The sequence below is a fragment of the Bradyrhizobium sp. WCU1 genome, from assembly GCF_053474805.1.
Map to the genome: position 1 here is coordinate 4,540,172 of NZ_CM130280.1, position 54,853 is coordinate 4,595,024.

The 54,853-nt window shown below is 63.2% G+C and carries 55 protein-coding genes (2 of these 55 cut by a window edge); 31 read left to right on the plus strand and 24 right to left on the minus strand.

What is annotated here, in order from left to right:
- The 8 genes from ACTUWL_RS20935 to ACTUWL_RS20970 all read left to right on the plus strand — a co-directional run.
- Positions 1-630 carry the end of an EAL domain-containing protein gene (locus tag ACTUWL_RS20935; RefSeq protein ID WP_035651121.1) on the plus strand. It extends 1,695 nt beyond the left edge of the window, so the window shows 630 of its 2,325 coding nt (coding positions 1,696-2,325); its start codon lies beyond the left edge, outside the window; it ends in the stop codon at positions 628-630.
- A 174-nt stretch (positions 631-804) separates the two neighbouring features.
- Complete coding sequence (locus tag ACTUWL_RS20940) at positions 805-1,539, plus strand: N-acyl amino acid synthase FeeM domain-containing protein (protein ID WP_021078623.1); 735 nt, start codon at positions 805-807, stop codon at positions 1,537-1,539.
- A gap of 271 nt (positions 1,540-1,810) precedes the next feature.
- Complete coding sequence (gene pal, locus ACTUWL_RS20945) at positions 1,811-2,293, plus strand: peptidoglycan-associated lipoprotein Pal (RefSeq protein WP_021078622.1); 483 nt, start codon at positions 1,811-1,813, stop codon at positions 2,291-2,293.
- 262 nt (positions 2,294-2,555) lie between these two features.
- The gene (gene ybgF, locus ACTUWL_RS20950) at positions 2,556-3,602 is read left to right on the plus strand and encodes a tol-pal system protein YbgF (protein WP_021078621.1); all 1,047 of its coding nucleotides are present in this window, start codon (positions 2,556-2,558) and stop codon (positions 3,600-3,602) included.
- Positions 3,603-3,651: 49 nt separating this feature from the next.
- Positions 3,652-4,686 carry a tRNA lysidine(34) synthetase TilS gene (gene tilS, locus ACTUWL_RS20955; protein ID WP_021078620.1) on the plus strand — a complete coding sequence of 345 codons (1,035 nt, stop codon included), beginning with the start codon at positions 3,652-3,654 and terminating at the stop codon, positions 4,684-4,686.
- Between the two features lie 259 nt (positions 4,687-4,945).
- The gene (ftsH, locus tag ACTUWL_RS20960) at positions 4,946-6,868 is read left to right on the plus strand and encodes an ATP-dependent zinc metalloprotease FtsH (protein WP_021078619.1); all 1,923 of its coding nucleotides are present in this window, start codon (positions 4,946-4,948) and stop codon (positions 6,866-6,868) included.
- A gap of 8 nt (positions 6,869-6,876) precedes the next feature.
- On the plus strand, positions 6,877-7,290 hold the full coding sequence (locus tag ACTUWL_RS20965) for a hypothetical protein (RefSeq protein WP_021078618.1): 414 nt from the start codon (positions 6,877-6,879) through the stop codon (positions 7,288-7,290).
- A gap of 117 nt (positions 7,291-7,407) precedes the next feature.
- The gene (locus ACTUWL_RS20970; protein ID WP_021078617.1) at positions 7,408-8,607 is read left to right on the plus strand and encodes an ABC transporter substrate-binding protein; all 1,200 of its coding nucleotides are present in this window, start codon (positions 7,408-7,410) and stop codon (positions 8,605-8,607) included.
- A gap of 146 nt (positions 8,608-8,753) precedes the next feature.
- Here ACTUWL_RS20970 and ACTUWL_RS20975 read toward each other — a convergent pair whose 3' ends face one another.
- Positions 8,754-10,253 carry a hypothetical protein gene (locus tag ACTUWL_RS20975; RefSeq protein ID WP_035651118.1) on the minus strand — a complete coding sequence of 500 codons (1,500 nt, stop codon included), beginning with the start codon at positions 10,251-10,253 and terminating at the stop codon, positions 8,754-8,756.
- A gap of 440 nt (positions 10,254-10,693) precedes the next feature.
- On the opposite strand from ACTUWL_RS20975, the gene ACTUWL_RS20980 reads away from it, so the two are divergent.
- Positions 10,694-11,368: a TetR/AcrR family transcriptional regulator gene (locus tag ACTUWL_RS20980; RefSeq protein WP_021078615.1), complete on the plus strand. Its 675-nt coding sequence runs from the start codon at positions 10,694-10,696 to the stop codon at positions 11,366-11,368.
- Between the two features lie 80 nt (positions 11,369-11,448).
- Entirely contained in the window at positions 11,449-11,877 is a 429-nt protein-coding gene (locus ACTUWL_RS20985; RefSeq protein WP_021078614.1) for an OsmC family protein, read from the plus strand.
- Positions 11,878-11,892: 15 nt separating this feature from the next.
- On the opposite strand, the gene pyk is transcribed toward ACTUWL_RS20985, so the two are convergent.
- On the minus strand, positions 11,893-13,329 hold the full coding sequence (gene pyk, locus ACTUWL_RS20990) for a pyruvate kinase (RefSeq protein ID WP_021078613.1): 1,437 nt from the start codon (positions 13,327-13,329) through the stop codon (positions 11,893-11,895).
- Positions 13,326-13,937 (minus strand): DUF1036 domain-containing protein, encoded by a 612-nt coding sequence (locus ACTUWL_RS20995; protein ID WP_035651115.1) that lies wholly within the window; start codon positions 13,935-13,937, stop codon positions 13,326-13,328. Before ACTUWL_RS20995 ends, pyk begins: the two co-directional genes overlap by 4 nt.
- A gap of 197 nt (positions 13,938-14,134) precedes the next feature.
- On the opposite strand from ACTUWL_RS20995, the gene ACTUWL_RS21000 reads away from it, so the two are divergent.
- The 3 genes from ACTUWL_RS21000 to ACTUWL_RS21010 all read left to right on the plus strand — a co-directional run bounded on the left by ACTUWL_RS21000 (position 14,135) and on the right by ACTUWL_RS21010 (position 15,787).
- Positions 14,135-14,437, plus strand: coding sequence for a DUF1244 domain-containing protein (locus ACTUWL_RS21000; RefSeq protein ID WP_021078611.1), 303 nt, complete (start codon positions 14,135-14,137; stop codon positions 14,435-14,437).
- 174 nt (positions 14,438-14,611) lie between these two features.
- Entirely contained in the window at positions 14,612-14,884 is a 273-nt protein-coding gene (locus ACTUWL_RS21005; RefSeq protein WP_021078610.1) for a DUF2312 domain-containing protein, read from the plus strand.
- Between the two features lie 531 nt (positions 14,885-15,415).
- A complete protein-coding gene (locus tag ACTUWL_RS21010) occupies positions 15,416-15,787 on the plus strand; it encodes a carboxymuconolactone decarboxylase family protein (protein WP_021078609.1) in 372 nt (123 codons plus the stop codon).
- A 459-nt stretch (positions 15,788-16,246) separates the two neighbouring features.
- Here the strand turns inward: ACTUWL_RS21010 and ACTUWL_RS21015 are convergent, their stop codons facing one another.
- Genes ACTUWL_RS21015 through ACTUWL_RS21025 form a run of 3 tightly spaced genes read right to left on the minus strand, consistent with a single transcriptional unit; the run spans position 16,247 to position 19,787 of the window.
- On the minus strand, positions 16,247-17,848 hold the full coding sequence (locus ACTUWL_RS21015; protein ID WP_021078608.1) for a PEP/pyruvate-binding domain-containing protein: 1,602 nt from the start codon (positions 17,846-17,848) through the stop codon (positions 16,247-16,249).
- Between the two features lie 12 nt (positions 17,849-17,860).
- Entirely contained in the window at positions 17,861-18,106 is a 246-nt protein-coding gene (locus ACTUWL_RS21020; protein WP_291730568.1) for a hypothetical protein, read from the minus strand.
- Positions 18,075-19,787, minus strand: coding sequence for a hypothetical protein (locus tag ACTUWL_RS21025; RefSeq protein ID WP_307756236.1), 1,713 nt, complete (start codon positions 19,785-19,787; stop codon positions 18,075-18,077). The genes ACTUWL_RS21020 and ACTUWL_RS21025 overlap by 32 nt, the downstream gene beginning before the upstream one ends.
- A gap of 215 nt (positions 19,788-20,002) precedes the next feature.
- Here ACTUWL_RS21025 and ACTUWL_RS21030 point away from each other — a divergent pair, with 215 nt between their 5' ends.
- Positions 20,003-20,215: a YgaP family membrane protein gene (locus tag ACTUWL_RS21030; protein ID WP_021078606.1), complete on the plus strand. Its 213-nt coding sequence runs from the start codon at positions 20,003-20,005 to the stop codon at positions 20,213-20,215.
- Positions 20,216-20,514: 299 nt separating this feature from the next.
- Here ACTUWL_RS21030 and ACTUWL_RS21035 read toward each other — a convergent pair whose 3' ends face one another.
- The 7 genes from ACTUWL_RS21035 to ACTUWL_RS21065 all read right to left on the minus strand — a co-directional run bounded on the left by ACTUWL_RS21035 (position 20,515) and on the right by ACTUWL_RS21065 (position 24,659).
- A complete protein-coding gene (locus ACTUWL_RS21035; protein WP_035651108.1) occupies positions 20,515-20,751 on the minus strand; it encodes a hypothetical protein in 237 nt (78 codons plus the stop codon).
- Positions 20,752-20,875: 124 nt separating this feature from the next.
- Positions 20,876-21,451, minus strand: coding sequence for a hemerythrin domain-containing protein (locus tag ACTUWL_RS21040; protein WP_021078603.1), 576 nt, complete (start codon positions 21,449-21,451; stop codon positions 20,876-20,878).
- 165 nt (positions 21,452-21,616) lie between these two features.
- Positions 21,617-22,294 (minus strand): helix-turn-helix domain-containing protein, encoded by a 678-nt coding sequence (locus ACTUWL_RS21045; protein ID WP_021078602.1) that lies wholly within the window; start codon positions 22,292-22,294, stop codon positions 21,617-21,619.
- Between the two features lie 183 nt (positions 22,295-22,477).
- The gene (locus tag ACTUWL_RS21050) at positions 22,478-22,645 is read right to left on the minus strand and encodes a hypothetical protein (protein ID WP_021078601.1); all 168 of its coding nucleotides are present in this window, start codon (positions 22,643-22,645) and stop codon (positions 22,478-22,480) included.
- Between the two features lie 20 nt (positions 22,646-22,665).
- Positions 22,666-23,388 (minus strand): CBS domain-containing protein, encoded by a 723-nt coding sequence (locus ACTUWL_RS21055; RefSeq protein WP_021078600.1) that lies wholly within the window; start codon positions 23,386-23,388, stop codon positions 22,666-22,668.
- 62 nt (positions 23,389-23,450) lie between these two features.
- Positions 23,451-23,753, minus strand: a complete 303-nt coding sequence (locus ACTUWL_RS21060; protein WP_373011236.1) for a c-type cytochrome — start codon at positions 23,751-23,753, stop codon at positions 23,451-23,453.
- Between the two features lie 69 nt (positions 23,754-23,822).
- On the minus strand, positions 23,823-24,659 hold the full coding sequence (locus ACTUWL_RS21065) for a universal stress protein (RefSeq protein ID WP_021078598.1): 837 nt from the start codon (positions 24,657-24,659) through the stop codon (positions 23,823-23,825).
- Between the two features lie 165 nt (positions 24,660-24,824).
- On the opposite strand from ACTUWL_RS21065, the gene phbB reads away from it, so the two are divergent.
- The 5 genes from phbB to ACTUWL_RS21090 all read left to right on the plus strand — a co-directional run bounded on the left by phbB (position 24,825) and on the right by ACTUWL_RS21090 (position 28,611).
- A complete protein-coding gene (phbB, locus tag ACTUWL_RS21070; protein ID WP_021078597.1) occupies positions 24,825-25,550 on the plus strand; it encodes an acetoacetyl-CoA reductase in 726 nt (241 codons plus the stop codon).
- Positions 25,551-25,565: 15 nt separating this feature from the next.
- Positions 25,566-26,048 (plus strand): CBS domain-containing protein, encoded by a 483-nt coding sequence (locus ACTUWL_RS21075; RefSeq protein ID WP_021078596.1) that lies wholly within the window; start codon positions 25,566-25,568, stop codon positions 26,046-26,048.
- Positions 26,045-26,425: a hypothetical protein gene (locus ACTUWL_RS21080; protein ID WP_021078595.1), complete on the plus strand. Its 381-nt coding sequence runs from the start codon at positions 26,045-26,047 to the stop codon at positions 26,423-26,425. Before ACTUWL_RS21075 ends, ACTUWL_RS21080 begins: the two co-directional genes overlap by 4 nt.
- Before the next feature lie 184 nt (positions 26,426-26,609).
- Complete coding sequence (locus ACTUWL_RS21085) at positions 26,610-28,307, plus strand: PHA/PHB synthase family protein (protein WP_106940382.1); 1,698 nt, start codon at positions 26,610-26,612, stop codon at positions 28,305-28,307.
- A 133-nt stretch (positions 28,308-28,440) separates the two neighbouring features.
- A complete protein-coding gene (locus tag ACTUWL_RS21090; protein ID WP_021078593.1) occupies positions 28,441-28,611 on the plus strand; it encodes a hypothetical protein in 171 nt (56 codons plus the stop codon).
- 173 nt (positions 28,612-28,784) lie between these two features.
- On the opposite strand, the gene ACTUWL_RS21095 is transcribed toward ACTUWL_RS21090, so the two are convergent.
- The 3 genes from ACTUWL_RS21095 to ACTUWL_RS21105 are packed head-to-tail and all read right to left on the minus strand — an operon-like array spanning position 28,785 to position 31,654.
- Positions 28,785-29,039: a hypothetical protein gene (locus ACTUWL_RS21095; RefSeq protein ID WP_021078592.1), complete on the minus strand. Its 255-nt coding sequence runs from the start codon at positions 29,037-29,039 to the stop codon at positions 28,785-28,787.
- 54 nt (positions 29,040-29,093) lie between these two features.
- The gene (locus ACTUWL_RS21100) at positions 29,094-30,674 is read right to left on the minus strand and encodes a bifunctional aminoglycoside phosphotransferase/ATP-binding protein (RefSeq protein ID WP_021078591.1); all 1,581 of its coding nucleotides are present in this window, start codon (positions 30,672-30,674) and stop codon (positions 29,094-29,096) included.
- Positions 30,671-31,654 carry a zinc-dependent alcohol dehydrogenase family protein gene (locus ACTUWL_RS21105; RefSeq protein ID WP_021078590.1) on the minus strand — a complete coding sequence of 328 codons (984 nt, stop codon included), beginning with the start codon at positions 31,652-31,654 and terminating at the stop codon, positions 30,671-30,673. The genes ACTUWL_RS21100 and ACTUWL_RS21105 overlap by 4 nt, the downstream gene beginning before the upstream one ends.
- Before the next feature lie 173 nt (positions 31,655-31,827).
- Between ACTUWL_RS21105 and ACTUWL_RS21110 the strand changes: the two genes are divergently transcribed.
- On the plus strand, positions 31,828-32,304 hold the full coding sequence (locus tag ACTUWL_RS21110; RefSeq protein WP_021078589.1) for a CBS domain-containing protein: 477 nt from the start codon (positions 31,828-31,830) through the stop codon (positions 32,302-32,304).
- On the plus strand, positions 32,286-35,039 hold the full coding sequence (locus ACTUWL_RS21115; RefSeq protein WP_035651102.1) for a bifunctional acetate--CoA ligase family protein/GNAT family N-acetyltransferase: 2,754 nt from the start codon (positions 32,286-32,288) through the stop codon (positions 35,037-35,039). Before ACTUWL_RS21110 ends, ACTUWL_RS21115 begins: the two co-directional genes overlap by 19 nt.
- Here the strand turns inward: ACTUWL_RS21115 and ACTUWL_RS21120 are convergent.
- Positions 35,026-35,436, minus strand: a complete 411-nt coding sequence (locus ACTUWL_RS21120; protein ID WP_021078587.1) for a 23S rRNA (-2'-O)-methyltransferase — start codon at positions 35,434-35,436, stop codon at positions 35,026-35,028. The two genes, ACTUWL_RS21115 and ACTUWL_RS21120, sit on opposite strands and share 14 nt — an antisense overlap.
- 176 nt (positions 35,437-35,612) lie before the next feature.
- Here ACTUWL_RS21120 and ACTUWL_RS21125 point away from each other — a divergent pair, with 176 nt between their 5' ends.
- The 4 genes from ACTUWL_RS21125 (at position 35,613) to ACTUWL_RS21140 (ending at position 38,888) form a co-directional block, all read left to right on the plus strand.
- Positions 35,613-36,725, plus strand: coding sequence for an MlaE family ABC transporter permease (locus tag ACTUWL_RS21125; protein ID WP_021078586.1), 1,113 nt, complete (start codon positions 35,613-35,615; stop codon positions 36,723-36,725).
- A gap of 1 nt (position 36,726) precedes the next feature.
- Positions 36,727-37,461 (plus strand): ABC transporter ATP-binding protein, encoded by a 735-nt coding sequence (locus tag ACTUWL_RS21130; protein ID WP_021078585.1) that lies wholly within the window; start codon positions 36,727-36,729, stop codon positions 37,459-37,461.
- Positions 37,462-37,476: 15 nt separating this feature from the next.
- Positions 37,477-38,583, plus strand: a complete 1,107-nt coding sequence (locus tag ACTUWL_RS21135; protein WP_021078584.1) for an ABC-type transport auxiliary lipoprotein family protein — start codon at positions 37,477-37,479, stop codon at positions 38,581-38,583.
- Positions 38,584-38,735: 152 nt separating this feature from the next.
- Positions 38,736-38,888 carry a hypothetical protein gene (locus ACTUWL_RS21140; protein ID WP_021078583.1) on the plus strand — a complete coding sequence of 51 codons (153 nt, stop codon included), beginning with the start codon at positions 38,736-38,738 and terminating at the stop codon, positions 38,886-38,888.
- A 51-nt stretch (positions 38,889-38,939) separates the two neighbouring features.
- On the opposite strand, the gene ACTUWL_RS21145 is transcribed toward ACTUWL_RS21140, so the two are convergent.
- The 4 genes from ACTUWL_RS21145 to ACTUWL_RS21160 all read right to left on the minus strand — a co-directional run bounded on the left by ACTUWL_RS21145 (position 38,940) and on the right by ACTUWL_RS21160 (position 45,082).
- Positions 38,940-40,118, minus strand: coding sequence for an acetate/propionate family kinase (locus tag ACTUWL_RS21145; RefSeq protein WP_021078582.1), 1,179 nt, complete (start codon positions 40,116-40,118; stop codon positions 38,940-38,942).
- A gap of 15 nt (positions 40,119-40,133) precedes the next feature.
- Positions 40,134-42,542 carry a phosphoketolase family protein gene (locus tag ACTUWL_RS21150; RefSeq protein ID WP_021078581.1) on the minus strand — a complete coding sequence of 803 codons (2,409 nt, stop codon included), beginning with the start codon at positions 42,540-42,542 and terminating at the stop codon, positions 40,134-40,136.
- Between the two features lie 795 nt (positions 42,543-43,337).
- On the minus strand, positions 43,338-44,690 hold the full coding sequence (gene hemN / locus ACTUWL_RS21155) for an oxygen-independent coproporphyrinogen III oxidase (protein WP_021078580.1): 1,353 nt from the start codon (positions 44,688-44,690) through the stop codon (positions 43,338-43,340).
- 137 nt (positions 44,691-44,827) lie between these two features.
- Entirely contained in the window at positions 44,828-45,082 is a 255-nt protein-coding gene (locus ACTUWL_RS21160; RefSeq protein ID WP_021078579.1) for a hypothetical protein, read from the minus strand.
- A 324-nt stretch (positions 45,083-45,406) separates the two neighbouring features.
- Here ACTUWL_RS21160 and ACTUWL_RS21165 point away from each other — a divergent pair, with 324 nt between their 5' ends.
- Both ACTUWL_RS21165 and ACTUWL_RS21170 read left to right on the plus strand, forming a co-directional pair.
- Positions 45,407-45,655 carry a hypothetical protein gene (locus tag ACTUWL_RS21165; RefSeq protein ID WP_021078578.1) on the plus strand — a complete coding sequence of 83 codons (249 nt, stop codon included), beginning with the start codon at positions 45,407-45,409 and terminating at the stop codon, positions 45,653-45,655.
- Between the two features lie 150 nt (positions 45,656-45,805).
- Positions 45,806-47,800, plus strand: coding sequence for a cache domain-containing protein (locus tag ACTUWL_RS21170; protein ID WP_035651098.1), 1,995 nt, complete (start codon positions 45,806-45,808; stop codon positions 47,798-47,800).
- A gap of 59 nt (positions 47,801-47,859) precedes the next feature.
- Here the strand turns inward: ACTUWL_RS21170 and fixJ are convergent, their stop codons facing one another.
- The 3 genes from fixJ to ACTUWL_RS21185 form a co-directional block, all read right to left on the minus strand.
- On the minus strand, positions 47,860-48,468 hold the full coding sequence (gene fixJ / locus ACTUWL_RS21175; protein ID WP_021078576.1) for a response regulator FixJ: 609 nt from the start codon (positions 48,466-48,468) through the stop codon (positions 47,860-47,862).
- Positions 48,465-49,895 (minus strand): PAS domain-containing sensor histidine kinase, encoded by a 1,431-nt coding sequence (locus ACTUWL_RS21180; RefSeq protein WP_021078575.1) that lies wholly within the window; start codon positions 49,893-49,895, stop codon positions 48,465-48,467. Before ACTUWL_RS21180 ends, fixJ begins: the two co-directional genes overlap by 4 nt.
- A gap of 319 nt (positions 49,896-50,214) precedes the next feature.
- Positions 50,215-50,571 (minus strand): hypothetical protein, encoded by a 357-nt coding sequence (locus ACTUWL_RS21185; RefSeq protein WP_021078573.1) that lies wholly within the window; start codon positions 50,569-50,571, stop codon positions 50,215-50,217.
- A gap of 692 nt (positions 50,572-51,263) precedes the next feature.
- Here ACTUWL_RS21185 and ACTUWL_RS21190 point away from each other — a divergent pair.
- The 4 genes from ACTUWL_RS21190 to ccoN all read left to right on the plus strand — a co-directional run.
- Positions 51,264-52,013 carry a CBS domain-containing protein gene (locus ACTUWL_RS21190; protein ID WP_021078572.1) on the plus strand — a complete coding sequence of 250 codons (750 nt, stop codon included), beginning with the start codon at positions 51,264-51,266 and terminating at the stop codon, positions 52,011-52,013.
- 431 nt (positions 52,014-52,444) lie between these two features.
- Complete coding sequence (locus ACTUWL_RS21195; RefSeq protein WP_021078571.1) at positions 52,445-52,672, plus strand: hypothetical protein; 228 nt, start codon at positions 52,445-52,447, stop codon at positions 52,670-52,672.
- A 108-nt stretch (positions 52,673-52,780) separates the two neighbouring features.
- Positions 52,781-53,278: a hypothetical protein gene (locus ACTUWL_RS21200; RefSeq protein WP_158267775.1), complete on the plus strand. Its 498-nt coding sequence runs from the start codon at positions 52,781-52,783 to the stop codon at positions 53,276-53,278.
- Positions 53,279-53,304: 26 nt separating this feature from the next.
- Positions 53,305-54,853: the 5' portion of a cytochrome-c oxidase, cbb3-type subunit I gene (ccoN, locus tag ACTUWL_RS21205; protein ID WP_168471112.1), read on the plus strand. It continues 74 nt past the right edge of the window; the window shows 1,549 of its 1,623 coding nt (coding positions 1-1,549); it begins with the start codon at positions 53,305-53,307; the stop codon falls past the right edge of the window.

The window sequence follows — 54,853 nt, forward strand, 5'->3', positions numbered from 1 at the left end:
GACATGGGCCTGATCGTCGATCTCGGCCGCTGGATCCTGCGCAAGGCCTGCATGGAATGCATGAAGTGGCCGGAGGCGGTCAGCGTCGCGGTCAATTTCTCGCCGCAGCAGTTCCACCAGCGCGACGTGCTGAGCGAGGTTCGCTACGCGCTCGAGGTCTCCGGCCTGCCGGCGCACCGGCTCGAGATCGAGATCACCGAATCCTCGCTGCTGCACAACACCGAGCTGACCCACGACGTGCTGTCGCAACTGCGCTCGCTCGGCGTGCGGATTTCGCTGGACGATTTCGGCACCGGCTACTCGTCGCTCAGCTACCTGCACAATTTCCCGTTGCAGAAGGTCAAGATCGACCGTTCCTTCCTCGAAGGCATCGACAGCGATCGGCCGCTGACCCTGCTGCGCGGCGTGGCGCGGCTGTCGGCGGACCTCGGCATGTCGGTCGTGGTCGAGGGCATCGAGACCAACGAGCAGCTCGAACTGATCAGCGCCGACGGCGCGGTGACCGAAGCCCAGGGATACCTGTTCAGCCGGCCGGTTCCCGCGGTCCGCATCCGCCAGCTGCTCAATGCGTCGCATGGCCGGCGGACCGATGAGCAGCTGCAAGTGGTTCCCTCGCGCTCAATTGCTTGATCCAGCGCAATAGGCTCAATCGATAGTTGTGGGAACATTCGACCGCACGATTTGAAATGCAGCCTTGCGGTCGGAAGTTAACCGTATTGCCTCGATTGCTTTGACGAAAATTAAGAAGCTGTTAATCTTTTTGGCACGCGCGTTGAAGTTGTTGGGTTGTTAGGGGAGTACCGCATGAGGTCCGCGGCCGAAGCCATTAAGCCCGCGACAGGAAGGCTTGCGGACCCTCTCGATCAAGTCGACTACCGCCTCGCTCAGACCCCGGAACAGAAAGACGAGATCTACCGGCTGCGTTACCGCGCCTATCTGCGCGAGGGCGCGATCCGGCCCTCGGCAGATGAGCGTGTGGTCGATGCGTTCGATGATGCGCCGAATGCCTGGGTGTTCGGCGTCTATCTGCAAGGTGAGCTCTGCAGTTCGATCCGCATCACGGTGGTGACACCGGAGTGGCGCTCCTCGCCGACGCTCGACGTGTTCGGCGATGTGCTGCTGCCGAAACTCGATCAGGGGCTGGTCTTCATCGATTCGACGCGCTTCGTCGCGGACCCCGAGAAGGCGCGGAACAATCCGGAACTGCCCTATGTCACGGTGCGGCTCGGCTCGACCGCGGGCGTGCATTTCAATGCCGATTACGGCCTGGCGCCGGTCCGGCCCGAGCACATGGCGTTCTACCGGCGCGTGTTCCTGCACGAGACCTGGTCGGAGCCGCGCCTCTACCCGGGGCTCGTGAAGCCGGTCGGGTTAATGGCGTCGCATCTGCCGACGGTGCGGGAACGCGTGCTGGCCCGCTATCCGTTCCTGCGCTCGAGTGCCTTCGAGCGCCGGATGCTGTTCGATCGGGAAGGCCAATTGCAGCCCGATGGTATGGTCCGGCCGTTCGAGCGCGCGTCGATCGTGCCGAATCCCTGAGAAAACCGGCATTCGCATCGATCTGACGTTGGCCGGCTGTTGCCCGCGGACCAAATTGTCTTGCAAAAGCGGCCGGTTCCCGCGAACCTTGCCTTCCCTTCACCATCGCGCCACATTTGCCACCCATTAACCATCGGGGGCGCTTTCCGGCATTGCCTGGCATTTGATGGGGTCCAGCAAGGTCTCGTCAAGGTTGACGGAACGTTCGCTTAACCATCGCCCTGTAGACCGATTGGGTAGTACGAAGAGCGTGAGCGTGGAGGCTCCGGGAATGAAATATCTCCAGGGTATGAAGCTGGTTGCGGTTCTGGCGGTGGCGCTGTCGATGGGTGCCTGCGCCAACAAGAACCCGTTGGACGCCAATGGTGCGATTGGGGGCGCCGCGACCCCGGGCAGCCAGCAGGACTTCGTGGTCAATGTCGGCGACCGCGTGTTCTTCGAGAGCGATCAGACCGATCTCAGCCCGCAGGCGACCGCGACCCTCGACAAGCAGGCGCAGTGGCTGCAGACCTACAACCGCTATTCCTTCACCATCGAAGGCCATGCCGACGAGCGCGGCACGCGCGAGTACAACATCGCGCTCGGTGCGCGCCGCGCGCAGTCGGTTCGCGCCTATCTCGCCTCGCGCGGTATCGATCCGAGCCGCATGCGCACCATCTCCTACGGCAAGGAGCGGCCGGTCGCGGTCTGCAACGACATTTCCTGCTGGTCGCAGAACCGTCGCGCCGTCACCGTGCTGAACGCCAGCTCCTGACGCGATCCTGGATGGGTTTTCCAAGCCGGCGCCTTCGGGCGCCGGTTTTGTTTTGGCCGCGCGAAGGCACAAACCGGCTTTCATCAAGATGGACGAGGCTGCGTGCAATTGGCCGCTTGCTTGTTCCAGCGTCCGTACTAAACCGGTGTCAGCGACGCTGTCTTGAGACGCTATCCCGGATTTGAACTGCCAGTCACAATTCCGGCGTACTCCGTCCCTCAATGTCGCTCGCTTTTCACGTCGATCTCGTCGTCAGGGCAAAATGTCATCCAGGTTTCATTTTCTTTCCTCCGCCGCGGCGATCGCGGCGCTGTTCGCCGTTTCTGCACCAGTGTTTGCCCAATCCGACGATTCCGATGCCGAGATGCGGATCGAGCGGCTTGAAAACCAGCTGCGGCAGCTGACCGGTCAGAACGAGGAGTTGCAGTACCGCAACCGCCAGCTCGAGGAGCGGCTGCGCCAGCTCGGCGGCCAGCCGGGCGGCGCTCCTGGACAGGCTCCGGCCGGCCAACCCAATGTCGCGGCGGTGCCTCCGGCACAGCAGCCGCAGGCTTACCCGCAAGTCCAGCCGGGCTACGCCCAGCCGCAACAGGGATACGGGCAGCCCCAGCAAGGCTATGGCCGGCAACCGCAAGGTGGCTATGACCAGCAGCAGATCGCTGCGCCCCAGCCGATCGTACAGGAGCCGCCACCGGCAGCGGCTCCAGGCCGCCGTGGACGCGGCGACGCCTTCGATCCGACCCAGAACCCGAATGCCCCCGGCGCCCCGCGTGTGCTCGGTGGCGGCGGCCAGATGCCGATGCAGAATGAGGCGGCGGTCGGTGCGCCCGGCGGCCGCGGGGCCGGCGAGCCGCTCGAGCTTGGCAACACCAGCCCGCAGCGCGCCCCCGGCGCGAGCGCGGCGCTGACCACCTTGCCGCCGTCGGCGACACCGAAGGACGAATTCGACCTCGGCATCGGCTACATGCAGCGCAAGGACTACGCGCTCGCCGAAGAGACGATGAAGAACTTCGCCGTGAAATATCCGACCGATCCACTGGTGGCCGACTCGCAATACTGGCTCGGCGAGAGCTATTTCCAGCGCCAGCAATATCGCGACGCTGCGGAAACCTTCCTCGGCGTGACCACCAAGTTCGACAAGTCCGCGAAGGCGCCCGACGCGCTGTTGCGGCTCGGCCAGTCGCTGGCGGCGCTGAAGGAAAAGGAAGCCGCCTGCGCCGCGTTCGGCGAGATCGCCCGGAAGTACCCGCGCGCCTCCGGCGGGGTCAAGGCTGCGGTTGACCGCGAGCAGAAGCGCGTGAAGTGCTAAACCAGCAGGGAGGCCGCTTCCGGCCTTCCCGCGATCCGCTGGTTCTGCGATGCCTGACGACCAATCCGCCATCCCGGCAAGGGACGCCAAGCGCCTGTTCGCAGGCCTCGTGCGCGCGCCGGCGATCGTGCTCGCGGTGTCGGGCGGTCCCGATTCAGTCGCGCTGATGTGGCTCGCCGCGCGCTGGCGCCGCGCTCTCGCGCAAGGACCGCGGCTGGTGGCGGTCACCGTCGATCATGGTCTGCGTCCTGAAGCGGCCCGCGAGGCGCGCGACGTCAAGCGGCTGGCGCGAAGCCTGGACCTGCCGCATCAGACGCTGCGCTGGAGCGGACCGAAACCCGGGGCCGGCGTGCCGGCAGCCGCGCGCGCGGCCCGCTACCGCCTGCTCGCGCAAGCCGCGCGCAAGTACGGCGCCACCCATATCCTGACCGCGCACACCCGTGACGATCAAGCCGAGACGCTGTTGATGCGGATGCTGCGCGGCAGCGGCGTCGCGGGCCTCTCGGCGATGGCGCGCGAGACCGAGCGCGACGGCATTCGACTGATCCGACCGCTGCTCGATATTTCCAAGGCACAGCTGATCGCGACGCTGCAGAAGGCGCGCATCGGCTTTGCCGACGATCCGACCAATCGCGATCCGTCCTTCACGCGCCCACGGCTGCGCGCGCTGATGCCGCTGCTGGCCGAGGAAGGCGGCGACGCGCGGAACCTGGCGCGGCTCGCCGCGCGGATCGCGCGCGCCAACGCCGCGCTGGAGGTGCTGGTCGATGGCGCCGAGCGCTATCTTGCGTTGAAAAGCGAGGATAACCCCGACGCGGGCTTCGACGCCGCATTGTTCGCAGTGATGCCGGACGAGATCCGCCTCCGTCTGCTCAAGCGCGCCATCGACCGCGCGGGACACGAAGGGCCGGCCGAACTCGGCAAGGTCGAAGCCCTGCTCGCCGCGGTCGATCAGGCCCTGGATGGGGCCTTGGGACCACGCGAATCCAAGCTGAAACAGACGCTTGCCGGAGCCGTGATCAGCGTCGCTTCCGGCCGCATCAGGATCAGCCCGGCGCCGCCCCGCCGGGCACGTTCCCGCTGAGCCGGGTTCGATTGTTTCAACCGTTGTCATAATCCGGCAAGGCGGCTTAACCACCCCGGAAAAACACCGGATTCTGCGTCATTTTTTGACCGGGAATCGCGCTAGGATGCGGTAAATAGTCGTGCGTGGTTCCCTTGGCATCGACCCCAGCGGCACCTAGATTGTAGGGCATCGACGGGATGGATTCCCTGGGGATTCCCACAGACCCTGCCCAAGGATAGAGAGAGGCCGCGATCCGCGCGACCACCGAAGGAAGACCATGAACGCCAATCTGCGGAATTTCGCCCTCTGGGTCATTATTGTCCTGCTGTTGCTGGCGTTGTTCACGCTTTTCCAGAATCCTGGCCAACGCTCGTCGTCATCGGACATCTCCTTCTCGCAGCTTCTCACTGAGGTCGATCAGGGCCATGTCCGCGACGTCGTGATTCAGGGGCCCGAGATTCACGGCACCTTCAACAACGGCACGAGCTTCCAGACCTACGCGCCGAGCGATCCGACGCTCGTGAAGCGGCTCTATGACGCCAAGGTGCAGATCACCGCGAAGGCGCCCGGCGACAACGTGCCGTGGTTCGTCTCGCTGCTGGTCTCCTGGTTGCCGTTCATCGCGCTGATCGGCGTCTGGATCTTCCTGTCGCGGCAGATGCAGGGCGGCGCCGGCAAGGCGATGGGCTTCGGCAAGTCGCGCGCCAAGATGCTGACCGAGGCGCACGGCCGCGTCACTTTCGAGGACGTTGCCGGCGTCGACGAAGCCAAGCTCGATCTGCAGGAGATCGTCGAATTCCTCCGCGACCCCGGCAAATTCCAGCGGCTCGGCGGACGCATTCCGCGCGGCGTGCTGCTGGTCGGCCCTCCCGGCACCGGCAAGACGCTGATCGCGCGTGCGGTCGCGGGCGAAGCCAATGTGCCATTCTTCACTATCTCCGGTTCGGACTTCGTTGAAATGTTCGTCGGCGTCGGCGCAAGCCGCGTCCGCGACATGTTCGAGCAGGCCAAGAAGAATGCGCCGTGCATCATCTTCATCGACGAAATCGACGCGGTCGGCCGTCATCGCGGCGCCGGTCTCGGCGGTGGCAATGACGAGCGCGAGCAGACGCTGAACCAGTTGCTGGTCGAGATGGACGGCTTCGAGGCCAATGAAGGCGTGATCCTGATCGCAGCGACCAACCGTCCCGACGTGCTCGATCCCGCGCTGCTGCGTCCCGGCCGCTTCGACCGTCAGGTCGTGGTGCCGAACCCGGATGTCGGTGGTCGCGAGCAGATACTGAAGGTTCACGTCCGCAAGGTGCCGCTGGCACCGGATATCAACCTCAAGACCATCGCGCGCGGCACCCCGGGCTTCTCCGGCGCCGACCTGATGAACCTCGTCAACGAGGCGGCGCTGACTGCCGCGCGTCGCAACAAGCGGATGGTGACGCAGGCCGAGTTCGAAGAGGCCAAGGACAAGGTGATGATGGGTGCCGAGCGCAAGTCGCTCGTCATGAGTGAGGAAGAGAAGATGCTCACGGCCTATCATGAGGCCGGTCATGCGATCGTCGGCCTCAACGTCCCGGCCGGCATTCCGGTCCACAAGGCGACGATCATTCCTCGCGGCCGTGCGATGGGCATGGTCAAGTTCCTGCCTGAGGGTGATCGTTATTCGATGAAGTACAAGGAGTTCACCTCCCAGCTCGCGGTCGCCATGGGCGGGCGCGTCGCCGAGGAGATTACCTTCGGCAAGGACAACATCACGTCCGGCGCGTCGAGCGATATCCAGCAGGCGACCAAGATGGCCAAGGCCATGGTCACGCAGCTCGGTTACTCCGACCAACTCGGTACCGTCGCCTATGGCGACAATCAGGAAGAGGTGTTCCTCGGCATGTCGATGGGACGCCAGCAGAGTATCTCGGAAGCGACGGCTCAGAAGATCGATGCCGAAGTCAGGCGTCTGGTTGAAGAAGGCTACGAGACTGCGCGGCGTATCCTGACGGAGAAGAAGGTCGATTTCGAAACCTTGGCAAAGGCGTTGCTGGAGTTCGAAACGCTGTCCGGCGATGAAATCAAGGACCTGCTGAACGGCAAGAAGCCGAGCCGCGAGTCGGTCCTGGAGCCGATCGGTCCGCGCGCGTCCGCGGTGCCGCCGGCCGGCAAGCCGCGTCCGCGTCCCGATCCGGACACCGGGATGGAACCGCAGCCGCAGGCATAAGCCTCGCCATGGCCGGCACGTCCGGCAAACCGATTGTGCAAAAGCTCGGCCTCAAGCCGGGCTTTTGCATTTTTGTCGACGGGCTGTCCGTTCCTTACCGCGACATCGTCGGCGAGCTGCCGGCCGACCTGCGGATCGCGAAGACCGCGCGGGCGCCACTCGATGCCGTGCATCTTTTCGCTGCCGAGGCCAGGGGGCTCTCGGCCAGGCTGCGGCGCTACCGGGAGGCGATCGCGCCTGACGGCATGATCTGGGTGTCGTGGCCGAAGAAGAGCTCAGGCGTCGCGACCGATCTCACCGATGTGGTGGTTCGCGAAACCGGGCTTGCGAGCGGCTTGATCGACGTCAAGGTCTGCGCCGTCGACGCGGTCTGGTCGGGCCTGAAATTCGTGATCCCGGTCAAGGAACGCGGCCAGCGCTGAGATCGCCGCGGCGAATGTGCTTGGCCTCCATTGGGGCGCCGTGGCATCTTCATGCCAAGTCGTCAAACGGCACGGCCGCGTCGTCCGAGAAGCGCGGCAAGGAAGAGGGGGAGGCCGATGCGCAAGGCATTCGGCGCGCTTGGCGCCATTTCGTTCCTGCTGCTGCCTGCCGTTTCATTCCCCGCTGAGATGCGTGGCATCACATCAACCGAAATCAGGATCGGCCAGACCATGCCCTATAGCGGGCCGGTGTCTGCGTTCGGCGCGCTGGGCAAGGGCGAGGCCGGCTATTTCAGGATGCTCAACGAGCACGGCGGCATCAACGGCCGCAAGATCAACTTCATCTCGCTGGACGATTCCTATGCTCCGCCGAAGACGGTGGAGCAGACGCGCCGCCTCGTCGAGAGCGACGAGGTCGCGCTGATCTTCTCTTCGATCGGAACCGCGCACAACACGGCGATCGCAAAGTATCTGCAGGGCAAGAACATCCCGCAGCTGTTCTTGGCCTCCGGCGCCTCGAAGTTCGGCGACATTGCGCAATTCCCGCAGGCGACGATGGGCGTGCAGGCGCCGTTCCGCTACGAAGCGCGGCTCTACGCGCGCTATGCGCTGGCGAAGAATCCGAACGCGCGATTTGCGGTGATCTCGCAGAACGACGATTACGGCCGCGACTATCTTGCAGGTATCAAGGATGTGCTAGGCGACAAGTATGATTCTCTCGTCACCGTTGCGACCTATGAGATATCGGACCCGACGATCGACTCGCAGATCGTCAAGCTGAAGGCCACCAATGCCGACGTCTTTGTGATCGCGGCGACGCCGAAATTCGCCGCGCAGTCGATCCGCAAAGCCTTCGAGATCGGCTGGCGGCCGATGACTTTCCTGTCCAACACTGCGGTATGGATCTCGACCGTGATGCAGCCGGCTGGCGTCGAAGCCGGCACCGGCATCATCTCAACGGCTTATGTGAAGGATCCGGACGATCCGGTCTGGAAGGATGATCCCGGCATGAAGGGCTGGCGCGACTTCATGACCAGATACCTGCCTGAAGGCGATCAGCACGACACCAACTACGTCAACGCTTATAACAGCGCGATGGCGTTGGAGGCGGTGCTGAAGGCCTGCGGCGACGATCTCTCGACCGAGAACATTCTGCGGCAGGCGTTCGCGATCAGGGATCTGGAATTGCCGATGCTGCTGCCGGGCATCAAGGTCAACACGTCCTCGGTCGACCATGTGCCGGTCGACCAGATGCAGCTGATGCGCTTCAACGGCAAGACCTGGGATCGCTTCGGGGAGCTTCAGACGGGGAACTGAGAGGCCCGCCGCTCGTCTCTCGGCGTCATTGCGGGGAGCGAAGCGACGAAGCAATCCATCGTTCCGCGTATGCGGTCCGATGGATTGCTTCGCTTAGCTCGCAATGACGGAAGAATGACATGGCGCGCGCGCCTTCTATCATCAGTCTAGTTCGAGCTCCCGGCCGCCGGCGCCGCGGCGGCCTTGTCGTCCGACCGCACATGGATGACGGCGACGTCGTCCTTGTAGAGCCGCTTCCAGCCCTTGAGGTGGTCGAGCACGTTTCCGGCCGGAGAGCCCGAGCTCAGCAGCGTGGCGTCGATCCGGTATCTGTCGAGCAGGTCCAGCAGCTGGCCGGTGTCGCGGGCGTCGAGCGCGGCGTAATAGTCGAGCACGAATTGCTCGCCATACAACTCGGCGCGACCGTCGATGAACACCTTGATGTCGCGGCTCACCAGATAGCCGCCGAACGGCGCGGTATTGAACACGCGCTGCGCCTTGTGCTGCTGGAGCACGTCGACCGCCGCAGCGGGCCAGAATGCCGGAAGGAATTTGAACTCATGCTGCGCGACGAAAGTCGTCGTCGTCACCCACGCCCCGATCACCATCGCGACGGCAGCCAGCATCGTGACGACGGGGAGGGAGCGGCGTTCCTCGAAGCGGGCGGCGGTGACGACCGCCATCCCCCATTGTTCTGACATCGGCTTCGCGAGCACCAGCGGCGCGATGAACGCGAACACCTCGATGTTGCGGATATGGCTCAGCGCCATCCAGACCAGCCCGAGCAGCAGCAGGATCCGCGGCACCGACAGGGTCAGCCCGCGATAGCAGATGAGGCCGATCAGGCCGAGCAGGGTGGCTTCGAAGAAGCTCGGCTTGCTGAAATCCGCGGGCATCCATTCGCCGATCAGCGTCAGCAGCTTGCCGAGGCTGAGGATCTTGGTCGCGCCGAGCAGGCTGTTCCAGCCGTAGGGCGTCACGCAGCTCGCGGCCAGCGCGGCGATGCCGAACAATCCCCATCGCACGACGAGCTGACGGCGGCGGCCGGGCTCCGCGCTCCACACCGCCTCAAGTCCGATCGGACCGATCAGCGTCAGGCCGAGAACGAAGCCGCCATGCAGATTGGCCCACAGCGTCATCAGCGGCAGCAGCCACCATGATGGATAAGTGCGGCGATCCGCTGACGCCATCAAGCCACCGATGAACGCCAGCAACACCGGCAGCGCCAACACATGCGGCCGCGCGAAGAAGTGGATCGTCGATAGAACCAGCGCCAGCGCCGCGATCAGGAATGCGCGCGCGGGATCGAAATACGGGCTGAGCAGATGCAGGAAGATCGCAACCGTCGCGCCGATCGCGATCGAGGTCAGGATCACCGCCCCGGCCCAATCGCCGCCATAGACGAGGGCGTACGCCACCTGCGACAGCCACGAGCTCGAGATCCATGGCTCGCCGAAACGAGTGAAGGAGAACACGTCCGATGTCGGCAGCGCGCCGTGTTCGAGGATCCACTGTCCGACCTTGATCTGCCACTCCGTGTCGGAATCGCGCAGCAGGATTTCGCCTGCGGACAGATAGAACAGATAGGCCCCCACGGCGGCACACAGCGGCACTAATCCTCGCGCGGCGCTACGGCTGCTCGCGTTGCTGGTGACGGACAGTGACATGCGCTTTCTTGGCTCGGCCGGGGACATCAAGGCAACGCCACAGGCGACGTTCGGCGCACTCGACCACGGCTTCCGATAAATTCCGGTAAATGCCGCCCCATCTCGCGGCTCCGGGCGAGACCAGATGTCTCGATTGCGAGCGACCACGTTAGCTCGCCATTGACCATCGGAAGGCCCGATCGGAACGCGTGAGATGCCGGCAGCTGGCGAGATGTCACCGAATTCCGCTCCGCCCCACGCGTCCATGGGCCGGAGCAGCCGCCGCGCAACCGAGGTGGCATCCGGCTGTCGCAAAATCCTTACAATTCCAGCTTGTCATTCGGTCTGAATAGTTGTTCACTTCTTCAGGCGATTGCGGGATCAATCGTTCAAAACATTGAAGACGCGTGTGTTCTGCCGGTGGGCGCCGGGCCCGGGCACACGGTGGGGGACGGAACGCCATGGTCTACCGGCGAACACATCAGGTCGTGAAACGGCTGGCTGCCCGGCGCAGCGCCATCCTGTCGGCAGCGCGCGATGCTGCGGCGGCGGGCGGCATGGCGGCGGTCCAGATCGCACCCGTCGCGGTGCGGGCCAATGTCGCGGCCGGCACTGTCTATCGCTATTTCCCGTCCAAGGCCGAGCTGATCTCGGAATTGATCACGGAAGTCTCGCGTGACGAGCTGTCCGCAATCCGGCGTGCCGCCGACGCAGCGCCTGGACCATCCTCGGCGCTCGCTGCCGCGGTGACGACGATTGCGGTCCATGTATTGTCGCAGCGCAAGCTCGCCTGGGGCATCCTCGCCGAGCCGGTCGATGTCGACGTCACGGCGTCTCGCCTCGCCAGCCGCCGCGATATTTCCGGCGAGCTCGCCATGCGCATCGATGCGGCCGTGCGCGCCGGCCATCTGCCGGCGCAGGACACGGCGCTGGCCGCCACTGCCTTGCTCGGCGCGCTGCACGAGGCGCTGGTCGGCCCGCTGGCGCCAAGCAATCTCGACGATCCGATCAAGCTGCGTGATGCGGTGCAGACCGTGACGCTGCTCGCGCTGCGCGCGGTCGGCGTGATGGATGCGCGCGCCCGTGGTCTTGTGGTGCAGGCGACGACGCCGGCGAAGGCGCTGGTCGGCGCTTAACGTCCGAGCGCGGCGAACACTTCCGTCGCATTGGCGTTGTAGGCTCGTGGCCCGGTTCAACCAAGCTCAGGGAGCAACGCATGACGACGACCCATGGTTCGGCCAAATGGCAGGGCGGCATCAAGGACGGCAAGGGCGCGATTTCGACCAAGAGCGGCGCGCTCGCCGATTACCCCTACGGCTTCGCCAGCCGCTTCGAGGGCAAACCTGGCTCGAACCCCGAAGAACTGATCGGCGCGGCGCATGCCGCCTGCTTCACGATGGCGCTGTCGCTGATCCTCGGCGAAGCCAAGCTTACCGCCGAGCATATGGAAACCAGGGCCGACGTGACGCTTGAGAAGGTCGCCGACGGCTTTGCCATCACCGCGGTGCACCTGACGCTGTCAGCCAAGATCCCGGGCGCCGACAACGCGACGTTCCAGGAACTGGCGGGCAAGGCCAAGGCCGGATGCCCGGTGTCGAAGCTGCTCAACACCAAGATCACGCTCGAGGCATCGTTGCAGGGCTGATCGCGAAGACGCCTGTTACAGCTGCGCGTCGCCGTTCGGCCCGACCGAGGCGATGCGCAGCATGTTGGTGGTGCCGGGGGCGCGGAGCGGCACGCCAGCGACGATGATGACGCGCTGGCCGGCCTTGGCAAAACCGTCGCGGAATGCGATCGAGCCGGCGCGGTCGACCATGTCGTCGAGATCGTGCGCATCCTCGGCGACCACGCAATGCACGCCCCACACCACCGACAGCTTGCGGCCGGTGACGAGGTTCGGCGTGATCGCGACCACCGGCACCTTGGGCCGCTCGCGCGCCACGCGGATGCCGGTCGAACCTGAGGAGGTCCAGCAGATGATCGCCGACAGGTCGAGCGTCTCGGCGATCTGCCGCGCGGCATCGGCAATGGCGTCGCCCACCGTCGCCTCGGGATCGACGCGCTGCGCATTGATCACGCTGCGATAGGTCGGATCGCGCTCCACCTCTTCGCCGATGCGGTTCATGGTCGAGACCGCTTCGACCGGGAATTTGCCGGCGGCGGACTCCGCCGACAGCATGATGGCGTCGGCGCCTTCGTAGACCGCGGTGGCGACGTCGGAGACTTCGGCGCGGGTCGGCACCGGCGCCTGGATCATCGACTCCAGCATCTGGGTTGCGACCACCACCGGCCTGCCGGCGCGGCGTGCCATCCGGATCATCTGCTTCTGCAGGCTCGGCACCCGTTCCAGCGGCAGCTCGACGCCGAGATCGCCGCGCGCCACCATCAGCGCGTCCGCCGCATCGATGATGTCGGCGAGCCGGTCGATCGCCTGAGGCTTCTCGATCTTGGCCATCACGGCAGCGCGGCCGCGGATCATCTTCTTGGCCTCGATCACGTCCTCGGCCCGCTGTACGAAGGACAGCGCCACCCAGTCGATTCCCTCCGGCAGCGCAGCTTCGAGGTCGGCACGGTCCTTCGGCGTCATCGCGGACACGGGAAGATCGGTGTCGGGCAGGCTGACGCCTTTGCGGTCCGACATCTTGCCGCCGATCACGACGCGCGTCACGGCGCGCTCGGGCGAGGTCTCCTCGGCGATCAGCCGCACCTTGCCGTCGTCGAGCAGCAGCGCGTGGCCGGGGCGGAGCGCGGCGAGGATTTCCGGATGCGGAAGCTGGACGCGGCTGTTGTCGCCCGGCGTCTTGTCGGAATCCAGGATGAAGCTCTGGCCGTTCTTGAGCTGGGTCGATCCTTCCGCGAACGAGCCGAGCCGCAGCTTCGGCCCCTGCAGGTCGACCAGGATGCCGATCGGCCGGCCGTAGCTCGATTCGACGTTGCGGATGGTCTTCACCAGCTCCCGCATCTTGTCATGCGGGGTATGGCTCATGTTGATGCGGAACACGTCGGCGCCCGCCTCGAACAGCTTGCGGATCATCGCGCTGTCTGAGGAGGCCGGGCCGAGCGTTGCGAGGATCTTGATTCGACGCAGTCGTCTCATTGTTTGTTTCCGGGCGGCGTTGCGGCTGGCGGCAGACCCGGCGCGCCCGGCGGCGTTGCGCCCGGCGGCGGGTTTGGCAGGCCCGGCATCGCCCCGGGGCTTCCCGGGGCCACGCCGCCCGGCATTCCCGGTACTTTCTGCGGCTGTTGTTCGTTGGCTTCGGTCAGCTGGACGGTCCATGCACGCTGCTCGCCGGTGTCGACCTCGAAGAAGCCGGTGCGGTCAAAGCCCCGCGCCAGGCAATTCTCGGTCCCCTTGATGGTGAATTCCTTGTCGCGCGAGCACATGAAGGCCTGGCCGGACCATTCGCCGCCGCGATCGTAGTCGAGAGCGTAGATGTAGTAGTAGCGCGCTACAAGATTGCCGCGGAGCAAGGTCTCGCAGGTCCGCGACGATACGTTCCACCAGCCTTCGGTGGTCCAGCCCTCGGCATCCTTGTAGCCGAGCGCGATCCCGACGCGGCTTGAGGTGTTGTTGCAGAGCCGGAAATCGGCGGCCGCCGGGCTCGTCCACAGGCAGGCCGCGACAAGCCCCAGCACCGGCGGGAGACCGGCCATGATCAGGCGGATGATGCGGGGAGCTGAGGCGAGAGAATCTGTTGGGCTCATGCGGCGAAGCTATATCAAATCATTGAGGATTTCGCGTGCCCGGCAGGCACTGTCAACGGGCGGGTGCCCGTCTCCCGCGCTGTGGGATCGCGGCAAGTGTGGCCGGACAGGTCCGTATTGCGCGTCGATGTGGCAAAATCTGTGACAATTCCCACCTGATATCAATATGGTGAGCGTCACACACCGGGATCACGATCATGAGCATTGACGACAAAACGAGAACGGAACTTGAGGCTGCGGTGTTTCGGCGTCTCGTCAGTCATCTGCGCAACCGGACCGACGTGCAGAACATCGACCTGATGAACCTTGCCGGCTTCTGCCGCAATTGCCTGTCCAACTGGATGAAGGAAGAGGCCGACGCCAAGGGCCTTGCGGTGAGCAAGGACGAGAGCCGTGAGGCGGTCTACGGCATGCCCTATGAGGAGTGGAAGGCGAAGTATCAGGGCAGCGCGACGCCGGACCAGCTCGCGGCGATGAAGAAGGCCCAAAGCGGGCACTAATTCCCGATCTGTGTGACGTCAGTTCCATCGGCGCTCGCATCTCTTGTGGGCGCGCTGTGGATGAGCGCGATGTTTCCTTGACGGAGCCGGCTCCAAAATCGAGGGTCGCCCGCAGCAAGCGGTGCGCGTGGCGCGTATTCGCGCGACATTTCATTGCCATTTCAGGAGTACGCGATGGCCACCACGTCTGCCGCCGTTCAGGAAGAGCCCGCAACGCGATTTGCCAAGGACCAGCTCAGGTCCATCATCGAGCGCATCGAGCGGCTGGAAGAGGAAAAGAAGACCATTTCGGACGACATCCGCGACGTCTACGCCGAGGCCAAGGGCAACGGCTTCGACGTCAAGGCGCTGCGGACCATCGTGCGTCTGCGCAAGCAGGATGCCAACGAGCGCCAGGAGCAGGAGACCATCCTGGAGACCTATATGCAGGCGCTCGGGATGCTCTGAGGCGGCCGGCGGGGCGGCCTGACGCCGTCAGGCCGCCCCGCCAAGGTACTCCCGATGGCTCCAGCGGAGCCGCTGCGGCGGCTCGGGCGACGTCGTGGGATTTGCTGGGTGCCAGTGAGGCAACCGGGCAGATCGTTCGGATGGACGTGCCAGGACCAGTACGCCGGCTCGCTGCGATCCTCGCCGCCGACATGGTCGGCTTCAGCCGCCTCATCAAGACCACTGGCGACGACATGCTGGAAGACCACTGGCGACGACATGCTGGTCGAGTTTCATGGCGTCGTCGATGCGGCGCTGTGCGCAGCCGTGGTCCGATGCAAGCCGAGAAAGTCCGCCTGGCTTGATCTGGCGCAATGAACGGCAGCGAAAGTGCGCGTCAGATGATGCGCATCCTTGCAGGCCGAACACGCATGTCCTTCAGGCTGGATCGTGTCCCTGGGCTGCGTTGGACGAAGCGCGGTCCTTGACGAATCGCCCGTCAGCAGGTCCGCCCTTTCTTGGCTAACCCTAATGCCGAAGACTGGGATTGATATGAGAAAAGACTATTCCAACATCTGCAAGCATATTTCCGGCAATCTCGGCGATCTGCGCCGCGATATTCCTGAGGCCATGCGAGCTTTCTCGGCCCTAGCGCAGGCGGCAACGAAAAGCGGTGCCCTGGACACCAGGACCAAGGAATTGATCGCGCTTGCTCTCGGCGTCGCCGCCCGCTGCGACGGCTGTATCGGTTTCCATGTTGAGGCGCTGGTCAAGCTCGGCGTTGATCGCCGGGCGGTCGCGGAGGCCCTTGGCATGGCCATCTACATGGGCGGTGGACCTTCCTTGATGTATGCCGCCGACGCGCTGGAGGCATACGACCAATTCCAGCAACGCGCTGTGGTCTCCGAGCCGGCGATGGACTGATCTGCATGGCTTGTGGGCCCGTGCTGCTGCGGGATAGCTATCAATTCGGAGGTTGTCGTGAAGCGCTCGGAACATACGAAGCGGCGTCGGTCGAAGCGATGCGGGCGCGAGGCTGCTGCGGACCCACAGCCGTCGGGCAAACCGGCGGAGGAGGCCGCCGGGGCAGTGCAAAGGAAACCGCCCGTCAGAGGGCCGCAGGACGACGCGGCCTACTGGGAGTCCCGCGCCGAGCGGACGAGGCGTCAGGCGGGACGATATCAGGATCAGGCCACTCGCGAGCACTTCATGAAGATCGCGGCCGGATATGAGGCGTTGGCGGCGTCCGCTCGCAGCGTGGGGCGAGGAGCGGAGTAGGCGCTGATAACGGACGAATCGGGGCACCGCCGCAGGCCTGATCTGGCGGCGGCATGATGCGCCGCGCCCGCGTGTGCCGACTCAAAACGTTGTGCGCTCGCGTTCTCACGAGGTCGCATCTTGCTTCAGCGCGTGCGGCTGTTGCCAGCCTGAAACCTCGGCCAGTTCAGCTTCGGGCCGGCGCGTGACGATGTCGCCGCGGCCCAGATAAACGCAGCCCTCGTTGGCATCAACCGTGACCCAGTCGCCTGCTGCAATGACGGCTTGTCCGATCTGCGCGCGCTGGGCGCCGGTGTCGATGCGAAGCTCACGGCACCCGACCAGGCACGGCTTGCCCATCTGGCGTGCAACCAGCGAGGCATGCGCGGTGCGGCCGCCAGCCGCCGTCACGATGCCGGCCGCGGCAGCGAAGCCGGCAATATCGGCGGTGCTGGTGTCGGGCCGCATCAAGATGACGGGATCGCCGGTGGCAGCGAGGCGTTGTGCCGTACCGGAGTCGAAGGTCGCTCGTCCAACGGCAATTCCGCCGGAAGCACCGATCCCCGCCGTGATGGCGGGTTGTGCTGGAAGCAGCGATGTTTCGACGAGCGTAGCGAGATCGATGCCTGCGATCGTCTCCCGCGCCTGTTCGCGGGTGATCAGTCCCTCGTGCACGAGATCAATCGCGATTCGCAACGCCGCGCGGGGCGTCCGCTTGGCCGAGCGGGTCTGAAGGATCCACAGTTTACCGTTCTCGATGGTGAATTCGACGTCCTGCACCTCACGGAACTCCTGTTCCAGCCGTTTCAGGATGGAACGAAGTTCGTCCGCGATGGCGGGAAGCACGCGAGCCAGTGCAGCCTCCGTATCGGGGGTACGACGGCCCGACACGACGTCCTCGCCCTGGGCGTCAAACAGCACATCGATCACGGCTGCTGGCGCGCCGGTCGAAGGATCGCGCGAGAATGCCACGCCGGCACCCGACGACGGACTGCCATTGCCGAATACCATCGCCTGCACGGTAACGGCGGTTCCATGGAGGTGCCCCAGTCGTTCGAGCTGGCGGTAGGTCTGCGCCCGCTCGCTCATCCATGAGCGATAGACGGCGCGGGCCGAACGCTCGAGCTGAGTGCCGGCATCCTCGAGCCAGCCATCATCGTCGTCTTCCAGCACCTTTCGTTCATCAGACGCCAGTCGCTCCAGCGCTTCGCTGTCGAGATCGCGGTCGCTCTCGACGCCCTCCGCGGCGATCAATTCGTTCAGCCGGGCCTCGAACGGAGCAGGGTCGAGCCCTGCCACCGTTTCGGCATAGCACTCCAAGAAGCGTCGGCGGCAATCCCACGCAAGGTGAGGCCGACCGGTCCCACGGATCAAGCCGCGCACGGCTGTCGATGTGCAGCCGACGTTCAGCACGGTGTCCAGCATGCCCGGCATCGACCGTGCGGCCCCGGATCGCACCGAGACCAGCAATGGCTTGCGGGAATCTCCGAACGACTTTCCGGTCGCCTGCTCGAGGAAAGCGATGCCTTCCGCCAATCCGTCGCGCAGATTGCGGGTCGCATGGGCCTTGCCGGCAACGACGTCCGCGCAAAGCCTGACGGGTAGCACGAAGGCGGGTGGGACCGGCAGGCCGAGCGCCGCCATACGTGCGAGGTTTGTCGCCTTCGCGCCGACTTCTTCCGCAGACGGCAGCTCACGCGATTGACCGCCAATTCTTACGATCTTCATGGCAGTTCGTCCTCAGATCGAGAGATCATTCATCGTGTAGCGCCGCAGGATGTGTGCGAAGCTCGCGAGCCGATCGGTGGATCGTTCGATGGCGCGGGCCAACTCCAGTGCGGCAAGCGACGCGGCCACGTCGAGACCGCCGGCAAGGACGCGCGCGGTAATGTCACGCTCCTGGGCATCGGCCGCATGCTCGGCGTCGATCAGGCGGGCCACTGCAGCAAGCGCATCATCGGAATCGGCGCGCCGGCCTTCCTGCACCTCCGCTGCTGCGGCAAGTCCGGACGCCGCCACCTCGGTCGCAGTCACCGAGATCGACGACAGCGCGACCAGCGCCGATTGCAGCGCGGTGTCGGCGGCTTCCCGTGTCAGCGAGGCGATGAAAGGCAGCCTGCTCGAGCTCGTCGATGGCTTGCTCGACGCAATCGACCAGCTCGCCAATGAGTGGCCGGGCATTGAGGCGCGCGATCTCTCCGCGCGCCTCAATCGCAATCCGGTCGGCCTTCTGTTCAATTCGACCGGCCCGGAGAGCAAGCTGCTTTCCGGCGTGCGTATCGGCCTTCGTATCGCCGATGTGGCGCGACACGGCGACGGCAAGGTCCTGGGCCAATCCGATCTGGCGCAGCACCACCGCGAGCAGCGTGCGGTCGACACGCTCGAGATGCTGGACGACTTCCGCGCCGACACGGTCGCGCGCCAGTCTGAAGGATTGCCCGGCGAGCAGCACGTCGGCCGAAACCCGCAACGTCGCCTTCAGCAGGTCGATCGCCGCATCTCGACCGAGCACCTGGTCCAGTCGCTCGCCGAAGCCTATCCGGGCTGGGGCCGCGTTGCGTACGGCGGCGCCGAGCAGCTCACCGCCGCCGAGCTCCAGGAACGCGCGGTGGCCGATCCTGTGCCGGGCGGCCCATTCGAGTATGCGGGCAGCATCATCCCTCGAGACCCAGTTGCGCAGCAGCTTTCGCGCCTTGTTCCAGTCGATCAAGAAGACCAGCGACCCGCCAATCGCTGTCAGGAAGGCGTCGCGATCCGCTGCAGAGGGTGCTTCAAGCAGCCCGGTGACCAGGAAGAACGCGCTCTCCTCCTCCAGACCTGCGGCGGAGTGCCGGTCCAGACCGCTCCATTTGAGCGAAAACCCGTCGAACAGCGACACGAAGAACTTGGCGCGCGACCGGTGCACGTCGGTGTAGGTGACCGTCACCGCATTGCCCCTGATCGCGATGACGACAACATGTGCGTCAGTGGTGCCGATGTCATTCTGGATCACAAGGCGATCGCCCGAGCGGACCGCTGTGGCCTCGAGGCCGGGGTGGTTGAACTTCAGGGCACGGGTCTCATTGACGCCGCGCATGAAGCTTTCGACCGGTGCACGATCCTCCTTCTGGAGCCCGAAGACACGGGCGCCCGCTACGATCTCCTCGGAGCGACTTGCGGCGAGCTGGTTCAGGGCCTTATGCAGGTCCATGACGAGCCGATGAAGGCCGTCCGCGTCGTCCTGCGTGACGCCGGTAAGGCGCCCGATGCGGGCAATTTCGATTTCGGTCGACGCTTCGAGATGACCGGCCGCTCGAATGGTGCCGAGCCGTATCCTGAACTTCTCGCCCTCGGTCGGATCACCGGCGGTGACCGCGCGGATCATGGTTTCTGCGTCGCCTTCGATGCTCTTGAGCAACGGCGCGAGGCCGGGAGCGACAATCTTGCTGCCCCCTGCCAGATGAGCGCCGCCGATCAGCGTTGCCAGCATGGCTGGCGCAAGTCCCGCTGCCCGGCTTTCGATCGTGAGATCGGCGACGGCGCGATGTGGAGCCCTGGCATGCTGAACGGCAGCCTGAAGGGCACTCAAGCGGAGCTTGATGCGATCGTTCGCGGCCAGCCCTTCCGCAACCAGCGACGGCAACAGAATGTCGGGCTGTCCGAGTTCTCTGACGATTGTTGCTTTCATGGTGGCGCATTCTAGGCAGGCACGAGCCGGATATCCTTGCGCTAGATCATTCATGAGATCGTCATATGAACGGTGCGGTCCACGCAGGTGCCGACACATCGACGACGCCAGATCGATCTCGATGGTTGTGACGGCCGCACTGTGCAATTGACCATGATCAAGGCAGCGCGTTGGAGCGTGTTCAGTATGCGGCCGGAACGAGGAGGCACATTGCCATGACACCTAATGTCGGACGCATTGATCAGTATTTCCGGATCATCATCGGTTTGGCTTTGATCGCCTATATCGTGAAGGACGGCGCGCTTGGGGCAGGTTGGCTGGTCGCCGGGTCCCTCGCGCTCGTCCTGACTGCTACGTCATTCTTCTCGTACCGCCCGCTCTATACATTGTTGGGCATAGGCACCCTTCAGAAGTCCAGCGCAGTCTGAAGATGCGGCGGCGCTGATGGGCGTAGACCTTACTCTTGCCGAGTTGCGATCACGGCTCAACCGCCTCGGCGCGGGCGCCATTCTGAGGATCTCCGAGTCCGATTATGAACGGTTGTTTGGAATCAACGAGGTGGCTGCTGCCGCCGTCGCGGAGTTTGCAAAGAGATATCATTGCGTGAGCATCCCAGGAGCGGACGCGCTGTATTTCCGGAAATGGGACGCGAACAGGCACCATTCGACAGAGCTGTCTCAAGACGACAGCACAATGTCCTGCTGAGGCAAAATCCGATCGACGGACTTCAGTCCAGCGTGACGATGGTCAGAAGCAGTCGGAGTATCTCCCAGCCGGCTGCCAGCAGCAACGTGCTGACAATCAGCAGGCGGCCGTACCAGGAGACGGTTGGGCCGTCTCGGTGGCGTGGGCGCGGCGCGGGATGTTCGAGGGTCTGCATCGATGATGCGATCGTCATGGCGGGAGCACCGGTGCCGCCCATCTTGTCGAACGTCGGTCCGTTTCGTTGCCGCGATCGGTCCATCTGTCGTCACCATGCACCAAGCCACGCTAGGATCGCATTCGGGTGGATGGTCGAGCTTGATTCGGATCAACCCGCGATCGGGGCGCCGCGCGTAGTCCACCTTACCGCCCGCCGCTATCGCGGATTATCCCTTAACTCGGTCTCGTTCAGCTTCTGCTTCCAGCTCCAATCGCAGAATATGCGCCCGCAAGGTAGCGAAGGTCTCTTCGGCGGCGTCACTGAAGAGCGGATCGCTATGATCGGTCAGGGCCGAGCTAACCTCCTCCCAATCCTGCGGCAATAGAGCCTTTACGGCTGCGGGGAAGAAATCGCGCTCCTCCATCATCATGTGCTGCCGCTCGCGCACGATAAAATCTCGCACGATGTTGCCGACCTCCTGTCGAGGAATCTCACGACCTGCAAGCACGCTGTCGATTGCCCGGGCGAAGCGATGCAAGCGGTCGGCCCCATCCGTGTGCTCACGTGCGAGATCACCGACCTTTGCGGCCGCATCCGGATCGCGAAGCCTTAGCTTGGAGAAGATCAGGTCTTCCTGGGGATGATGGTATACCTCGGGGTAGACTTCGAAATAGCTGATGATCGCCCGAATAACCTCATAATTGGGGCGATGCCCGCGCTCAAAAAGCGCCAGTTCACGCTCGAGGACGGTGAGGAGCAGATCAATGTTGCGGTGTTCACGGCGCAGAAGATCGATGATCACGGCGGCGCCTCTCCTCGGAGGAAGTATCCAGGATAGAGCCGAAGGCCGTCTTGCTGCTTGCGCGAGATCAAATCTGAACCGCCGCGCGGCGTTCCAAGCCACGAGGCGTCAGCGCTTGAGCCGGGCGTGTCGCTCCGAGTCCCGCCGGGACGGCCTGCGACACCCTTAGCCCACCAATATCCGATTGCAGGTCGCGCGCCTGCGCAGTTCGACCCGGCGCGAGGTCGGAAGGGAAATTGCGCCGTTCTGCTCGAGTTGCGTAAAGGTGCGCGATACCGTTTCGATCGTCAGACCTAGATAGTCGGCAATGTCCTGCCGCGACATCGGAAGCTCGATGGCGGCATTCTTGACAGTGCGGCGCGCCATCTCGTGCAGGAACCCCACGACCCGCTCCTCGGCACTGCAGATCAGGAGCATCAGGTGCTCCTGAAACCGGCGCAATTCCTGGGCCGTCGCGTCCCAAAGCTGGCGTGCCAGATCCTTTTCGTGGTCGGCACGGACCATGAGCGCGGAGCGCTTGACCACGATGACCCGCGTCTCGCAGATCGCCTCGGCCGAGGAGATATGGGTTTCGCCGGCCTCGAAGCCGAAGATATCACCGGGCAGATAGAACGCGCCGATCTGGCGACGTCCGTCGTCAAGAATCTTGTAGGTCCGGACGGCGCCGGAAACGACCTGATAAAGATATTCCGCGGCCTCGTCCTCGCCGTAGATCTCGCTATTGCGGGTAAACCGCATCGGTGTCCCGATCATCCCGAACGGCCCTTCGGCACGTGACCGCCGGTCAAGGATGTTGCTCGGGTGGCGGCTGATATCGGAAGAAACGGCGGTCTGGGTCTGCACGGCGACGCTCCATTGGGAAGATCGATGGAGCCACATTGACCGCATCCAACAGGCGGGGAAATTTGGATGTTTCACCTAAGTAGAAACCACTTACGTATTTGTACGTAGGGCCTGACCATTGGAAGCAAGCAAGATCCCGCGCGCCGCTCGACGTCAGTCCTGCGGCGCGCTTGTTGGGACGGATCAGGCGATGTGCTTGCCAGGAAAAGAGGCGCGTATGCTGGATCGATCCTCGTCCTTCTCCAGACGCTGCCAGCGCGTCGTGCTGTGATCGGCCAAGGCGAGCACTAGCGCAAAAGACGAGAAGACGAGGCCGACGACCGAGACGACCAACAGCGTATCCATGGCCATGTTAGTCTCCTCAGATCCGATCAGCTGGCCGCCTTGATGTCCTCCGGCGATTCGACGTAGTAGCCGGAGTAGCCGTCGACGAAGCAGAGATGATCGTGAACTTCCTTGACGCCCGAGGTGTTTTCCGCGAGCACGATCGCGGCCTGGCGGGCACGCTCGTCGAAGATCAGGCCATGCAGGTGTACGGCGCCGTTGCGGACCCAGACCTGGAAGCCGGCCGGTCGCCAGCCGGTCGCGTTGATCTCGCGCAGGATCCGTTCACGGATGTGAGCATCATCGGCCGTTGGGTCCGGAACCTCGCGGGCCAGCGACGCGACCGCCTGCAAGATGTCTGCCCGGGTGACGATTCCGACCATGGTCTTTCCGTTCACAACCGGCACCCGCTTCACGCCATGCTTGTGCATCAGGTGGACGATCTCATCGAGCGGCGTCTGCTCTTCGACGGTGATCGGGTTCGTGGTCATGACGTCCTCGACCTTGCGGCCGCGCTCGTGCACGAAATCGGTCGCGGCGCCACCGACGCCCGTGAACAGTTCCAGCCAGGTCGATCGCTTGTGACCTGTTCCGATCTCGACACGCCGCAGGAAATCTCCCTCCGACACCATCCCCTTGAGCGTGCCATCTTCGTCCATGACCGGCAGGCCGCTGAGGTGGCATCGCAGCATGATGTTGGCAGCATCTATGATCTTCGTATGCGGGCTGACCGCGATGATATGCTTGGTCATGACCTGATGCGCGCGCATGTGGACCTCCAGGTTGAAAGTTGAATTCTAAGACCTTTGCTCGCAGGTCATGTTGACCTGCCTCAACGGTTGGCCGCACCGGACTCCAGCGATTTCAGGAACAGGATGAAGTCGTTGACTTGGTCCGGTTCGAAGCTGAACTCGGGCATGGTCGGATGCCCGGTCACGATTCCCTCCGCCAGCGCTTCCTGCAGCATCTCGACCGGATATCGCTCGTGCAGGGTTCGGAACGGCGGCGCAATCTTCAGCGGGCTTGGGCTGACCCGGTCGATTGCGTGGCACCGGGCGCAGTAGAGCTGAGCAAGGCGCCGACCCTGCGCCTGATCGGCTACGGCCGGAGCCGGCAGGGCGCAGATCGTGCTGATGGCGACGACGCCGCTACCGACGAAATGGAGCAGTGTCCTGGCACGATGTCTCACGGGGCCGACTCGCGTTCAATGGGACATCAGGACCGGAATGGTCATCGCGCGAAGCATGTCGCGCGTCACACCGCCGAGCAGGCTCTCCTGCAGCCGGGAGTGGCCGTATCCACCCATCACCAGAAGGTCGAGGCTCTCATCTGCCGCGATCGACAGCAGGACCGACTGGATTTCGGTTCGGGATGCGGGCAGCGACGTGACCTTGGCCGGGAGACTTGCCTTGGCGAGGTATCGCACCAGATGGTTCGTGGAACTCTCCGCGGGCATCGGGTCTGGACCGTCGATGGTGACGATGGTGAGGGCGTCAGCCTTGTGCAGCAGCGGCATCGCGTCATGCAACGCCCGGGCGGCAAGCCGGCTGCCATCCCAGCAGATTCCGATGCGCTTGGCGGAGAATGCGCCGTGGAATGTGTAGGGCATGAACAGGACGGGCCCTCCGGCTTCAAACAGGAGCTCCCGCGGGATGACGTTGTCGTAGCTGTCGTGCTGATGCTGCGGCTGGGCTACCACAGTCAGGTCATGTAGTCGCGCGCTCGCACAGACGATCTCGCGAGCATCGATCGGAACGGCAGCCGCGGCGCGTGTCGTGTATGAAATTCCGGCATTCCGGGCCTCTATGTCGAAGACGCGCAGCGCTGCCTCGGCGCGTTCGAGCGCCTGGGCATGCTCCACCTCGAAGAGGGAGGCGACGGCCACACCGCCTTCGATGACGAACGGGACGTTGGCGGTCTCGTATCCGATCGCAACTGCATCGAGATGCGCGCCCGTACTGAGCGCAAGCGAAACCGATCCGTCGACCGCGGGACGCGGCGACAGTTCCGTGGGAATGTGGACCAGGATGTTCCTGAACATGGGTCGTTCTCCTGAAGCGTGGAAGAGACAAACCCATCAAAGCACAGGCCCGCGTAGCACAATTTGATCTGCCTCATACATGCGAGTTGTCGTCGTTTGAGCGAGATCAATCCGCGGGATGCGAATTTCGCCCATTTGTCCTGCCGAGAGATTGGAGAAGCAGGCATGGCACGCGTCGCATTGGTAACGGGCGGAAGTCGGGGAATCGGCGCCGCGATTTCGCGGGCTCTCGCCGGGGCGGGGTATCAGGTGGCGGCCAGCTATGCAGGGAATACCGAGGCCGCGCGCCGGTTTCACGACCAGACCGGAATCGGCGTCTTCCAGTGGGATGTCGCGAACTTCGAAGCCTGCGCGGCCGGTGTCCGCAAGGTGGAAGCGGCGGTTGGGCCGATCGACATCCTGGTCAACAACGCCGGTATCGTGCGCGACGCCACGCTGCATCGAATGACCAAGCCGCAATGGGACGCGGTGATCCGCACCGATCTCGATTCGTTGTTCAATATGTGCAGGCCGCTCATCGAGGGCATGCGGGCTCGCAAGTTCGGGCGGATCATCAACATTTCGTCCATCAACGGACAGAAGGGCCAGATCGGGCAGACGAATTATGCCGCGGCGAAAGCCGCCGAGCTCGGCTTCACCCGTGCTCTCGCCCTCGAAAGTGCGCGGTCGGGGATTACCGTCAACGCGATCTGCCCGGGCTACATCAACACCGAGATGCTGGCTGCCGTGCCGACGGACGTCATGCAGAGCGCGATCCTTCCGCAGATCCCGGTCGGGCGGCTGGGCGAGCCGGAGGAGATCGCCCGAGCCGTGATCTTTCTTGCCGCAGATGAGGCGGGTTTCATCACCGGATCGACGCTGTCGATCAATGGCGGCCAGCATATGAGCTGAATGGGAGGAGCGACAATGCTTGCAACCGATGTGATGCGCAGTTCGTTCGCGACGATCAAGCCGACTGCCAACGTGCTCGATGCCGTCCAGCTGTTGCTCGAAACCGATCAGCGCGGGCTGCCGGTCATCAACGATGACGGCGATCTCGTCGGCATGATTTCGGAGGGCGATTTCCTTCACCGCGACGAGCTCGGCGTCAACCCACCGTTCGGAAACTGGTTGGAATCGCTGCTGGGAATCGCGGAGAACACGCCGGAACGCGAACGTATGCGCTCGTTGCGTGTCGCGACGCTCATGAGTTCTGCACCGATCACCGTCGATGTAGAGGCCTCGATCGGTGACGTTGTCGCGCAGATGGATGTTTACGACGTGTCACAGGTTCCGGTGATCTGCGCCGGAGCTGTCGTCGGTATCGTCAGCCGCAGGGAGCTGCTTGCGGCTCTGGCATTGCGATTGAGAGAGAATGCAGAAAAAGCAGGCACTGGAGATCATTCATGAGCGAGATCACGGTTCAACCGCATGCACGCGCGGTCGTCTGGATCGATCATTTCGTGGCGAAGATATTCGGTGTTGGGCTGACGGGTGTCAGCGCGGCCGCCGTCCATGCTCACTTGCCGTCCCAGCATCTTCACCACAAGGCGAATACGATCGGCGACGGTCGCGTCCAGGGCGACCCGACCTTTCTCGCCAGGGTCGGAGAAGCCTTAAGCAGTTGCACCGATCTGCTGGTCATCGGCCCGGGCATCGAGAAGACGGAGTTGGTGCACTATCTGAAAGCGGAACGGCCCGATCTCAATCTGCATGTCGAGGCGAGCGATCATCCGACCGATCGTGAGATCGTGGCCTTGGGTCGGCAGCGGTTCCAGCTCGACTGAGCGGGCGGCATTTGGTGCCGAGCAGCATGAGGCTCGTGCTCGTCGGGCGCGGGCAAGGAGGCGAGCGGTGACAGTCAATGCAATTCTCGACCAAGCAGCGTCCCCTGCCAATGACGATTCGGTTGCGGCCGGAGCGCCTGCTCCTGTGCCGTCTGAACGGGAGGCATTGAGCGGCGCCGAATCGATGGACCATCTGGTCCACGCGGCGATTGCGCAGTGGACCGGCGGGCTCTCACCCGCGGGCCTTGCGCTTGCCTTCGCCGATTGGCAGCTGCATCTCGCCGCGTCGCCCGGCAAGCGGCTTGAGCTTGCCCTGAAGGCATTGGGCGACGGTTCACGTTTCGCGCGCATGGTATTGACGCCGCATGCTGCCTGGCAGCCCTGGTTCATGGTCAAGCCGCAACCTAGCGACCACCGATTCTCAGGCGCGGATTGGACGTTGCCGGCCTTCAATATCGTGGCCCAGGCGTTTCTGCTCGGCGAGCAGTGGTGGCATTCGGCGGCAAGCGGATTGCATGGCGTTTCGAAGGGAAATGCCGCGATCGTGGATTTCGTGATCCGACAATGCCTCGACGCCGCAGCTCCGTCCAACTTCGCGCTCAGCAACCCCGAAGTTCTGCGCCAGATGATGGATTCGGGCGGCGGCAACTTCGTTTCGGGCTGGCACAATTGGCTGGATGATTGCAGAAAGCGGTTCGGAAGCCAGTCATCCGAGCCTGCCCGGTTCGTGGTCGGCAAGGACGTTGCGGCGACCGAGGGTAAGGTCGTCTACCGCAACGAGCTGATCGAGCTGATCCAATACGCGCCCGTGACCGCGGATGTCTGCCCGGAGCCGTTGCTGATCATACCGGCCTGGATCATGAAATATTACATTCTCGATCTCTCCCCGCAGAATTCCCTGATCCGCTTCCTGGTTGAACGCGGCTTCACTGTGTTTGCGATCTCATGGCGCAACCCGGGGCCGGCCGACCGTGATCTTGGCCTCGATCATTATCGCAGGCTCGGGGTCGAAGCCGCAATCGACGCGATCAATCAGATCGCTCCCGGACGCGCGATCCACGCCACGGGCTACTGCCTCGGCGGTACATTGCTCGCGATCGCCGCGGCCCGTCTGCAGAAGGAGCGGCCCGGTTGCCTGCGATCGGTGACGCTGCTGGCGGCCCAGGTCGATTTCACCGAGGCGGGTGAGCTGACCCTGTTCATCAACGAGAGCCAGGTTGCGTTTCTCGAAGATATGATGTGGCGGCGCGGCGTGCTCGATGCGCCGCAGATGGCCGGTGCGTTCCAGCTGCTACGATCGAACGACTTGATCTGGTCGCGTCTGGTGCGCGACTATCTGATCGGCCAACGGGACGCTCCAAGCGATCTGATGTCGTGGAATGCCGACGCCACGCGGATGCCTTACCGGATGCATGCGGATTATCTGCGCAAGCTGTTTCTCGACAATGACCTCGCCGAGGGCCGGTACGTGGTGGACGGGCAGCCGGTCGCGCTGTCCGACCTCCGTGTTCCGATGTTCGTCGTCGGCACAATGCGTGACCATGTGGCGCCGTGGCGGTCGGTACACAAGATCCATCTGCTCGCTGAGGCCGATATTACGTTCGCGCTGGCGAGCGGCGGTCACAATGCCGGCATAGTGGCCCCGCCTTCGGAGGACGGTCACACCTATCAGGTGCTGGAGAAGAAGAAGGATCAACCCTATGTCGGACCCGACGAGTGGCTGCAGAAGGCGCCGCATCGCGAGGGATCCTGGTGGCTGGAGTGGGTTCGCTTCCTCACGGCGCATTCAGATGCCTGGGTAGCGGCGCAGCCGTCGCTTCATACGCCCGAGGGTGGACCGCCGCTCGAGGATGCACCTGGGCAGTATGTTCTGGAGCATTGATCCGGCAAGGTGCGCCGCGGGCGGAGTTGATCCGTCGCAATTGCTCGCTGGCGAGAACCACTACGGTATTACGAGATGGGCTTGCAGCGTCATGGTTGTCGGCGCCAGGCCCTTGCGGCTCCAGGAGGAAGTCATGAGCCTGATCCTTCGTATCTTCCTTGCCATAGCGGGATTCATCACCGCGTTGTTTGTCGCTCGTGACTCCCTGAAGTTCGACATCATGCAAATGTTCGTGGTTATCTTGCTCGTGACCGGGGTCTTGCTCGTCGGCAGTCTCTGGAGCCTGTGGCGGCGACAAGCCTGACAACCCACGGCTTCGGGAGGCCTGGCTGATGCGCCGTTCACCATGGCGGACGGCGGATGGAGGCCTCGCATTGCACGAGTAGCTTTCGCGACGATCCAACGGCCGAAGGCCGGCTCTAAGCCGGCCTTCGGAGAGTCGATTGCGAATGCCGAGAACGCTTCGAAAGGAATCGTCTAGCGTCCCTCGAGCTTGTTTGGGCGCTTGGTGACGTTCATTAACATCAGTGCTACTGCACATGACGCAGCGACAAATGCCGCGGTCCACCTGACCGTGGATACGGCAAAAGCCGCGTCAAGCCGCCAGCCATGGGGCGCCGGCTCGGTCGTGGCAAGCGGCACCACGTCCGGGAAGTACCAGTTGCAGAACAAAGCGAGTGCGACCGCGAGGATCGCGCTACCGACGAAGATAAAGCTCAATCGGCGTTTCATGGAGGTCCTCCTGTTGGCGGAGGGATGGTGCCAGACCCGACAGCATCAACCAATTCAGGAGTTTCCCTTAAGGTGATCTACCGCCTGCGAAGCCGTTCGCAGACAAGATGTGCTGCGTTCAAGCGTGATCGCCGGTGTGCCGGACGCGTCTACGACGCTCCAACCAATCGTTCCGGTCTCGATGTTCTCCTGAAGCCGGACCACGTCGGCGGTCGCATCCGACGCGTCGTGTCGCCGCGATGCCACGCGATGCAGCCGCATTGCGCGATCTGCGGTCAGGAAGATGCCGCGAAATTCAACTCGGGCGCTCCGGGCGATGACCTCTGCGGCATCGCGCTCGGTCAATCTCAGGAATGCCGCATCGAGTGTCACCGAGACCCCCTGGGCCAGGGTTCGCGCGGCTTGCTCCAGCATTGCCTGATAGACGCGATCGGAAGCCTTCAGGGTATACGCCGCTGCGGGCAGGGCCGTGTGCTCGCTCATGTTATGAAGTCGCTTGCGAATGACGTCTGATCGCAGGATCAGCGCGCCGGGTGGCGGTCCGATCAAGGGAGCGATGTCACGGGCCAGCACACTTTTGCCAGTACCTGATTTTCCGCCGATCGCAAGAAGGATGGGGTGCTCGGGGGTGATCAGCCGCAGTGCGAGGTCGAAGTATCTGTTCGCAATCGTGGCGATCGTTCGATCGTGCGGATGTTGCCGCTGTTTAGTGAACAGCACGTTGGCGCGAATTGCCGCGCGAACAGAGAGAAACAGCGGCAGCAGGCAGAGCGCAGCCGACTGTTCGGCCCAGGCGGCCTGCATGTAGCTGTTGAATAGTCTGTTGGCGACGGCATCGCTTCCAAACGCCAACAGATCCATCAGAGGGAACGCGAAATCGTACAGCACATCCGTTGTCGCGATATCAGGATCAAATTCGATCGCGTCGAACAGGACCGGCTTGCCGTCAATCATGACGATGTTGCCGAGGTGTGCGTCGCCGTGGCAGTGCCGCACCTGCCCCGACGCAGCGCGGGCACGCAGGAGCTCGCGATTTCGTGCTATTTCGCGATGGCTCAACTGGTGCAGTTTGTCGATCCGGTCGCGGGCAAGGTCTGGTATGCTGCGAAACTGTTCCGTGTTGCGACCTACGATCACGGGTAGCGAGGCAAGCCAGTTCGATCCCTCGCTGATGACAGCAACCCGATGAGAATCGAGCAGGACGGCGGCCAAATCGTCGCCAAGTTCTGGTTCAAGGACGCCCGATGCAAGGCGGTCGAGAGTCTCGCTTTCGTCGAAGCGAACCATTTCAACGGCCCACTCAACGACGGGGCCGACGCCTCCGATCGCCAAGCCGTCGCGTTCACGCGTGATCGGGACCACCCCACGATAGATTGAAGGCGCATGGCGCTTGTTGACGGTGATCTCATCTTCACAAGCACGACGGCGCTTCTCCAATGTCGAGAAGTCCAGATATGGGAGCTTGACCGCGCGCTTGACTTTCAAGGCGCGCGATGGCTCGAGGAAAATGATCGAACAATGGGTGTCGATCCGTTGTACGGCCAAGTTCGGCCGACCTCCAGCCAGGAACGACAACACGGCGGTCTGGCTGACGTCACCCGCGCTCGCGTCGGTTGATGACGCCGGCGTCGTCATGGCTTCAGAACGGCTGCGCCGACAAGCCTGCCGTCACGCAGGCGAGAGAGCGCTTCGTTCGCCTGATCGAGCGGGAAAACCGTGACACGTGTTCGAACGCCGGCCTTCGCTGCACTCTTGAGAAAATCATTGCCGTCCTGTCGCGTGAGATTGGCGACCGACACGAGCTGTCGCTCGCCCCAGAGAATGTTGTAGGGAAAGCTTGGAATGTCCGACATGTGGATGCCGGCACAGACCACGCGTCCGCCCTTACGCAATGCGCGCAGGGCAAGCGGGACAAGAGGCCCGGCCGGCGCGTAGATGATTGCGGCGTCAAGCTCGGCGGGCGGCCTGTCCTCGGAGGCTCCAGCCCAGCATGCGCCGAGCGACAATGCCAAACGTTGAGCCTCGACGTCACCTGGGCGAGTGAAGGCGTAGACATCCCGTCCTTGCCAGCGAGCCATCTGCGCTGCGATGTGTCCCGCCGCGCCGAAGCCGTAAATGCCGAGCTTGCGGCCGTGACCGGCCATCACAAGCGAGCGCCAGCCGATCAGGCCTGCGCACAGCAGGGGCGCCAGTTCGACATCCTCGCCGTGCTCGCCGAGTGGAAAGCAGTAGCGCGCGTCCGCTACCAGGTGGGTGGCAAAGCCGCCGTCCCGCGTGTATCCGGTGAAAACGGGATTGTCGCAGAGATTTTCCTTGCCCTCCCGGCAGTATGGACAGTGCCCGCAGGTTGAGCCGAGCCAGGGAACGCCGACGCGCGCACCGAGAAGCCCGGCGCTTACGCCGCGACCCAAGGCATCGATGCGACCGACCACCTCGTGGCCGGGAACGATCGGATAGATGATGTTTGGCAGTTCCCCATCGACCACATGAAGGTCGGTGCGGCAAACGCCACAAGCGCTGATCCTGACGCGCACTTCGCCGGGGCCGGGAACAGGATCCGGCCGTTCCACATACTGCAGCCTTGCGCCGCGTGCGGGCAGGGTCATCGCGTGCATGACGGGATTCTCTGAGGTTCGTAACCTCTCTTTGATCACGTGACATCAGCCCTGTTTTGATCCTGGTCAACGCCGATCGGCCGTTCCTGATTAGGTTCGCCCGGTATCGCGGACGCGCTGTTCGTCTGGCCGCCAAGCGCCCACGGACAGCCGCCCACCCGAAGGGATCAACCATGTACGAATTCCTGCAGGAGACCGTTGCGAACAACATGACGAGGTCAGTGCGAAGCGTCGCTCCCGAAATGACCGTGGGTGACCTGTATCGGCTGTTCGCAAAGGAAGATCATGATGCCTACCCCGTCTTGCGTGACGATACCGTGGTCGGGTTCGTCACCAAGCTCGATGCGCTAAAGGTGTTCACCTGCACGACTGATCACATACTGCCGCATTACGACGATCGTATGGGAACCACGGTCGACGAGATCATGTCGTGCGACGTGATTTCAGTCCAACCGGACACCAACCTCCAGCGCGTTCTGCAGCTGATGGTGACCCATCGGCTCAAAAGTCTTCCCGTGATTGACAAGTATCACCACCTGCTCGGCATTATTGCTCGCGAGGATGTCATGCGAGCCCTGGCGCGCTGCACGAAGCGGCAGACGCCTCCGCTCGTTCCCTGCGAGACTGTCCGATGTCTACGTTTGGTCTAGAGCGGGTTTTCTCGCCTCGGACTGTCGCGGTGGTTGGTGGCAGTTCGCGTCCATCGTCACTTGGCTTGGCTGTTCTGATGAACCTCAAGGCGAGTGGCTTCGCCGGCCGAATCGCGGTGGTCAATCCAAATTACGCCGTGGTCGACGGCGCGGAGACCGTTCCAAACCTGAAGTCGCTCCCGTTCGTTCCGGATCTTGTCGTCATCACGGCGCCTGCTGTTGCGATCCCCGGGATCATCGCGGATGCCGCCGCGGTTGGCGTTGCCGGCGCGGTGATCCTGTCGGCCGGTCTCGGCCACGGCGCGGGCTCGCTTGCCGAGACGGCCGCGCGGACCGCGCGCATGCACGGGATACGTCTGATCGGACCCAATTGCATCGGCGTGATGATACCCCGCGCCAATCTCAATGCGAGCTTTGCTGCGCACCGCCCATCCGATGGACGCGTGGCGCTGATCTCGCAATCCGGCGCTATTGCGGCGGCGATGATCGAGTGGGCGGCCGAACGGCGGCTTGGCTTTTCGGGCATCGTATCGGTCGGCGACCAGCTCGATGTCGACGTTGCCGACTTGCTCGACTATTTCGCGCAGGACGACCATACCAACGCAATCCTGCTCTACATCGAGAGCGTCACGGATGCCCGCAAGTTCATGTCGGCGGCGCGCGCCGCTGCGCGACTGAAGCCGGTGATCGTCGTCAAATCGGGGCGAATGGCGGTGGGTGCCAAGGCGGCGGCCACCCACACCGGCGCGCTGGCCGGATCGGATGCTGTCTATGACGCCGCCTTTCGTCGCGCCGGCATGCTTCGCGTGTACGACTTGCGTCAGTTGTTCGATTGTGCCGAGCTCCTCGGCCGCGGCTTTGTCCCGCGCGGCAACCGCCTCGCGCTTCTGACCAATGGCGGCGGGATCGGCGTCCTTGCGATCGACCGGCTCGCGGAATTGGGCGGTGCGGCCGCCAACTTGTCCGCCGATACGGTCGCGTCGCTCGACAAGGTTCTGCCGCCCAATTGGTCGCATGGCAATCCCGTCGACATTTCCGGCGATGCGGATGCTGCACGTTACATATCCGCACTTGACGCCCTGCTCGAGGACGCCAATAGCGACGCTGTTCTGGTTATGAATGTGGAAACGGCCGTGGCGCCGGCTGAGGGCATCGCCGAAGCCGTGGCACGGCGTGTCGGCGACTTCCGCGCCAAAAGGAGTGTGGTAGCTCCGCTGGTGCTTGCAGCGTGGGCGGGCACTGACGAACGCACGAGTGCGACCTTCGAGGCCGCCGGCATCCCGCATTTTCCGACTGAGGACGACGCGGTGCGCGCCTTTATGTACCTGGTACGGTATCGCGAGGCGTCGCTCGCGCTTTCCGCCACTCCGCCAAGCATCGCCTCGACGTTTACGCCCGAGATTACGGCGGCGCGGCGCGTGATCGCGCAGGTGCTATCGGAGGAGCGCCAGTGGCTCGATCCGGTCGAGATCGTCGCGCTGTTCGAGGCCTATGGCATCCCGGTTGTTCCGACGGTCGCCGCCCGCGACGCCGACGATGCCGCAGACAAGGCTGGGCCGTTCCTGACCAAGGGGCTCGCGGTCGCCGTCAAGCTGTTCTCGCGCGACATCACGCACAAGTCGGATGTCGGCGGGGTCATCCTCGGTCTGCGGACCCGCGAAAGCGTCGCCGAGGCAGCGAGGACGGTGTTGGCGCGCGCCCGGAGCGCTCGCCCGGATGCCTGCCTGCAGGGGGTGACGATCCAGCCGATGATCGTGCGGCGTGCTGCTCGGGAACTGATCGTCGGAATTGCCGATGATCCGACCTTCGGCCCGGTGATCGTGTTCGGTCGCGGCGGGACGGCGGTCGAGGTGATCAACGACAAGGCGCTGGCGCTGCCGCCGCTCGACATGAATCTGGCCCGTGACCTGGTCGGGCGCACGCGGGTCTCGCGATTGCTTGCAGCCTACCGCGATGTGCCGGCAGTTCCTGCCGACGTCGTGCCGCTTACGCTCGTCAAGCTGGCGCAGATGGCGGCCGATATTCCCGAAATCGCCGAGCTCGACATCAATCCGCTGTTGGCGGACGAAACCGGCGTGCTGGCGCTCGACGCGCGCGTGGCGGTCCGCAAGCCGGCGCGGCTGTTTGCCGGTCAGACCCGGCTCGCCGTGCGGCCCTACCCATCGCAATGGGAAGGTCAGCTCAGCTTGCGAGATGGTTTCCGGGTCGCGGTCCGGCCGATGCGGCCGGAAGACGAGCCCATGGTCGAGGCCTTCTTCAAACGCGTGACCATCGAGGACCTCAGGCTGCGCTTCTTCCACGCGGTGAAGCAGTTCTCTCACTCGTTCATCGCGCGCCTGACCCAGCTCGACTATGCCCGCGCGATGGCCTTCGTCGCGCTGGATCCGCAGACCGGCGAGATCCTGGGTGCAGTCCAGCTTCACTCGGATTCACTCTACCAGACCGCGGAGTACGCCATCCTGCTACAGTCCGACCTCAAGGGAAAAGGCCTTGGATGGGCGTTGATGCAGCTCCTGATCCGCTACGCGAGGTCGGAGGGACTGAAACGCCTGTCCGGCGAGGTGTTGATCGAGAACACAACCATGCTGAGCATGTGTCATGAGCTCGGATTCACCGCCACGAAAGAACCGACCGACCACCGGGTCGTCAATGTCGTCCTCGACCTTTCCCTTCCGGTGGCGGATGCCGTAGGGACCGACATCCTGATCAGACCGGAACCGATCAAAGCGGTGTGACGGCGACGACGCGATAGGGATGCATGCCGTCCGCTTCGCGGACAGAGACATATTCGCCGAGCGTGAAGCGCTCGTCCCCGAAATGATGCCCGGCCTCGTCGGCGGCCGTGCCGGCCACGTCATAATGGAAACGCCAGCTGCCGCCCGGACCATGTACGAGGTGGCCGAGCTGATCGTCCTCGGCGGGCCGCTGGCGAACGACGCGGCAGGCCTCGCGATGGGTCTTCCAGGTTTCGACATCGATCCGCGACGCTGCGTCTAGCGGAGCAACAATGATATAGCCGATCGCAGGTGCGCCCTCGGGGTGGTCATGTTCGCGAGCGCGTCCGAGGCGGATCACCCTGAACGAGTGCGGCAACGCTGTATTCTGCAGAGGCCTGAAGGCTGGACGGTTCATTGAAATCTCCCTAACGGGCCCTTGCTGCCGGGCCAATCCGCCAGAACGTAATCTTCTGGCTCGCCAAGCGGTTGATTTTCGTCAAGAACAGCTCCAAGCCGTGAACCAGTTGCGTTGGGTCAAACACTGCCGACCTCGGCTTCCTATACTTGGCTTTCCAAGTTGGAGTCGGCCTATTGCTCAACTCTCCGGTCCTGAAAGCGAATGAGGACGATCCGCGCGTGCTTGCGGCAGGCGGGGCGTGGAACGTTGCGAACGTCGAGGTGTTGGAACGGCTATGCGAGCGCGCGGCGGACGCGGATATCGGAGCGATCGATCTACGCTGCGTCACTACGCTCGACACCGTCGGGGCCTGGCTGCTTGAAAGATTGGCCCGTGGCGGTCCAACCAGAGCGGCGCTGACCGGCGTGGACGGCCCGTATGGCGATTTGTTGGAAGAAGTGCGGGGGCTGAACCGTGCCGAGCGCGGTGAACGCAAATCCATAAACCCCCTGCTGGAGAAACTCGACCAGGTCGGTCGTGGCAGCAGGCGGCTGGTATCCGATTCCGGGGCCTTCCTGCATATGCTCGGCGCTTTCAGCGCAGCGCTGTTCGCGGTGCTCAGGCATCCGCGGTCGTTTCGGCTGACGTCGACCTTCTATCAGCTCGGCCGGGTGGGCTGGCAAGCGGTGCCGATCATGGCGCTGATTACCTTCTTGATCGGGGCCATCATCGCTCAGCAGGGGATCTTCCATTTCCGTCGCTTCGGCGCCGAGTCCTATGTCGTCGACATGGTCGGCATCCTTGTGCTGCGCGAGATCGGCGTGCTGATCGTCGCCATCATGGTGGCTGGACGATCGGGCAGTGCCTATACGGCCGAGATCGGTGCCATGAAGATGCGCGAGGAGATCGACGCGCTCAGTACCATGGGGCTCGATCCGGTCGCGGTGCTGATCTTGCCGCGGGTGCTGGCGCTCGTGGTGGCGCTGCCGATCCTTGCCTTTCTCGGATCGCTCGCCGCGCTCTATGGCGGCGGGCTAATCGCCTGGCTCTATGGTGGCATGAGTCCGGCAATCTTCATCGCGCGCCTGCATGACGCGGTCTCCATCACGCATTTTGAAGTCGGTATCATCAAGGCGCCATTCATGGCGCTCGTGATCGGACTTGTCGCCGCGGTGGAGGGACTGAGTGTCAAAGGCAGCGCAGAGTCGTTGGGACAGCAGACGACTGCGTCGGTCGTGAAATCGATCTTCCTGGTCATCGTGCTCGACGGACTGTTCGCCGTCTTCTTCGCCTCGATTGGGATGTAGCATGGGCTCGACGGCTATCCATATCCGCAATCTGGTGGTTGGCTTCGGCAGCAAGACGATCCTCAACCATCTCAATCTTGACGTGAGGCAGGGCGAGATCCTAGGTCTCGTCGGTGCGTCAGGCGGCGGAAAATCAGTGCTGATGCGAGCCTTGGTCGGCCTGCTGCCGAAACGTGGCGGGCAAATCGACTATGTCGACCACGGGAAAGGTGAGCGGAACTGGGGTATCCTGTTCCAACAAGGCGCGCTGTTCTCGGCTTTGACGGCGCGGCAGAATGTTCAATTTCCGCTCCGCGAGAATGCGCATCTCTCGCCGCGGCTCCTCGATGAGATCGCGGATGCCAAGCTGGAGATGGTGGGTCTCTCCCGCGCGGACGGCGACAAGTTTCCTTCCGAGCTCTCGGGCGGCATGACCAAGCGGGTCGCGCTGGCCCGCGCACTCGCATTGGATCCCGCCCTGCTGTTTCTGGACGAGCCGACCTCCGGCCTCGATCCGATCGCGGCGGGCGAGTTTGATGCCCTGATCAGAACGCTGCACCGGACGCTTCGCTTCACAGTGTTCATGGTGACGCACGACCTCAACAGCTTGCAGGCGATTTGCGACCGGGTCGCCGCACTCGCCGAGGGGCGAATCGTAACGGTGGGGCCGCTGTCATCCGTGCTCGAATCCGACCATCCCTGGGTCAAGGCTTACTTTCACGGTGCGCGGGCCCAGACGCTTGGTTTTGGCACCTAGGCAGGGGAGATGGATATGGAAATTCGCGCGCCCTATGTTGTCGTCGGTGCATTCGTATTGTCGGCGATCGTCGCCGTGTTCGGCTTTGTCTACTGGCTGGACAATGTCGGCGGCATCGGCAAGCGAGAGAGCTACCAACTCGTGTTCACGGATCCCGTGCCGGGGCTCCTCGTTGGTGCGGGCGTGCTCTTCAACGGCATTCGCGTCGGCGAGGTGACCGCGCTCGAACTGGTGCCGGAGCGCCCTCGCGAGGTTCACGCCACGATCGCCGTCGCCGAGCGCACGCCGGTGCATAGCGACACGCGTGTCGGCGTTGATTTCCAGGGCCTGACCGGCGTCCCGGTGATCGCGCTAGAGGGGGGCGATGATCCCGCAGCGCCGCCGGCGCGCGCGCCGCTGGTCGCCGAAAAGGGCGCCGGGCGGAGCCTGACGCAAGCTGCCCGCGATGCGCTGCGCAGGGTCGATGCCGTCCTGTCGGAGAATTCCGCGCCGCTGCACAGCACGATTGAGAACCTCGGCACCTTTGCCGAGGGGCTGGCACGCAACACGCCGAAGCTCGACGGCATCGTGGCGGGGCTGGAGCGCATGACGGGTGGAGCTCCTGCGCCCCGCAAGGTTGTCTACGATCTTCACGCCGTTGCGGAATTCGGCCCGCAGCACGGCGGATCGTTGCCTTCCCCCATGGTGATGGCGGAGCCGACCGCGATCGCGCGTCTGCAAACGCAGCGTTTCCTGTTTACGCCTGACGAGGACGTCGCCGGCTTCGCGGACGCACAATGGGGCGACAGCTTGCCGGTGCTGCTGCAAGCGCGCCTTCAGCAGAGCTTTGAAAACTATGACATTTCTCACGCGCCGTTGCGTGCCGACAGCTCCGTTGAGGGCGTCCCGCGCCTGCTGATCGATTTGCGGCGCTTCGAGATCGCGCTTGGGCCGCAGCCGAAGGCGGTCATGGCGCTGTCGGCGAAGATCGTGGGCTCCGATGGGCAGATCAAGGCTGCACAATTGTTCGAGGAAACTGCCCCCCTCGCGGCTCTCTCGCCCGACAATGCCGCAACCGCCTTCGACAATGCCTTCGGTGCATTGGCGCGCAAGCTCGTCACGTGGACATCATCGGGGGCATGAGTGCCGAGGTCCTGAGCGGGAACTAAGTACTTCCCCTTAAGTGATTGACGCATTCGGCTGCGCTACGCAGGCGCCAGCGCCGGTGCATCGCGATGGCACTTGCCGGCGGCCGATAGCCGGGACGCTCCGGCCCGATTTTGCCGAGGGGAGCAATGGCACAGAATGACCGGGACAATCTGAGACAAGTTAACGAGCAAATCCAACTGCGGGAGCAGATCGCGGACATCCTTGAAACTTTCTCGGTCGACGAGCTTCGCCAGCTCCTCGCCGAGATTGAACGCATCATGCAGGAATCCGGAATCTGAGTGAGCGGAAGCCGGCGGACGTGGCGGCGCGGCGGCAAGCCGGGAGCGAGGCTAGGGGCCAGCAACGAGCAATCGGCGGCAGTGTCGAGCAATACTCATCTCCTCGTTGGTCGGAACGACCAACACGTCCACCAGGCTGCCTGGAGCTGCAATGCGCGCCGCCCCCTTCGCATTTGCCGCCGGATCGAGCCGGACACCGAGCCAGGCAAGCCGGTCGCAGATTTGCTGCCTGATTTCGGCGGCATGCTCGCCGATGCCGCCGGTGAATATCAAGCCGTCGAGGCCGGCCATCGTGTTCGCCATCACGGCGACTTCAGCGGCAACGCGGAAAGTGAAGAGCTCGATGGCTTCGCGCGCGGCAGGCTCGCGGCTTGTCAGCAGGGTGCGCATGTCGGCTGACACGCCGGAGACACCGAGCAGGCCCGAACCGTCGTACAACAGGTGCTGCACCTCGTCGACCGTCATCTTCTCTTCCTGCATCAGATAAAGCAGAATCCCAGGATCAATCGTCCCACAGCGCGTCCCCATCACAAGGCCGTCGAGTGGAGTCAGACCCATTGTGGTGTCGGCGCTCTTGCCGTTCTGCAGGGCGCAGAGGCTGGCGCCGTTGCCGAGATGCGCGATCACCATACGTGTCTGCGTCGGGGCGAGCGTTGTGAGGCGGTCTGCGACATATTCGAAGGAAAGTCCGTGGAATCCGTAGCGGCGGATACCGCGCTCTTCAAGGCTCCGGGGAATGGCGAACCGGCTGGCAGGCGGCGTCAGGCCGTGATGAAAGGCGGTGTCAAAGCAGGCGATTTGCGCTAGTCCGGGCCGCAGCGATTGCACTGCCCGGACCGGGGCGAGACAGCGTGGCTGATGCAGCGGCGCCAGCGGCGTCAGCGCGTCGAGCGCCGTGATGGTTCGTTCATCAAGCGCGATGGGGCTGGAAAAGTCCCGTCCGCCGTGGACGACACGATGGCCAACCGCGACGAGCGGGTCGGCCTCGAGATAATCGTCGACCCAGCTGAAGATATCGGCGAGCAGACCGTGATCGGTCGTTTCGTCGCAGGAGCGGCGTTTCTCGAACAGCTGCTTGCCCGATGGGTCGGTCACCACGATGCGCGGCGCCTTCTCCTGTTCGTCGAGCACGCCCTTGCATCTCAGCTCCGGCTCGGCCGGTCCGATGTCGAACAGGCCGAACTTGATGCTGGAAGAACCGGCGTTGAGCACCAGGACATTGTCCGACATTGGCGGCTTCCCCGCTCAGAGCGATTTGACGCCATCTGCGCGGTCGCGCCAAGCCCAGTCGCGGATTTCCGGCATGTCCTCGCCGTGCTCGCGCACGTAGCGAGAGTGCTCGATGAGCTTGTCTCGGAATTGTTGCTTGATGTGAGCGGCAGCGATGTCGAGGCCCGGCACGCGCTCGATCGCTTCGACCGCGAGATGGAAACGATCAAGCTGATTTAGGACGACCATGTCGAACGGCGTCGTGGTGGTGCCCTCCTCGGCGAAACCACGCACATGCAGGCCGGCATGGTTGGTGCGGTTGTAGGTCAGGCGATGGATCAGATAGGGATAGCCGTGATAGGCGAAAATCACCGGTTTGTCCCGCGTGAACAGGCTGTCGAAGTCGCGGTCGGACAGGCCGTGAGGGTGCTGCTCCCTTGGCTGCAGCGTCATCAGGTCAACGACATTGACCACGCGGATTTTGAGATCCGGCAACGCCTCACGCAAGAGATCGACAGCGGCGAGCGTTTCCAGTGTCGGAACGTCGCCGGCGCAGGCCATCACCACGTCGGGCTCGCCATTCGGCGCCTCGGTGCCGGCCCACTTCCAGATCCCGATGCCCGCCTCGCAATGGGTGATCGCCTCGCGCATCGGCAGCCATTGCGGAGCAGGCTGCTTGCCGGCGACGATTACATTGATGCGGTCATAGGTGCGTAGGCAGTGATCGGCCACCCAAAGCAGAGTATTGGCATCTGGCGGGAAGTAGACGCGCACGATGTCGGCTTTCTTGTTGATGACGAGATCGACGAAGCCGGGATCCTGATGGCTGAAACCGTTGTGATCCTGGCGCCAGACATGCGAGGTGAGGAGATAGTTCAGCGAGGCGATCGGGCGCCGCCATGGCAGCGCGCGCGAGACCTTCAGCCATTTGGCGTGCTGGTTGAACATCGAATCCACGATGTGGATGAAGGCTTCGTAGCAGGAGAAGAAGCCGTGGCGGCCGGTGAGCAGATAGCCTTCGAGCCAGCCCTGGCAAAGGTGCTCGCTCAATACCTCCATTACGCGGCCGTCACGGGCGAGGTGGACGTCGTAGGGCTCGATGCCTTCCATCCAGACCCGGTCGGTGACCTCGAACACCGCGTCGAGCCGGTTGGATGCGGTCTCGTCTGGCCCCATGATGCGGAAATTGCGCGCGACTGCGTTGAGCTTGACGACCTCGCGCAAGAACTTGCCGAGCTCGCGGGTGGCTTCGGCGACGACACCGCCGGGACGAGGGATGTCGACGGCATAGGCGCGGAAATCCGGCAGTTTGAGCTCGCGCTTGAGCAGCCCGCCATTGGCGTGCGGATTGGCTCCCATCCGGCGATCGCCCCGCGGCGCGAGTTGCTGCAACTCCGCTACAAGCCGCCCGTCGGCGTCGAATAATTTGTCGGGCTCGTAGCTCTTCATCCAGTGTTCGAGCAGTTTCAAGTGTTCGGGAATTCCACGCGGATTGGCGATCGGCACCTGGTGGGCCCGCCAGAATCCCTCGACCTTCAATCCGTCCACTTCTTTCGGTCCGGTCCATCCCTTCGGGCTTCGCAGCACGATCACCGGCCATACCGGTCGCTTGAAACCCGACGCCTGCTGGCGCGCGCCTTGCTGGATGGAGCGGATACTCGCGAGCGCGGTGTCGAGCGTGTCGGCCATCAGCCGGTGCATCGTGCGCGGATCGTCGCCTTCGACAAACAAGGCCTCGTAGCCATAGCCTGCGAAGAGATGGCGGACTTCCTCGTCCGTCATCCGGCCCAGCACCGTTGGATTGGCGATCTTGTAGCCGTTGAGGTGGAGGATCGGCAGCACCGCGCCGTCATGCGCCGGATTGAGGAACTTGTTGGAATGCCAGGACGCGGCCAGCGGGCCGGTCTCAGCCTCGCCGTCGCCGACCACGCAAGCGACAACCAGGTCGGGATTGTCGAGCGCCGCGCCGTAAGCGTGGACGAGTGCATAGCCGAGCTCGCCGCCTTCGTGGATCGACCCGGGCGTTTCCGGCGCCGCATGGCTCGGAATGCCGCCGGGGAAGGAAAACTGGCGGAACAGCTTTCGCAAGCCTTCAGCGTCGCGCGTCACCTCGGGATAGATTTCCGTGTAGGTGCCCTCGAGATAGGTGTTGGCGACCATGCCGGGGCCGCCATGGCCGGGGCCGCAGATGTAGATGACGTCGAGATCGGAGGTGCGGATCACACGATTGAGGTGCGCATAGATGAAGTTGAGGCCCGGCGTGGTGCCCCAATGCCCAAGCAGCCGAGGCTTGATGTGCTCGGGCTTCAGCGGTTCTCTCAGGAGCGGGTTCGCGAGCAGGTAGATCTGACCAACGGAAAGGTAGTTGGCGGCTCGCCAGTAGCGATCGAGCAACTCGAGATGATCCGTACGTGCTTGTTCGTTTGAAGTCGTCGTCAATTGCATGTCGTTCTCCCGAAGCAGGATTCAGGGATGATCTCGAACGCGTCCATCGGTTCCATGTTAGAGGGCCAATATGACCGGAATGGCTTGAGCCAGCGCAAACATGCGTGTCAATCCGCGCCACCGGGCTAGATTGCCTCGAAGTGGAACCTGATACTGCGAGACCCCGGTCGCGGCCACTTCCCGGAAGGGCACGTCGTGTCATGCCTGCGAATTGACGATGCTCAATGCACCGGTGCGGGTCATTGCAGATGTTGGCAGGTGTTCTCTCATTCTGACGAGCGTTGCCATGACCCACCCGGTGAAACTCCCTATCGTGCAGCCAGCGTCACGCCACGAGGACACCGCGAATGTCCGTTGCGAAGATTCCGCCGATCGCCGATGGTTCCTGGATGTTGTTGAAGACGATGATGTTCGCGAAGCCCTGGGGATACGAGCTGCACGCGCTTCTCACGCCACAACACGGAGCGGAGCTCGGGCGAAGAGCAGGACATAAGGGTACCGCGAAGCCGTCACCCATCGGCCGCCAGACCCGCAGAGGGTGTACCCACGTTCGGCCGTAGCAGCTACATGGTTGCGGGAAACATTGCTTCCCGATGGCTCCGGCGCCGCTCTTGCGCCAACTCGCGCGGAGGCAAAAAAGAGCCGGCCGAAGCGGCCGGGCATTGAGTATCGAGACAACCTCCAGGGAGAATGAGCTGCTCGTGCCAGTGAGGTCTTCAAGCATGTCACGCTTCGCCGCGATCTGAGCCAGCGCAACTTCTTCGCCGGAAATCTGTCGATCGTCCTGGAGCGTGGTCAGACAGCCCGGCTGTGAGTTGCTACCGAACGCGCGAGGTGGGCGTCGAATGCGGCGGCGACGCTGCGAACCAGGAATTCCGCTCCGTGGCTTACGAAGACCCGGCCGTCGTCCACGGTTATCGCGCCGTCTGCGATCAAGCTCTCGAGCCGTCGTCGATCGACGATCGCGGTCTGCGGATCCCGGCCGTGAGACAGGGCGATTTGCGAGAGGTCGACAGCCATGTCGCACATGACCCGCTCGATGATGTCGGCTCTGAAGCGGTCGTCATCGGTGAATGCATAGCCCTTCACGATTGCGAGTCGGTCTTCGGCGACGCAGGCCAGATAATCGCGGATCGCGACGGCGTTCTGCACGAACCCATGCGGCGTGCGTCCGATGGCGCTGGCGCCGAGGCCAATCAGCGTTTCCGCGCAATCGTCCGTGTAACCCTGGAAGTTCCGGCGCAGCCGGCCGTCCTGTTTCGCCACCGCGAGACCATCCTCCGGCAGAGCGAAGTGATCGAAGCCGATGCGCACGTAGCCGGCGCCGACGAGGGCATCTGCAATCGCTTCCGATTGCAGATGGCGGTCTGCGCTGCCGGGAAGCATGCTTTCATCGATCGCACGCTGGTGCTTCTTGAACGACGGAATGTGCGCGTAGCCGAACACCGAGAAGCGGTCGGGACGGAGCTCGATGCATTTGGCGACCGTATCCAGGCACGAATCCACGGTCTGGAGCGGCAGCCCATAGAGGAGATCGAAGTTGAGCTTGTCGATGCCGGCCCGCCGCAAACGTTCGACGCATGTTGCCGTCTGCTCGAAACTCTGCATGCGGTTGATGGCGCGTTGGACATCGGGATCGAAGCTCTGTACGCCGAGGCTTGTGCGGTTGACGCCGCTGAAGCCGAGAGCCTCGGCCATCGGCTCCGTGAGGGTGCGCGGATCGATCTCGACCGCGATCTCAGCATCAGGCAGCACGAAGTAGGAATAGCGCAGCGCGCCGACGAGGTCGGCGAACGCCTCCGGCGCCATGATCGTCGGCGTACCGCCGCCGAAGTGGATGTGTGAGACCGGGAGGCGCTGGCCGATGGTTTCGGCGACAAGATGCGCCTCGGTGCGCAAGCCAGAGGTGTAAAGGGCAATTGGTTCGTCTCGCCTCATCACCGAGGTGTGGCAGCCGCAGTACCAGCACATGGATCGGCAGAAAGGTACATGCAGGTAGATCGAGGCGGGGCGCCGTGTGGGAATGGATCTGAGCCATCTCCGATAATCTGCAACACCGATCGCGGGGCCGAAGTGCGGCGCAGTCGGATAGCTCGTATAGCGGGGAAGCCGATCCTGTCCGTATTGTCGTGCGAGATCCGAGCGCATGTCTGCCCTTTCTTTCCATGGAAAATGCAGGATCCAGCGTGTGCGAACCTTGCGTCAGGTCAATTCGACTTGACGGGATACCGCCGGCGGCGAAACCTCGTCATGCGGACGTGTTTCGCGCGAACAAGTCGTCCGTGTCAGCTCGCGACCCGCCGAGGCTCCTGCTCCAGGTCGTGTGGCACCATGCCGTAGGTCCTCAGCACCATGGTTCTGGTTTCTGGATGGCCGGTACGGACAATCGCGGCAGCCCCGGCATGACCGAATGTCTTCCACAAGTGCTTGGCGTGCTCTATCGCCGAACTGGGGTTAGCGCATTTGATCTGCTGACCTGAAACGAGCTCACGGTCGGCCCGGTCATATGGCACTGCAATGAAATGCGTGATCTCTTCCATCGATCCCTCCCTCGGATCCACTGCTCCGGTAATAGCGTGCGTTTCCTCGTATTGGCGTTCTTGATGTCGCGGCCCGGTGAGACCGGGACGCTGTGCATCAGTGCATGACACCGCAGCTGCTCCTTTGATCTAGCTCATCTGCAACGGGACGTTCGTTTTGACCTGGATCAATGCGGACTTTCTGCTTCCAGACAAAATGTCTGGTTCAAGGGAGGGGATGCCAGAATGCATTCTTCCCCCATCGTTGGATTGGAGATGGTAGTGGGAAAAGTTGTACGCTTTCCGGGATCAAGCCAGCAGCAGCATTGGGAGAGGCGGCCAGCCATGGACGCTTACCACTCCATCCAAAAGATCATGCGGATGCTCGAGCTGCAGATCGTTCAGGTCGGCGAACTCGTCGCTGCGTGCCCGGCGGGATGTGCCCGTGCGACGCTGAAGCAGCAGCATGATCAACTGCTCAAGCAGTTTGCCGTCGCGCAGGAACACTGCTTGATGATCGAGGTCGGTTCGATACCGCTCCCGACCAACGCTTGTCACCGGCCGCCGACCGGTCATCCGTCGTCCGGTTGGTGATAGCCCGGATTTGGATGCGGCTTCTTGCCGTGTCCAATCAATAAATTATCGGTCCGTTGCTGAATTCCGATAGTGCGCTTTACGTGAACTAAGTAGTGCGGCTCAATAGTCCTCATCAGTTCGGACGGGCCTTTGGCTGGTGACAAGAAAATGAAACTCAGAATCTCTCTGGCGCAGCGCATCTACGCAATCATCGGGCTCAGCCTTTGCGGACTTACCGGCCTTGCCGTTGTGCAGACGAGCTCTCTCGCAGACGCCTTGCGCGGCCAGCGGCAGAGCGAGCTGAGGCACCTTATTCAATTGGCTCTGAACATCGCGCAGGAGGAGCACGCTGCTGTCGCGGGCAGGGGAGTTGCCGACGAAACTGCTCGCCGCAATGCAGCGGCCAGGATCGGCGCGCTACGGTTCGGGAACGGAGACTATTTCTGGATAAACGATCTAGGACCCACGATGATCAAGCATCCGATCAAGCCGGAGCTCGACGGCACGGATTTGCGTGACATCAAGGATCCGACAGGCAAGCGGCTGTTTGTCGAATTTGCCGAGATCGTGAAACGGCAAGGCGAGGGGTTTGTCGACTATCAATGGCCAAAGCCGGGGCTGGATGCGCCGCAGCCGAAGCTGTCGTTTGTCGCAGGCTTTCGACCGTGGAATTGGGTGATCGGAACGGGCGTGTACATCGACGATCTTCAGGCCCAGCTCTGGGAGCAGGCCAGAAGCGTCATCATGGTCGCTGCGGCGATCGTGCTGTCCGTTGGACTGACAACCCTGCTGCTTGCCCGGCGGGTATCCGCGTCCCTTGCCACCATGACGGGCGCCCTCAACCGTTTGAGTAGGGGGGATTTCGACATGGTGCTCCCGGGACTCGAGCGGCGCGACGAGCTGGGCGACATGGCCCGCTCGATCGAACGGTTCAGGATCAAGGCTGCCGAAAAGGTGCGCGACGAGGCGAAGCAGGACGAAGAGAGGCGGCGCGCGGCCGAGGAAGCCAGGGCATCGGCGCTGCGGAAGATGGCCGAGAACGTCGAGAATGCCACCAAAGCCGCTGTCGGCGAGGTTGCGTCCGGTACGGATCGGATGGCCAGAAACGCGTCGATGATGAAGGATACGGCGCTCACGCTGGAGAGGAACAGCAGCAGTGTCGCGGCCGCAGCCGAAGAGGCGCTCACCAACGCGCAGACCGTCGCAAAGGCATCCTCACAGCTCGCCGCATCGATCTCGCGGATCGCCGATCAGGTGGGGACATCGCGTTCGTTGACGCTGGAGGCCGTGACGGCATCGACGCAAGCCCAGGCCACGATCGCCAAGCTGTCGGAAGCTGCCTCGAAAGTGGGAACGGTAACGAGCCTGATCAGCGAAATTGCCGGCCAGACAAACCTCCTGGCATTGAACGCCACGATCGAGGCCGCGCGTGCCGGAACTGCCGGCCGCGGTTTCGCGGTCGTTGCGGCTGAAGTGAAGTCGCTCGCCGAACAGACGGCGAAGGCAACGAGTGAGATTGCTCAGCAGATCGCGGAGATCCAGGAGGCGACGCATGCCTCGGTTGCATCCATGACCACCATTGGCGAGATGATCCGCAGCGTCGAATCCGTGTCGGCTGCGATCTCCGTCGCGGTCGAAGAGCAAAACATGGTCACGGCCGATATCTCGCGGACGGTCGAAGAGACCTCGCACGCTGCCCGCGAGGTCGCATCCCAGATTGCATCGGTCTCGGCAGAAGCGGTGGAAACCGGACGGCGGGCATCGGAAATACACGACGGATCGGCGGCAATCGCGGAGAATGTAACCGAGCTGCGCACGACGCTTATTCGTGTCATCCGTACCTCGACGACAGATGTCGACCGCCGGGCCGGGTCGCGTGTTGTCTTCCAGCGGGCCGGCACGCTGGCGCGTCGCGGCGAGACGAGGCGCATTGAAGTTCGTGATGTGTCGTTGGGGGCGGTGTCGATTGAGTGCGAACTGCCGGACGCAATGATCGGCGAGCCTGTCGAACTGGCGATCGACGGACTTTCATTCCGGCTTGGCGGTGTCGTGGCGCGTATGGATCGTGGCTCGGTGTTGATCAGTTTGAATCTGACAGCCGAGATCGAGCAGGAACTGACTGCGATACTCGCGGCTGAGCGAGCTCGGCCCGCCGCCGCCTAGCGGCGGCACCTCGATGTGCGAGGCTGCTCGCAAAGCCGTGCTTGCCTTGCGACCGATCTCTACAGCCCAGCTGCGATCGCGATCCGCATGAGTTCCGACATGCTGCGGACACTGGTCTTGGCCATCAGGTTTGCGCGGTAGACTTCGACCGTCCGCGGACTAATGCCGAGGTCGTGGGCGATCACCTTGTTGATCTTTCCCGCCAACAGGCCTCTCAGAACGTCGCGCTCGCGGGGTGTCAGGTCCGCGAGACGTGTCTCCGCCTGGCGCTTGGCGGTGTCGTCTGCCGGTTTGGCTGGCTGCGAGTCCAGGGCATCGCGGATTGCGTGCAGAAGCACCTCGTCCTCGAACGGCTTTTCGATAAAGTCGATCGCACCTGCCTTCATGGCCTCGACGGCGAGTGCGACATCGCCATGTCCTGTCATCAGGATGACCGGACATGCCACTGCATCGGCCTTAAGCTTGCGGACCAGGTCGAGGCCGGTCATGCCGGGCATGCGGATATCGGATACGACGCAATCGACGTTGCTTCTCCCGAAATGATCGAGGAAATCGGCGGCTGTCTCATGAGTCGTTACGGAAAAGCCGTTGACATCGAGCAGAAAGGCGAGCGAATCCCGCATCGCGGGGTCATCGTCGATAACAAGGATCGTGCGGCGCGTCGTCATGCTTCTTCTCCGTCCTCCGCAAACGGGAGGGTAAATTGAAAAACCGTACCTCCGCCGGCGTTTGGCAACGCAACGATGCGCCCACCATGGGATTCGACGATCGTCCTGCAGATCGAGAGGCCCACGCCCATCCCGTTTTCTTTCGTCGTGATGAAGGGTTGGAACAAGCGGTCAGCAACATCGGGGCTGATCCCGGGCCCGGTGTCGGCCACAATGAATGTCGCCACGCCATCCGTCTTGGTGACTCCCACCGTCAGTTCGCGGCGCGGACTGGAAGCCATCGCCTCGATCGCATTACGAACCAGGTTCAGCACCACCTGCTGGATCTGGATCTTGTCGACGATGATCGAGGGTATGTCGCGGTCGCTGCGGATCGCCACCCGAACCCCTTGCTCCTTGGCACCGAGCAGCGCCAGCGCGACGGCCTCCTCGAGCAGCGTGACCGGGCTCTCCACGGAGTGCTGGGTTTCGCCCTTGGCAACGAACTCGCGCAGGCGCTTGATGATGTTGCCGGCCCGCAATGCTTGCTGCGCGGCACGCTCGAGCGCGTCTCGAATGCGCATCGCGTCCGGCATCTCCGGGACCAACAGTGCCTTCGCGCCGCGCATGTAGTTGGTGATGGCCGATAGCGGCTGGTTGATCTCATGGGCGATGGACGATGCCATTTCGCCCATTGCGGTCAATCGGGACACATGGACCAGCTCCGATTGCAGTTCCTGAAGCCGCCGCTCCTGCGCACGACGTTCGGTGAGATCCCGGATAAAGCCGGTGAAGAAGCGCTCACCGCGTACCTTGGCTTCGCCGACGGCAAGCTCCATCGGAAAGGTCGAGCCGTCACTCCGCTCTCCGACCACGATGCGGCCGATGCCGATGATGCGTCGCTCGCCAGTTGTGAGATAGCGTTCGAGATACCGGTCGTGCTCGCCGCGATAAGGTTGCGGCATCAGGCTCGAAATGTTCTTTCCGATGACCTGGTCCGTTTTCCAGCCAAACAGGCGCTCGGCCGCCGCGCTGAACGAACGAATGCTGCCATGGTCGTCGATCACGATCATCGCGTCCGGGACGGTATCCAGGATCGACTGCAGATGGGCCTGGCGATTTCGGGCTTGATCGCTCTCCCTCAGCAGGCGGTCACCCATGAAGCCAAGGATCGGACCAAGGATCGTAAAGCACCCGATATCGATCAGATTTCCGGGCTCAGTGACCAGACTTCTGCCCAGGAACTTGGCGCTGATGAGAAGACAAAGAAGCGTGGTAAGGATCGCCGGACCGCGGCCACCGGCGAAAGCGGCAAACAGCACGGCGGGAACATAGATGATCGTGAAGGAGCGATCCTCGAAATAGTTGTCCATGCCCGCGCGCACTGCAAATACGAGGGCGACCGCTGCCGCGGCAGTGCCATAGCGGTACCAGATGCTGTCGGACATATTCCCCCGGGCAAAGCCCTCGAACCATCCAACATTACAACGTTCGAGCGCTGGAAGCCACTGGCCGCCTAATGCGGCAGGTGACGTAACCTACTTGGCCCAAGAGCGCCAGTGCGTCGGCTGCACCACGATACGCTCGACGGTCCCTGACTTCACCCAGCCACCTAGAGTCCGACGGCAGGGAAAGACGAGCTTGTGAATGGCGTTACCTTCGATGACGGCGAGCTCGAGGTCTCGATCGAAGGGGGCGGTGGCGACCCCCTCCCATGTCTCGCTGGCGCGGGCCTCCGGGCGCTCTGGAGCATCGTGTGCTGGCACGTCAGGCAGCCTCCTGAGCCGCCCGGTCGGCGCCACCGGTCCGTCGCCCAAACAGGTTGAGCTCGATGAAACCGAGCGAGCGCGCGATCTCGATCGCGTACGTTGCATCCTGCGCGGTGCGCGCCGTGACGCCCTTGGTCCAGTCCTGCAGAGCGGTGATCTTCTCTGCCACGGAGGCAGTGGAGTTGAACTTGCGGAACAGCTCCCAGGCTTCGTTTGATTCGATCTGGATCTGCTCGAACCAATGCTGATTCGCCTCGATCAGCTTCTCCGAAAATTCCGATTGTACGGCCATCGCCCGTTTCGCGGTGCTCTGGATGGCGTCGGCGATGGGAGGGGTTTCGCTGCGGTCTGTCATGTTCGACATCCTTCGTTGAGGGAGGTTCTGCTTCCCATGCTGACGGCGCTTGTATGTTGATATGTGTCAACTCGATGGCATCCGGCCCGTAGCGGCTGGCCGACAACCTAAGCGCGTTCAGACCCGATAACCGCACCGGTTCTCAGGTTGATGAAATGGACGCCGTCGCACGCTGCGCAGGAAATCGTATGCAAATCGTCTGCCACAGGTTCGGATGTGTCGCCGGGAAGCAAGCCCTGAACTCGATCACCGGTATTTGGACACAAGAATAGAATGGGGCGCCAAGCCCTTACGTCTGCCATTTGCACGATCCCGACGGATGACAACTTTCTAGCGGCGGCGCACAGCTCCGCATTGACGCAGGTCAAAGATTTCGCATGAGCGAACCAATCGGCGCGCGCGGGCTAAAGCGGTCCGCGGTTGGCAGGTTGCCAGTTCCTGCAGGCTGCCTGAGTAAGGGACGCCCTGCCGACAGGAGGATCCGGGCCAGGATCACGACAGCGATCGCGAGAACTCCGATCGAGGCGAGCAGGTTCTGCAGCGTGGTTCTCTTCTCTCGACGGGACGCCCGTATCTCCGATCAGGGGCTGCCGCGCCTCGATCCCCGTCAACAGCGGACGTTGAGAAAGATCAAAGCGAATAGACCGATTTGATGTGAGGGTTTGCTGCCAAGCCTTGAAGGGAGAACGGCAGTGCGCGCACATCAGATCATGGCGGGACATGTCATCACGGTCGGAACCGAGGCCTCCATTCTCGATGCCGCCAAGTTGATGTTGGATCATCACATCAGCGGCTTGCCGGTGGTCGATGCGGCCGGAAGGTTGGTCGGCATCCTGTCGGAAAGCGATTTCTTGCGCCGAAGCGAGATCGGCACGCAGCGCCGCCGCCCTCGCTGGCTTCGATTCCTTCTCGGCTCGGGCAGCGCGGCGACGGACTTCGTCCACGAGCGCGGACGGAGGGTCGGAGAGATCATGTCGTATGATCCCGTCACCGTGACCGAAGAAGCGCCTTTGTCAGAGCTGGTTGGGCTGATGGAGAAGAAGAGCATCAAGCGGCTGCCGGTGATGCGCGACGGGCGGCTCGTAGGCATTGTTACACGATCCGATCTGTTGCGGGCAGTAGCGTCCATCGCTCACGAGATTCCCGACCCCACGGCGGACGACAAGCACATCTACGACCGCATCGTGCGCGCGCTCGATTCTGCGAATTGGTGTCCGCTCGGTCTGCAGGTCTCGGTCCACAACGGCGTGGTGCACCTCCGGGGCGTCATCATGGACGAACGGGCCAGGCAGGCCGCTATCGTCGCCGCGGAGAATACTGCCGGCGTCAAGGAAGTGCACGATCATCTGTGCTACGTCGACACCTATTCCGGGTTCTATATCCAGTCCGCGGAAGACGAGCGGGTGGCTGCCGCCCGAGCAACGCACGGGATGGCAGGTTGACCGTCCGACTCGCAAACATGCTGATTCCATTGGCTGTGATCGCGACGATCGGTGCGGATACCTTGGGGGTGGCTGCAACACTGCTGATAATCTGCGCGATCGTGGGCTTTGCAGTCGCAGCGTCGGCATGGACCGTGAGCGGTGGCGCGGCGTCGCCACCGTCGACCCGAGCGCCGTCCCCGGACGAGGAGTCTCTCCGCAAGTAGAGCGATCTGGCCTTCGTGCCCGTCGATCTTGCCCGCCTCCATCGCATTGCAGCTGTCGTGGCGCATATGGACGGAAGCTCGCGGCGGAAGGCGCATGATTTCGATGCGTCTCTCACGATACGAAATCTGCATTTGGATCGCATTCCGTTGCGGCAGATCAAAGCGGGATACTCACTTCGATAGCAGCATCGGCAACCAAAGAATCAGCCCACATGCGAGGGTGCCATGCCGTCCTTTGATATTCGTTTCATCAAGACCGTTTGCGACGACACCGGCCACGAACACCGTGCCTGTCAGGCGGCGTTCAAGGTCGATGCCACCACGCTCTCCGCCGCCGCGCAGCTCGCCGAGGCCGACTTCTGCAGACAGAAGGGCGTTCGCGACTGGACGATCTTTGCGGATTCGATGGAGCTTCGAATGCCGTCGGCGTTGCCGTCCGCATGGGGTGGGTAGTGACCTCGGGTAGCATTCAAAGCTCAGCGAGCGTGATGGCGCGTGGTTGACTCACATCAAATCGGAATCCGAGCCATCCGCTAAGGCTGGAACGAAGGGGTGCAAAAAATGGCCGATCGACCAGTTAGCAATAGCTCGCCGCAATTCGAGAGTCTCGTCGCGCGCTTGCGAGCATTTCTCGCCCGCCGCCACGAATTCGATCTGATGACCGCTCGGGAGGTCGATGAGATTGCCCACGAGCTCAATCTTCCGGCATCGGATCTTCGAGCCTTGGCGCGCGGCCGTGGCTCGCCGGAATTGCTGTACAAGCGCCTCAAGCATGCAGGCCTGTCAGAACAAGCGCTCGCTTCGTCTCATAGTGATGTGCTGCGCGATCTGCAGCGTGTTTGTGGGCTGTGCCGTGAGACGGCGCGCTGTGCCGGCGACCTAGCGCGGGAGAGGCGCGCCAGTCCGGCAAAGTATTGTCCGAACGAATTCACCCTGACCGCGCTGAGCCGCGTTGCCAGTGCAGAGCGGCGTAGCGTCGGAATTGATGCCGATCAAGCGGATGCCGGCGAGATTGTGGTTCCCATGACGTCATCGCAGCCAAGGAAAGCCTCCACATGACCAGTCCGTCTTCTGTTGCAAAGTCGATGACGATGGGCGAAGCCGGCTTGGTATCGGGGCTGGCAGTTTTTGCGTTTGCTTGTCTCCTCGGTGCGGCGATGGGGCACGATGCAGCGTTCAGCTTTCACGCGGCGCTTGGCTGCGCTGCCAGCCTGATATCCGTGATCGTGATCGGCAACCGCTACCTTGATCGTCCGGCCGAACCGCCGCCGGCTGAGATCGGTGGGCGCCCCAATTACAATCTCGGGCCGATCAAGTTTGCTTCCGCGATGGCGATGTTCTGGGGGATCGCGGGCTTCACTGTGGGTCTGATCATCGCGATGCAGCTGGCGTGGCCGGCGCTTAATCTCGATCTGCCCTGGACGACATTCGGCCGATTGCGGCCGCTGCATACGTCTGCCGTGATCTTCGCATTCGGCGGCAATGTCCTGATCGCAACGTCTTTCTATGTCGTGCAGAAGACCTGCCGCACGCGCCTTGCCGGCGACCTGTCGCCCTGGTTCGTCGTGGTCGGCTACAACTTCTTCATCTTGATCGCCGGCACGGGCTACCTGCTCGGCGTGACTCAGTCGAAGGAATATGCCGAGCCGGAATGGTATGCCGATCTTTGGCTGACGATCGTCTGGGTGACCTATCTGCTCGTGTTCCTGATGACGCTGGTGAAGCGCAAGGAGCCGCACATCTTCGTCGCGAACTGGTTCTACCTTGCGTTCATCATCACGATTGCGGTGCTCCATCTCGGAAACAATCCCGCATTGCCGGTCTCCTTCCTCGGCTCGAAATCCTACATCGCCTGGGGCGGCGTGCAGGATGCGATGTTCCAGTGGTGGTACGGCCACAACGCGGTCGGCTTCTTTCTGACCGCCGGCTTCCTCGCGATCATGTACTACTTCATCCCGAAGCGGGCGGAGCGTCCGGTCTATTCCTACCGGCTGTCGATCATCCATTTCTGGGCGCTGATCTTCCTCTACATCTGGGCCGGTCCGCATCACCTGCACTACACGGCGCTACCGGACTGGGCGCAGACGCTCGGCATGACCTTCTCGATCATGCTCTGGATGCCGTCCTGGGGCGGCATGATCAACGGCCTGATGACGCTGTCGGGAGCCTGGGACAAGCTGCGTACCGATCCCGTGCTGCGTATGATGGTGGTGTCGGTCGCGTTCTACGGCATGTCGACCTTCGAAGGTCCGATGATGTCGATCAAGGTGGTCAACTCGCTGAGCCACTACACCGACTGGACGATCGGGCACGTGCATTCGGGTGCGCTTGGTTGGGTCGGCTTCGTCTCGTTCGGCGCGCTCTACTGCCTGGTGCCCTGGCTGTGGAACCGCCAGCTCTACAGCCTGAAGCTCGTCAACTGGCATTTCTGGATCTCGACCATCGGCATCGTGCTTTACATCTCCGCGATGTGGGTGTCGGGGATCCTGCAGGGCCTGATGTGGCGCGCCTATACGTCGCTTGGCTTCCTCGAATATTCCTTCATCGAATCCGTCGAGGCCATGCACCCCTTCTACATCATCCGTGCCGCCGGCGGCGCGCTGTTCCTGGTGGGCGCCCTGATCATGGCTTTCA

What these genes read in the sequence shown, in the direction of transcription:
- ACTUWL_RS20940 (WP_021078623.1), top strand. Translation starts at nt 805, where the DNA reads ATGAGGTCCGCGGCCGAAGCCATTAAGCCCGCGACAGGAAGGCTTGCG.
- pal (WP_021078622.1), top strand. Translation starts at nt 1,811, where the DNA reads ATGAAATATCTCCAGGGTATGAAGCTGGTTGCGGTTCTGGCGGTGGCG.
- ybgF (WP_021078621.1), top strand. Translation starts at nt 2,556, where the DNA reads ATGTCATCCAGGTTTCATTTTCTTTCCTCCGCCGCGGCGATCGCGGCG.
- tilS (WP_021078620.1), top strand. Translation starts at nt 3,652, where the DNA reads ATGCCTGACGACCAATCCGCCATCCCGGCAAGGGACGCCAAGCGCCTG.
- ftsH (WP_021078619.1), top strand. Translation starts at nt 4,946, where the DNA reads ATGAACGCCAATCTGCGGAATTTCGCCCTCTGGGTCATTATTGTCCTG.
- ACTUWL_RS20965 (WP_021078618.1), top strand. Translation starts at nt 6,877, where the DNA reads ATGGCCGGCACGTCCGGCAAACCGATTGTGCAAAAGCTCGGCCTCAAG.
- ACTUWL_RS20970 (WP_021078617.1), top strand. Translation starts at nt 7,408, where the DNA reads ATGCGCAAGGCATTCGGCGCGCTTGGCGCCATTTCGTTCCTGCTGCTG.
- ACTUWL_RS20975 (WP_035651118.1), bottom strand. Translation starts at nt 10,253, where the DNA reads ATGTCACTGTCCGTCACCAGCAACGCGAGCAGCCGTAGCGCCGCGCGA.
- ACTUWL_RS20980 (WP_021078615.1), top strand. Translation starts at nt 10,694, where the DNA reads ATGGTCTACCGGCGAACACATCAGGTCGTGAAACGGCTGGCTGCCCGG.
- ACTUWL_RS20985 (WP_021078614.1), top strand. Translation starts at nt 11,449, where the DNA reads ATGACGACGACCCATGGTTCGGCCAAATGGCAGGGCGGCATCAAGGAC.
- pyk (WP_021078613.1), bottom strand. Translation starts at nt 13,329, where the DNA reads ATGAGACGACTGCGTCGAATCAAGATCCTCGCAACGCTCGGCCCGGCC.
- ACTUWL_RS20995 (WP_035651115.1), bottom strand. Translation starts at nt 13,937, where the DNA reads ATGAGCCCAACAGATTCTCTCGCCTCAGCTCCCCGCATCATCCGCCTG.
- ACTUWL_RS21000 (WP_021078611.1), top strand. Translation starts at nt 14,135, where the DNA reads ATGAGCATTGACGACAAAACGAGAACGGAACTTGAGGCTGCGGTGTTT.
- ACTUWL_RS21005 (WP_021078610.1), top strand. Translation starts at nt 14,612, where the DNA reads ATGGCCACCACGTCTGCCGCCGTTCAGGAAGAGCCCGCAACGCGATTT.
- ACTUWL_RS21010 (WP_021078609.1), top strand. Translation starts at nt 15,416, where the DNA reads ATGAGAAAAGACTATTCCAACATCTGCAAGCATATTTCCGGCAATCTC.
- ACTUWL_RS21015 (WP_021078608.1), bottom strand. Translation starts at nt 17,848, where the DNA reads ATGAAGATCGTAAGAATTGGCGGTCAATCGCGTGAGCTGCCGTCTGCG.
- ACTUWL_RS21025 (WP_307756236.1), bottom strand. Translation starts at nt 19,787, where the DNA reads ATGAAAGCAACAATCGTCAGAGAACTCGGACAGCCCGACATTCTGTTG.
- ACTUWL_RS21030 (WP_021078606.1), top strand. Translation starts at nt 20,003, where the DNA reads ATGACACCTAATGTCGGACGCATTGATCAGTATTTCCGGATCATCATC.
- ACTUWL_RS21035 (WP_035651108.1), bottom strand. Translation starts at nt 20,751, where the DNA reads ATGGACCGATCGCGGCAACGAAACGGACCGACGTTCGACAAGATGGGC.
- ACTUWL_RS21050 (WP_021078601.1), bottom strand. Translation starts at nt 22,645, where the DNA reads ATGGCCATGGATACGCTGTTGGTCGTCTCGGTCGTCGGCCTCGTCTTC.
- ACTUWL_RS21055 (WP_021078600.1), bottom strand. Translation starts at nt 23,388, where the DNA reads ATGCGCGCGCATCAGGTCATGACCAAGCATATCATCGCGGTCAGCCCG.
- ACTUWL_RS21065 (WP_021078598.1), bottom strand. Translation starts at nt 24,659, where the DNA reads ATGTTCAGGAACATCCTGGTCCACATTCCCACGGAACTGTCGCCGCGT.
- phbB (WP_021078597.1), top strand. Translation starts at nt 24,825, where the DNA reads ATGGCACGCGTCGCATTGGTAACGGGCGGAAGTCGGGGAATCGGCGCC.
- ACTUWL_RS21075 (WP_021078596.1), top strand. Translation starts at nt 25,566, where the DNA reads ATGCTTGCAACCGATGTGATGCGCAGTTCGTTCGCGACGATCAAGCCG.
- ACTUWL_RS21080 (WP_021078595.1), top strand. Translation starts at nt 26,045, where the DNA reads ATGAGCGAGATCACGGTTCAACCGCATGCACGCGCGGTCGTCTGGATC.
- ACTUWL_RS21085 (WP_106940382.1), top strand. Translation starts at nt 26,610, where the DNA reads ATGGACCATCTGGTCCACGCGGCGATTGCGCAGTGGACCGGCGGGCTC.
- ACTUWL_RS21090 (WP_021078593.1), top strand. Translation starts at nt 28,441, where the DNA reads ATGAGCCTGATCCTTCGTATCTTCCTTGCCATAGCGGGATTCATCACC.
- ACTUWL_RS21095 (WP_021078592.1), bottom strand. Translation starts at nt 29,039, where the DNA reads ATGAAACGCCGATTGAGCTTTATCTTCGTCGGTAGCGCGATCCTCGCG.
- ACTUWL_RS21100 (WP_021078591.1), bottom strand. Translation starts at nt 30,674, where the DNA reads ATGACGACGCCGGCGTCATCAACCGACGCGAGCGCGGGTGACGTCAGC.
- ACTUWL_RS21105 (WP_021078590.1), bottom strand. Translation starts at nt 31,654, where the DNA reads ATGCACGCGATGACCCTGCCCGCACGCGGCGCAAGGCTGCAGTATGTG.
- ACTUWL_RS21110 (WP_021078589.1), top strand. Translation starts at nt 31,828, where the DNA reads ATGTACGAATTCCTGCAGGAGACCGTTGCGAACAACATGACGAGGTCA.
- ACTUWL_RS21115 (WP_035651102.1), top strand. Translation starts at nt 32,286, where the DNA reads ATGTCTACGTTTGGTCTAGAGCGGGTTTTCTCGCCTCGGACTGTCGCG.
- ACTUWL_RS21120 (WP_021078587.1), bottom strand. Translation starts at nt 35,436, where the DNA reads ATGAACCGTCCAGCCTTCAGGCCTCTGCAGAATACAGCGTTGCCGCAC.
- ACTUWL_RS21130 (WP_021078585.1), top strand. Translation starts at nt 36,727, where the DNA reads ATGGGCTCGACGGCTATCCATATCCGCAATCTGGTGGTTGGCTTCGGC.
- ACTUWL_RS21135 (WP_021078584.1), top strand. Translation starts at nt 37,477, where the DNA reads ATGGAAATTCGCGCGCCCTATGTTGTCGTCGGTGCATTCGTATTGTCG.
- ACTUWL_RS21140 (WP_021078583.1), top strand. Translation starts at nt 38,736, where the DNA reads ATGGCACAGAATGACCGGGACAATCTGAGACAAGTTAACGAGCAAATC.
- ACTUWL_RS21145 (WP_021078582.1), bottom strand. Translation starts at nt 40,118, where the DNA reads ATGTCGGACAATGTCCTGGTGCTCAACGCCGGTTCTTCCAGCATCAAG.
- ACTUWL_RS21150 (WP_021078581.1), bottom strand. Translation starts at nt 42,542, where the DNA reads ATGCAATTGACGACGACTTCAAACGAACAAGCACGTACGGATCATCTC.
- hemN (WP_021078580.1), bottom strand. Translation starts at nt 44,690, where the DNA reads ATGCGCTCGGATCTCGCACGACAATACGGACAGGATCGGCTTCCCCGC.
- ACTUWL_RS21160 (WP_021078579.1), bottom strand. Translation starts at nt 45,082, where the DNA reads ATGGAAGAGATCACGCATTTCATTGCAGTGCCATATGACCGGGCCGAC.
- ACTUWL_RS21165 (WP_021078578.1), top strand. Translation starts at nt 45,407, where the DNA reads ATGGACGCTTACCACTCCATCCAAAAGATCATGCGGATGCTCGAGCTG.
- ACTUWL_RS21170 (WP_035651098.1), top strand. Translation starts at nt 45,806, where the DNA reads ATGAAACTCAGAATCTCTCTGGCGCAGCGCATCTACGCAATCATCGGG.
- fixJ (WP_021078576.1), bottom strand. Translation starts at nt 48,468, where the DNA reads ATGACGACGCGCCGCACGATCCTTGTTATCGACGATGACCCCGCGATG.
- ACTUWL_RS21180 (WP_021078575.1), bottom strand. Translation starts at nt 49,895, where the DNA reads ATGTCCGACAGCATCTGGTACCGCTATGGCACTGCCGCGGCAGCGGTC.
- ACTUWL_RS21185 (WP_021078573.1), bottom strand. Translation starts at nt 50,571, where the DNA reads ATGACAGACCGCAGCGAAACCCCTCCCATCGCCGACGCCATCCAGAGC.
- ACTUWL_RS21195 (WP_021078571.1), top strand. Translation starts at nt 52,445, where the DNA reads ATGCCGTCCTTTGATATTCGTTTCATCAAGACCGTTTGCGACGACACC.
- ACTUWL_RS21200 (WP_158267775.1), top strand. Translation starts at nt 52,781, where the DNA reads ATGGCCGATCGACCAGTTAGCAATAGCTCGCCGCAATTCGAGAGTCTC.